Here is a 40663-nt window from a genome sequence, read left to right on the forward strand (position 1 = left end):
TAATGCATCGCAGCAACTGTATAACGATGATTTTCTGATGGAACTACGACAACAAATGATGAAATTTGCAGTATTGCAGCTCTCTTCATTTCATCAAGCTGAGGATGTTGTGCAAGAAGCTTTGGTCAGTGCTTTACAACATTCAGGTTCTTTTTCTGGTCGATCAGCATTTAAAACATGGGTATTTGCTATTTTAAAAAATAAAATTGTTGATCTGATTCGTCAGAAGCAACGTTTAGTCAGTATGTCTGAATTGTTTGATACGGAAGAAAATGAGCGAAGCGTGGATGAGTTGTTTGATGCTTCAGGGCATTGGCAAAAATCAGAAAGACCAAAAGCATGGTTGAATCCTGAGGAAATGATGGAGCAGCAAGATTTTTGGATGATTTTCGATACCTGTTTGAATCATTTACCAGCAAAGTATGCACAAGTGTTTATGTTGCGGGAAATGATTGAACTTAGTTCAGATGAAATCTGTGAGAAATTAGAGCTAAGTATCTCAAACTTGAACGTTCTAATGTATCGCAGTCGAGTCAGACTACGTGAATGCTTAGAAAACAAATGGTTACTTCAGGAGGATTGTTCATGTTGACGTGCCGAGAAGCGACCCAATTGCTTTCAGAAAAACAAGATCGGACACTGAACTTCAAAGAAATGAGTGCCTTACAGTTTCATGTGGTGATGTGTAGTTCGTGTCGACGTTTTGGCAAGCAGATGAAGAGCTTAAGTTTGTTATCAAAACAATATAAAAAATTTGATGAAAAACAGAAAGATTAAAATAAGAAAGCCTCATATTTCATGAGGCTTTCTTAGCTTAATTCGTACTAAAAACTGAGTTTCAGCACAAATTAAAAATTACATATTCGGGTAGTTTGGACCACCGCCACCTTCTGGCGTTACCCATGTAATGTTCTGTGATGGGTCTTTAATATCACAAGTCTTACAGTGTACACAGTTCGCAGCGTTGATTTGGAAGCGTTTAGAACCGTCATCATTTTCCATCACTTCATAAACACCAGCAGGGCAATAACGTTGAGCAGGTTCATCCCATTTTGGTAAGTTTACATTCACTGGAATTGATGGATCAGTTAGCTTTAAGTGAGCAGGTTGGTTTTCTTCATGCACTGTATTTGATACGAATACTGAAGATAAACGGTCAAAGGTCAACTTACCATCTGGTTTTGGATAGTTTGGTTTGAACGTCGATGCATCTACAGTTTTAAGTGCAGCAAAGTCTTGTTTTAAGTCATGTAACGTAAATGGCACTTTAAGGATGTTTTGATCAATAAAGTTAAATGCACCACCAATCCAAGTACCAAACTTGTGCATCGCTGGACCAAAGTTACGTGCTTGATATAACTCTTCTTTTAACCAAGAGTTATTATACTTATCTGTATAAGTCGTTAACTCTTTAGCAAAATGATCGTCGCCTTCAAGAACGCGAGCAATTGCAAGATCACCACCTTTTGCGACGCCCGCTGCGATTGCTTCAAACACAGCCTCGCCACACAACATACCTGACTTCATTGCAGTGTGAGAGCCTTTGATTTTTGAGAAGTTCAAGAAACCAGCATCATCACCGATCAAGCAACCGCCTGGGAATGTTAGTTTAGGTAAAGAGTTGAAACCACCTTTCACTACCGCACGTGCGCCGTAAGAAATGCGTTTACCACCTTCAAGGAATTGCTTAATGGTTGGGTGAGTTTTCCAACGTTGCATTTCCATAAATGGATACATATTTGGATTTTCATAAGATAAATCCACAATCATACCCAAAGTTACTTGGTTGTTCTCAGCATGGTATAGCCACCAACCACCCGCAGAACCTGTTTCAGATAATGGCCAACCTGCACCATGCATCACTAGACCAGGCTTATGCTTAGCTGGGTCAATTTCCCAAAGTTCTTTAATACCAATACCGTAATGTTGCGGATCAGCATCTTTATCAAGGTTATATTTTGCAATTAGGCGCTTACCAAGATGACCACGGCAACCTTCAGCAAATAGCGTATATTTTGCATGAAGTTCATAACCAGGCGTGAAGTTATGTGTTGGCTCACCATTTTTGCCAATCCCCATATCACCTGTTTGAATCCCTTTTACCGTACCATCTTCATGGTAAAGCACTTCAGAAGCAGCAAAACCAGGGAAAATAGAAACTTCAAGCTCTTCAGCTTTTTGACCTAACCAACGCACAACATTACCGAGGGAAATAACATAGTTTCCTTCGTTGTGCATTGATTTTGGTACCATCCAATACGGCATTTTTTGTGCTTTCGTATCAGACAATAAGAAATAAGTTTCGTCGCCCGTTACAGGTACATTGAGTGGCGCACCTTCTTCTTTCCAGTTCGGGAACAATTCATTCATGGCACGTGGTTCAAGTACAGCACCAGAAAGGATATGCGCACCTACTTCAGAGCCTTTTTCAACAACACACACTGAAAGATCAGGTAGGTTGTTTTCAATCGCTAATTGACGAATTTTAATCGCAGCAGATAAACCCGCAGGCCCTGCGCCTACGATCACTACGTCAAACTCCATCGCTTCACGTTCGATGTGTTCCATGTAGGACTCCTCATATTTTTAAGGGTGGCAACCGTAATATTGCGATTCGGTGCTGCCATGAGTGTTCTGAATTGCCAAACACAAATGCTACTATTGTGCTTGCAAACGTTTGGGATAGTATAGTTTTAAACCTTGGGCTCGCCAATTGGCTGAGCGGTCATATTTTCTCGTCAGCAAGGCATAAACTATGATAAATGAAAATGATTCTCCACAAAACCCTTTAGAAAATCAGGGAAAAATCATGTTTTCTGATGATAAAAACTTAATGAACATTTCACAATACTTAAAAGATGTACAGCAAAGTCACAAAAGGTCAATTCCACCTTTAGACCAATGGCATCCAAAGCATTGTGGCAAAATGGATTTGAAAGTAAAAGCCAATGGTGAATGGTGGCACGAAGGTCAATTGATCAAGCGGCAGGCGCTATTGGATTTGTTTACTAAAGTACTTTGGAAAGAAGAGGGTAAATTTTATCTTAAAACACCTGTAGAGCAGATTGAAATTGAGGTAGAAGATGAGCCTTTATTAATCAATCATGTGGATCAAATTGAAATCGATGGAAAATCTTATTTGCAAGTCTCTACAACCAATCAGGATGTGGTGATTGTGGATGAAACACACCCTATTTTTATGCGTGAATATGCAGGTGAATTACGCCCATATGTACATATACGTTTTGGTATCAATGCTTTAATCCAGAGACAAAGTTTTTATCATCTCGTGAACTATGGTTCTTTGTCTGAAAATACTCAAGGTGAGGCTGTTTTAACGTTAAAAAGTGGTGATTTGGTCTTGCATTTGAGCACCTGAGGTTTAAGCTTAAAAGATTAGATAAATTAGTGCTCACGTGTGTATGACAGTTGTTCAACCTATGCCTCTCTTATTGGATCCTATGCCACACGCATCTGCTGATGCGCCAATTGGGGTTTTTGACTCGGGTATTGGTGGATTATCGATTGCACAAGAAATTGCACAACATTTACCGAATGAACGCATTCTTTATTATGCAGATACAGCGCATGTTCCCTATGGTGCGCGTTCAGATCAAGAGATTCGCAAGCTTACTGCTCAAGCAATTGAGTGGTTGTATCGACAAGGTTGCAAAATTGCAGTTGTCGCTTGTAACACTGCTTCAGCTTTTAGTTTGGATTATTTGCGAGATTATTATGGTGAGCGTTTTCCAATCGTAGGTTTAGTTCCTGCGTTGAAGCCTGCTGTGATCCAAACCCAATCTAAAGTTGTAGCAGTGTTAGCAACACCAGCAACTTTTCGTGGTCAATTGATTAAAGATGTCATGCTCAAATTTGCTGAACCTGCTGGGGTGAAAGTTCTCGCTGTAACCAGTTTGAAACTGGTACCTTTTGTAGAGTCAGGTCAGCAAATGAGTCAAAGTTGTTTGAATGTATTGCAAGAAATTTTACAGCCTGTTGTTGCTCAAGGTGCGGACTTTTTAGTGTTAGGTTGTACCCATTATCCCTTCCTAAAAGATGCGATTCGTCAGGTTTTTGGTGAAAAGTTAAAGTTAATTGACTCTGGGCAAGCGGTTGCACGACAAACAGCATATATTTTAATAAAAAATAGGTTATTATGTGACAAAATAAGTCATAATATTACACGTATTGAATGTTATGTCAGTGGTAATAATGCGATTGAGTTATCATTAGTGCTCAAACATCTAGTACCAGAACAAATAACATGGACGATTCGCAATTTGGATGAAATTACTGCTTAAGTGCGTAAAATCTAATCATATTTGTGGTTTGGTCTAGGTTATCTATTAATAAAATTTAAGCAAAATAGCTTAAAATTATTGATCAGTGAATTGAGGCTTAGCCTATGCAAGATACCCGTTATCAAGTGTTTATTTCTACGTCTGGCAATGAAATGCAACCAGAGCGAGCAGTCTTGACTCAAACTTTGGTTGGGATGGGTTTCTTTTCGTGGGGCTTAGAACAGCGCACACCATTAAGTACCTCTATTGCTCGTCGTCAAATAGATGACTGTGATTACGTCGTAATCTTATTAGGTAGCCAGTATGGCGAACAATCCGTTTCAGGTGTCGGTTACATGCATCTGGAATATATTTACGCCATGACGAAGCAGAAACCTGTGATTGTATTCATGCATGAAGATCCTGAATCACGTGATGCTGTATTACATGATCATAAATTACAATTGAGAGAAAAATTCAAAGAGTTTAGAAAACAGCTTCAACATGAAGTTGATCAAGTTTTTACTTATCGGACTTTGCGTGATTTAGAACTTGCGGTACGTTCGAATATGCCACAAATGTTAGAGCGTTATCCTGTGGTCGGTTGGGTGCGTCCGCAAAATACGCAAGTTTTACAAGATGAAATTGACAGTTTGCGTGCAAAAGTAAAACAACTTGAAACTGAAGTTGGAAGTCGAGAAGTCGATCCGATTGCAACTGTTCCAAAGGTATCAATGCATGAGATTTATTCATTTGAATATCGTATGCATGCTTATCAAGATGGTAATTTCAAAGAAGTTAAACCATTCCGTAAAATGACATGGGCACAATTACTGAATGTGCTTGGTTCATCATTTGTGATTCCAACACCTGAAGAATATTTTTCCAAGCGCATGAATGAATATCTAAATGAAACGGGTCTGGATGATGCGCGCAAGGAAATGCCACGCGCGCATGCTGTTTCTCGCGCGCAAATCAATATTCGTGCACTCCATGAAATTAAAACACAAATGCGTCAAAATGAATGGATTATGCCAACTGGTCGTGATGATCGCCAACGGATGTTATGGCAATTGACCTCAAAAGGGCAGAAGTTATTAGAAAGTAACATTTTGGATAGTAATCGGGTTTTTCAATTTAAGACCATGCATTAATTCAATTTAAAAAATAATCATAAAACTGCTAAAGTAATTGAAGAAATTCAGCTATAGCGGAAGCGATCTATGTCAGCTACACCAAAACCAAAAGTGACTGTGGTTTTAGCAAATTTAGGTACGCCAGATGAAGCCACTGTGCCAGCAGTACGTCGATTTTTAAAACAATTTTTATCGGATACACGTGTAATTGAAATCCCGAAACCGATTTGGTGGATTATTTTACATTTATTTGTATTGACATTCCGTCCTAAAAGAGTGGCTGAAGCTTATGCTTCTGTATGGTCAAAAGATTCACCAATGCGAGAAATTGTGCTTGAGCAAACTGAATTGGTGAAGCAACGCTTACAATCGGAAAATCAGCCTTTTGATTTGACGGTTGTTCCTGCTATGACCTATGGGCAACCCAGCATATATGGTGTTTTTGAGCAGCTTGAAAAAAATCCACAAGAGCACGTTATCCTTTTACCTTTATTCCCTCAGTATTCCGCAACATCAACAGCACCCCTTTACGATGCTTTTGCAAAATGGATTCCTAAACAACGCCATTTACCCGGTCTGACGTTAATCAAAGATTATTATCAACATCCCATGTTTATTCAGGCATTGGCGGATAGTGTTGTCGCTTATCAAGCCCAATATGGTAAACCTGAAAAATTATTGATGTCATTTCATGGTATTCCTCAGCCTTATGCAGACAAAGGTGATCCTTATGCAGATCGTTGTCGTATGACCGCAAAATTGGTTGCTGAAGCATTGCATTTAAATGAAGATGAATGGGCAATCAGTTTCCAATCTCGTTTTGGTAAACAAGAGTGGGTTAAACCTTATACCGATGTTTTATTGGAACAATGGGGACAAGCAGGGGTTCGATCTGTACAAGTGCTGAGTCCTGCTTTTTCAGCAGATTGTCTGGAAACATTAGAAGAATTGGCAGTTGAAAATAAAGAAACTTTCCAACACGCTGGTGGTGGAGAATATGCTTATATTCCTGCATTAAATACTGACCAAGCACATATAGATTTGCTTGCAAGTCTGGTTCAGGCTAATCTTGATGCTCTTACTCATACCTTAGCCCATCGTTAAATTGACGTTTTATTTCGCCAGAGGTTTTTTATGCTGCAAGTCAAAATTGTACCCGTTACTGCATTTGCCCAAAATTGTTCTATTCTTTGGGATAGTGAAAGTAAAGAGGCTGTTTTGATTGACGCAGGTGGTGATGCTGCTGTACTCAAACAACAAGTAGAAGCACTCGGTTTAAATGTTAAAGCACTTTGGTTAACGCATGGGCATCTTGATCATGCAGGTGCGGTGGGTGAACTTGCTGAGACATGGAATATTCCAGTGATTGGGCCGCATAAAGAAGATCAGTTTTGGCTTGATATGATCGAAGAAGTCTCAGCACGCTATGGTTTCCCGATCCCACAACCTGTCAAAGTTGATCAGTGGTTAGAGGGGGGCGAAACGTTGAAACTGGGTGAGGATGAATTTGAAGTCCGTTTTGCACCAGGACATACGCCTGGTCATGTGATGTTTTACAATCAAAAGCATGGTTTGCTTTGGACGGGTGATGTGTTGTTTAAAGGCTCGATTGGACGTACAGATTTTCCAAAAGGAAATCATCAGCAGTTACTTGACTCAATTCAGCGTGAATGCTTTAGCTTGCCTGATGAAACTCAGTTTATTTCGGGGCATGGTCCAATCAGCACAATCGGTTACGAGAAACAATTCAACCCATTCGTTGCAAGTAAAGCTGGCTAATCCTCGTATTCATCTTCATGACGTTTATCGCCTGCCTGAGGTGAATCTTGGGTAGGCAGTTTATATTCATCGTTTGCCCAAGCCCCTAAATCAATCAGCTTACAACGCTCTGAGCAAAACGGACGAAATTCATTACCTTCCCAAGTGCTGGCTTCACCACAACGAGGGCAGGGAAATGTACGTGGCATAGAAAATTCCTAAAACATAAAATAAATAGATTAGGCAAAAGTAAAGTGAGTTGTTAGACTTATGCCGATTTCTAGATAGTTTGATGAGATTATGTCGATTCGTCAATTTCAAGCACAACGTATGCAAGCCCCTCGTCATTTTATTGCCATTCCTAGTACACCGATTTGTGTCGAAATTGGTGCTGGAAAAGGCAAACATGCCTTGTTGTTTACGGGGCAAAATCCACACACCACGTTGTATGCGATTGAACGAACCAAAGAAAAATTTCTGGCTATGCAAAAACAGCATCAACTAGAACCGCGTGAATATCTCAATCCGATTCATGCCGATGCTTTACCTTGGATTGTGCATGCCCTATATCCTGCACAGGTCGAACAATTTTTTATTCTCTATCCAAATCCAGAGCCGCATAATCCTGCACAACGTTGGCTGAATATGCCATTTTTTGAGTTCTTACTTTCTCGTCTTCAGCCCAATGGCTCGATTACGCTCGCAAGCAATATTCCTGAATATATTGATGAAGCTGAACAGCAGTTGATTGAGCTATGGAAACTGCCATATGAAAAGCAGAAAATTGCAGTAGATTCTGCACGTACTCATTTTGAAATTAAGTACTTAGAACGTGGTGAATTGTGCCAACAATTGATCATTCGAAAACCAGAAAGTTATATAACCCGTTTTGATGATTTTGCACCATTGCAAGGGCAGAATATTCAAGAGAACCTTGATGTCTAAACGCATTGCGATTATTGGTGCAGGTCCAGCGGGCTTGATGGCTGCTGAAGTGTTGAGTCAATACAACTATCAAATTGATGTGTTTGAACAAAAACCTTCTGCAGCGCGCAAGTTTTTAATGGCGGGCAAAACAGGTTTAAATATTTCACATGCTGAGCCTGTAGACGTATTTATCCAACGCTATGATCGTACCGATTGGTTGAGCCCTTGGGTGAAACAATGGGATGCTCAGTGGATTCAAAATTGGATGCAAGGTCTTGGGATCGATTTCTATGTCGGCAGTTCAGGGCGTGTGTTTCCAGTAGAAATGAAAGCAGCACCGTTACTTCGTGCTTGGTTAAAGCGATTGATTCAGAAGGGTGTAAAATTCCATTATCGTCATCGTTGTGTGGATTTATCCAACAATCAACTCACGATAGAGAATCAGACTCAGCAATTTAGTGCAACTTATGATGCGATTATTTTGGCCTGCGGAGCAGTGTCATGGTCACAATTAGGTAGTGATGGCGCGTGGCAGCAATGGCTTTCCACCGATGAAATTGAACCATTTCAGGCTAGCAATGTTGGGGTGCTGAAACAATGGTCGCCGTTTATGCAAGATTGTTTTGGTCAGCCACTCAAACGAGTTGATGCGTGGGTTACAACTGAGCGAAAGACACATGGTGATATCATCATTACGCACTATGGTTTTGAAAGTGGTGTGATTTATAAATTGGGACGTGATTTAAGAACACAGCTGAGCCAAAAGAAAAACCTAAAACTTCACCTAGACTTACTTCCAGACCTCAGTATTGAACAATTAGAAAAGAAATTACAAGGCAATAAGAAGCAGTCTCTTACCAATCTTTGGCGTAAAGCAGGCTTGGATCAGGTCAAAATTAATCTGCTTCGGGAAATCGTTGATAAAAGCTTATGGTCAGATGCCAAGCAAATGGTGCAGCAGATCAAGCATCTCAGTATTTCTTTAGATGGCTTCCGTCCAATCGAAGAAGCGATTAGCTGTGCGGGCGGGGTCAAGCAAGATATTTTATCTCCACAATTGCAATTGAAATCTAATCCTTATGTGTTTTGCTGTGGCGAAATGCTGGACTGGGATGCACCGACAGGTGGATATTTGCTGACGGCTTGTTTTGCCACAGGGCGAGCAGCAGGGCAAGGCGTACAACATTTTTTAAGCAGATAAATACGCTGTTTTGTACTTTGTTTGATATGCGAATAGTGTTAGTTTTGAGTAGCCAATAAATATAGGATGTATGATGATATGTCTGAACAATCGCCAGTATATCAAGGGAGTTGTTTATGTCAGGGCATCCGCTACGAAATTCAGGGTGAAATTGGTGAGATCGTCCAATGCCAATGTCAGCGTTGCCGTAAAGCGAACGGGACTGCATTACAGATGATTTACCACAATATATCGAACGCCCATAAGTAGGTAGTGCAAGCATTATGATTTTTGAAACCTCTGAGTTAGATGCAAATCAGATCTATCGTTTGTTGGTTGGGGGAATTACGCCTAGACCCATCGCATGGATCAGTACCATTTCTGCTAGTGGCGTAGCCAATATAGCCCCTTATTCATTCTTTAACGTTGCGAGTTGTCATCCTCCCATCCTTTGGTATTCACAAGTCAATCCAAGAAATGGGCAAGATAAAGATACTTTGAGAAATTTAATCGAGACGCAACAATGTGCGATTCATATTGTAAATTCACAACTGCTTGAACAGATGAATTTATCTTGTGCTGTATTGCCTCCAGAGCAAAGTGAGTTTGATTTTGCTGAGATTGAGTCTGAACCAAGCCATGCGGTCGCAGCCTTGGCAGTAAAATATGCACCAGTGCGTTATGAATGCCAATTAAGAGAGGTGATTCAGCTCAGTAGCTTAGCATCTGGAGGTACAGTCGTATTGCTGGATGTTAAATCGATTTATGTTGATGATCGGTTATGGGATGGGCAGATGATTGATCAACAGCAACTCGATAGTGTTGGGAAAATGGGTGGCGATTTTTATAGTTTAACAACAAATTTATCTAAACTGGTTAGACCCAACATTACAATAGAAAATGATGATAAAAAAGGAGGTTAAGTACCTCCTTTATCTTATTTTGCAGTCAGTGCTTTACCTTCAAACTTCACGCCATCCCAGCCATTTTGCATAAACTGACGGATATTTTGATGATCTGTTGCTTCAGGTGTCGCCAATACAGATGCATAATGTTCCGCAAATAAACTGAGCGTCTCCGCTTGATTTAAGCCTTCGATTTGCGCAAAGCTGAGTACTTTTGCGCTGCCTTGGTTTTCGGTTGCAGCATTTGATTGTGCGCCATTTTGAAAGGCTGTTGGCGTATGTTGATAACGCGCTTCAATAAATGCCAATACGTCTGCAAACTTTGCTGAACCATCTTTAAGTTGTGCCAATAAGCTTTGAGCCATTTCAAAATTCCATATTTGGTGAAGTAATGCCCGCATCATAACATTTAAATACAGCATCGTATTTGAACTGGACGTTGTAATCTTGGCAGTTTATGCTCAAAGCGAGCATCAATCTTTTGAATAATAATGAATAGACACCGTTTAAGGTGGTCCTCACCATGGTCTACATTGCGATTTTTCGCACCGATATTAAGTTGTCGTTTTGTCTTGCAACTCCGTCGTATGGTGATGCGCATACTTCCTTTTATGCGTTTACAAAGTCAGGTGAGCAATGTGGTTTATTTGTCTTGGTTGGCGGATGCTGAGCAAGTTCGCCAGCGTTATCCAGATCCTGCTATTTTATGGGAAAAGCAGGGCAAAACCATCTTTACTATTTTAACTTATCAGCACCAGCATTTTGGCTTTACTTTCCTTGGAAAACTACGCCAGCTAATGCCTTCACCTCGGCAGAGTAATTGGCGCTTTTATTTAAATGAATCAAAGCCTAAGACCGTAATCTTTGAACAAGTGATCGTTGATCAAGCTCTGTATGTGATCGGTGGTCGCCTCGCCAGTGATGTGATGCCTGCGCAATATGCGCCAAATTTTCAGCATCAACGAGATGGAAATGCGATTCATACTCGTATTCGCATGGATGAAGATTATTCTTTTAGCAGTGATATACACATCAGCATGCAGAAACGTTTACCTGAGGCTTGGCAAAGCTTATTTTCCTCATGGGAGGAGGCCGTTCAATTTTTGGTGGATCAAGATCATGCGTGGGCTGAATGGATTGACCAACCGACTCGGATGTCGCAAGGGGATATCAACATGCCTGTGCAATTTCCACAAATTCAGGCTGCTGAGATTGATAAATTACAGGCTCCTCAATTGTTGCAACAATTGGGTTTAGATGATGATACCGCAGCTTTTACTTTTGTGGTTCCTAAACTGGATTTTTATGTGGTGGGAGAAAAAATATTGCCAGAATCTCAATAAATTGTGGATAACTTTGTGTTTATACACAGCAGTTGAGTTGTCTAAAAATTATGTTATTTTAGAGCAAAGGAGATGGCATTCCTCCTATTACAAACCGCCGTTTTGGCTAATGATGCCTACGTTACCCTGAACAGGGAGCGTAGGTTTGTGCGTGCTCTGTTCCCATTTTGGAGTTCGCAAATGAAAAAATTTCAGAAAATTAGCTATAAACTCATGCTGAATATCATTTTAGCTCCAGCGCAGTGTATGGAGTAAATCATGTACTATCCTTTACTCTCAATCGCACTTGGCTCGGTATTAGGTGCATGGTTACGTTGGTTTTTGGGTTTAAAGCTGAATCCTATTTTCCCCAATATTCCTTTAGGAACGGTCACCGTCAACTTTGTTGGTGGCTTTATTATTGGTTTTGCAATTTCCTATTTTTCTCAAAGCTCTCTCAGCCCCAATTACAAACTGTTCGTGATCACGGGCTTTTGTGGTGCATTGACCACGTTCTCAACATTTTCGGCTGAGATTATTACCTTATTACAAAGTGGTAAATTGGGTTATGCCTGTGCTGCAATTTTGATTCATGTGCTTGGATCATTGCTGTTTACCCTCTTAGGTATGAGCCTGCATCAATGGCTTAGTGCCACATAGCCAAGAAGTGATGAAATGAATGGATTTTTAATTACTTTTTGTACGACACAAAACCATAATGTTTAGGGAAAAGCGATTAGTGAATGATTGTTGGCAGTCGCAAGTCAAATGAATTTGCGTGGGGAGACAGTATGAGCGGGTTTGGAAGGTTGATCATCAGGGTTTATTTCATTCTGCTCGTTTCTTTGGATTCGCGGATCGACCTATACAAATTCAATTTGCAGTAAGCTCTGAACAAGCAATCGAATTATTGAGTTATCTGAATCGTAAAGAGATTTCTTTATTCTATGTGAAAACACCGATTTAGTTTGGCGTGGTGGGTAAATCAACTGATCGCTAGGATGTATAGAATCTAGACATAAAAAAAGAAGTCTAAGCGGAGGAGATATAGCCTTAGACTTCCAATATTAATAGCTTAATGAATGAAACTTAAAACAAGATTAACCTTTGCGATTAAAACGTGCAAAGCGTTTGTTAAAGCTGGCAACACGACCTTCATTGTTTGCTTGGCGTACTTCACCTGTATAAAACGGATGCGATGCACTTGAAATATCTAGGGTAACGTATGGATAGACTTTGTCTTGATATTCTTTGCTTTGTTTAGGCTGGAGTGTGCTACCAATTAAAAAGTAGGCATCAGCATTGGTATCATGAAACAAGACTTGTTGATAAGCAGGATGAATATCTTTACGCATTTTAAATGACTCCTATTTTAGGATATGTTATAACATAACAATATATGGGGTCAATTCTAATGCTTTCAAGTGAGTGATATATAATTTGTAGGTAAAATATTTCACCCCCTTTTATTCAAAATAAAGGGGGGCAGTTTTTTAGTAATTTGGAACAAGCTCTTCAAATAAATCATTTAAGTTGTCGTGAACTTTAAGGTGAATCAAGTTCCAATAATGTCCTGAAATCGTACGATTGACCATGAGCGTATCTGGAGAAGGTTTAAATACATCCCAATATTTCAGCGATTTTTTAACAAGTCGCATTCCATCGTGATGCGATGAATTTTCGGCAAAGTCATAATGTGTACTTAACGGGCGTAATAGAATTTCAATCCATTGTGTATACAGTTCGGTTGGAAATTTCTGCTTTTCAGCAATTGAATGCAGTTCAACCAATAAATCTTCAACCTGAGCAATATCTTCTTGGCGAGCTGCATTGACCAATGCTTTAAAGTGTTGAATGATTTCAGGGGATAGCGTTTTGACGCTACCGTAATCATAAATAATCACACTGCCATCTTCACGGAAAGCGAAGTTGCCCGGATGTGGATCACAGTGAAAACGCTTCAAGAAAAACATTTCTTGTCCTAAAGCGCGAATCAAACGACGACCAATTTTATTGCGGGTTTCAACTGACCATGTACTTGCGGTTTCAATAGAATCACCTTGTTCAAGGCTCAGCGTTAGTACGCGGCGAGACGAATAATCCTTATAGACGGTTGGTATGATGATTTGATTATCCAACTTCTCATGAAAAATTTTAAAAACCTCGAGGTTTTGTGCTTCGATTTCGTAGTTTAGCTCGGCGGAAAGGCTGTCCTGAATTTCTTGAAATAGTTGATCTTGTAGCTTCTTATCAATCTTAAGTACGCCCATTAAGCGTAATGCGAGGCGGACTTGCTTTAAGTCACTTTCACAGGCTTGGTCAACCCCTGGATATTGTACTTTCACCACAACTGCTTGCCCATTTGGAAGTACCGCACGATGTACTTGACCAATCGAAGCTGCTGCAAATGGTTCGGTTTCAAAAGAGCTAAAAATTTGGTTTAAGGGTTTGCCTAACTCTTTTTCGACTTGCTGTTGTATCGCAGCAAAAGGCATGGCAGGGGCTTGGCGTTGTAACTTAGCAATTGCTTTCGCCACTTCGGGTGGAAAGATGTCTTTATACTGTGAGGCAATTTGCCCAACTTTCATCACAGCACCTTTCATTTCACCTAATGTATCGGCAATCTGTAAGCCAATATCTTGAAATAGTTGGCTGCGTGCTGCGTTTTTTTGTTCTTCATCTGCGGTGAGATTACGAATGGAGTTGGCAACGCTTTTGCTGGCAATACTTGCGGTCATACCAGCCAGTTTTAAAAAACGTCTACTGGGAGAGCTTGCATGTTTTGCCATATTCGCTTGACCTCATTCGATTCAGTTTCAAAGTGATATCCTGATCATAGGCGACAAAACTTAAATTGCCTAGATGGAAATGTTAAGGGATGTAAGTAGATATTGGGAATGGATTAGATCTTACAGGATGTATTGGGCATCTATTGGTTGGAATTTTTAGATGTAATCTAGCCCGATCTTTTAAGATTTAGCCAAAGTTTTTATTAGATTGATCGCACATTTTGGTCAAATTGAAAGATGACATACTTGTCATCTTTCAATTAAAAAATTAAATCAGCATTAAGTTCTTATGAGTTGAGGTTAATGTGTTGCGCTAATCGTTTATTGTTTAAATATAAACGACCAATCAAGAATACACAGGCAATACTTAAACCGATAATCAATCCTAACCAAACACCTGCAACACCCCAAATCGTATAACGTGCCAGATATAAGCCTATTGGGAAAGCAATCACCCAGTATGCCATTAAGGTAATCCACATTGGTGCTTGCGTGTCTTGCATGCCTCGTAGGCAGCCTGCAGCGCTTACTTGCCATGCATCCATTAATTGATACGCCATCGCGAACCACAACAGATACATCGCGACAGGAATAACATGAATATCATTGGTATAGATTGCCACGATATAGGGGCGCGCTACAGCAATCAGTGTCATGGTCAAAGCAGCAAAAATGGTTGCGCTAATCAAGCCTACTTTTTGAACTTGGCGCATCGCATACCAATTTTTTTCTCCATAATAAGTGCCCACACGAATCGTGAGTGCAATGGCAAGAGATAATGGGATCATAAACAATTGTGAAGTCACAGAAATTGCAATCTGATGCGCCGCAATTGCATTTTCACCGAGTGGACTCAGGACAATCGCGCCTGTACTGAAAATACTCACCTCAAAAAATACAGCTAGACCAATCGGCAGACCCAGCTTTAAGATGCGTTTTACCCATATAGGATCAATTTTTTCCCATTTTGTGAAAATGGGCGCTTGTTTATAAGCTTTAGCTTTTGAAATATAAATCGCCAGTGTAATAAACATCAGCCACTGTAAGATTGCTGTTGCAAAGCCACAACCCGCACTCCCTAAAGCAGGAATAGGTCCAAAACCGTACATAAAAATAAAGTTCAGTGGAATCAGGACCAACAATGCAATTAAGCTAATCGCAGTGACAGGTCGTGGATGTCCTAAGGCTTCAGAATAACTACGTAATGCTGCGTACATCATCACCGCAGGCATACCAAAGCCAATCGCATGTAAAAACAGGCTTGCTTTGGGTAATAAACTTTCAGGTACTCCAAACAGGGGTAAAAACATCGGCATACATTGCAAAATCAACATAGCAACGATGCCGAGGATGACCGCAACCCATAAGGATTGACGTGCAATAGTCGGAATTTTCTCTGGTGTTCTTGCACCGCGCGCTTCAGCGACTAAAGGTGTTGTTGCGATCATGATTCCTGCAAATAACAACATAATTGGAATCCATAAACCAACACCGACAGCAATGGCTGCCAAATCAGCAGCAGAAAGATGACCTGCCATGATGGTATCAATAAGACCAAGCCCAGCTTGAGCAAATTGGGTGATTAAGATCGGAAACATTAAATGAAATAATTGCTTAAGTTCAAACCGCTTGGTTGTCGCGTCAGACACAAAAAATACTCTTATTGATTGAGGGAGAATTAGCGTTGTAGAGTGAATATAACACCAATAAAAATGACAATACTGCCGACAAGACGTTGCCAATTGACAGGTGTTTTTTCTGTCCCTAGCCAGCCAAAATGATCCAGTAACATGGAAATGACAAGCTGGCCGAAAATAACCAGACCTGAAAAGGTGAGAAATCCAAGTTTGGGTGCAGTATAAATGCTCATGCTGATCGCATAAACCCCAAGTATTCCACCTATCCACAAAAACCACGGAATATGTGAAAGTTCACTTAAGTTTGGCTTTGCCGCGCTTTGAAAATAAACCATAAACGCAAGAATAATCGTGCCAACCAGAAATGAAAGAAATGCGGCTTGAATGGGGGAATGTAAATGTTCTCGGAGCTGGGCGTTAATTGCAGTCTGGAATGCCATTGCTATTCCAACGCCTAAAGCGAGGGGGAGGAAAAGTAGCAACTGGCTTGAGAATTTGATCATATTTATATCATTCATTATTCTTGGTGGTCTCATACATAGCATAGATGATGAGTGGTTGATGAGTCGAGTCATGTTAAAATAAAAGGGTTCTGTTGTTGAGCTTCCATTTTGAGTCATTTAAATCCAGCAAATATTCCACTTTCACTTTATATCCATATGCCTTGGTGTGTGCGTAAGTGCCCTTATTGTGACTTCAATTCACATGCTGTTCCTGATGGGGAATTGTCTGTGGATTTAGAGCAACAATATCTTGAGGCGCTGGTGGCTGATTTTGAGACTCAAATTGAAATGGCGCAAGGTCGGTCAATTCATAGCGTATTTATTGGTGGTGGAACGCCGTCTTTAATTTCAGCACAAGGCTATCAGTGGTTATTTAGTCAATTAAAGGCGCAATTAGACTTTGAGGTAGATTGTGAAATCACATTGGAAGCTAATCCTGGCACAGTGGAACATGATCCATTTGCAGATTATCTTGCAGCGGGCATTAACCGATTGTCGATTGGTGTGCAAAGTTTTAATACGGAGCATTTACAACGTTTAGGGCGGATTCATTCTGCCGATAATGCGCTCAGTGCCATTCAGCAGGCGCGTCAGGCAGGCTTTCAGCGTGTCAATGTGGATTTAATGCATGGTCTACCCCAACAAACCCTTGAACAAGCTCTAACTGATCTCAAACTTGCGGTAGAACAGGGCGCAACCCATATTAGTTGGTATCAACTGACCATTGAGCCGAATACCGTTTTTTTTCGTACCCAGCCCATGCTTCCGCAGGACGAGATACTGGAGCAGATACAAGAGCAGGGTGAGGCATATTTAAAGGCACAGGGCTTTATCAATTATGAAGTTTCCGCATGGCGTAAGGAAAAGCCATCAGCGCACAACCTGAACTATTGGCAGTTTGGTGATTATTTAGCCATTGGGGCAGGGGCGCATGCTAAGGTTAGTCGTCCAGATGGGATTTATCGTTTTCAGAAAACCCGTTTACCGAAGGATTATTTAGCCAAGGTTCCTGCGGATCATCTCCAAATGAAAAAGATTGAAGCGGATGAATTGCCCTTTGAATTTATGATGAATGCTTTGCGTTTAAATGATGGGGTAGATGCGAAATTTTATACTCAACGCACAGGGCTTGATTTGCAAGATATCAGTGAGACGCTGAATCAACTACGTGACAAAAAACTTTTGGTCGCTGATGTGAATCGAATTGCTTGCACAGAGCAGGGGCATATCTTTTTAAATTCGGTATTGGAAAGTTTTTTATAATTTAGGTGCAAGATTACTTTGAGCAAGGATGCTTAAAGTAATCTAATGGTTGCTGTCATCTTTTAGAAAGATAGTTCGCACAAAATAAAAAACCTCATCATAAATGATGAGGTTTTTTAGAATCTGGTGGGTCGTCCGCGACTCGAACGCGGGACCAACGGATTAAAAGTCCGCTGCTCTACCAACTGAGCTAACGACCCATCTCGTTTTGATGTTGCGTATTCTAGCAACTTATTCAGCTAACACAAGAGGAAATTTAAAAACATCTGCATGATTGTTTATAAAAAGCACGATTTCCTCTTGTTTAGCTAAAAAATAAACTAGAAACGGTACTGATAGCTTTGAATGTTATCAAAGATTTCAGTATTTACATCACTATAGCTGTTTGTACCTGGTAATAAAACCAATAAACGTTCAGATGTTTTGCTCGGATTAAATGAGTCTTCTTTCAGTTTATTTTTTTGGTATTTAAATGTTCCAGTGGTTTCTACTTTGGCTTGAATGCGTAAAAATACTGGAATTGCATATGATGGTAAGCATTTTTTAAATACATTTACCATAGCGCTTAGATCAGTTTCGTTAAGCTCTGCACCATCAACCAAAGTAATTGCTGCCATACCTGCACGACCATTGGTATTTGGAATCTCTACCCCATATACCACAGCTTCCGCGATCTTTTCATATTCGCAGACTATGTTTTCAACTTCAGTTGTAGAAACGTTTTCACCTTTCCAACGGAAAGTATCGCCTAAACGGTCTACAAACTGCGCATGACGAAAGCCGATATCACGAACCAAGTCTCCAGTATTGAAGTATGAGTCGCCCTTGTTAAACACATCTTTTAAAATCACAGATTTGTTCTTTTCTGGATCGGTGTAGCCATCAAATGGTGAACGGCTGGTGATCTTACCAATCAGTAAGCCAACCTCACCTGTTTTGACTTTCTTGCAGTGACCTTTCTTATCGCGAACTAATTCATTCTTTTCTTTATCAAATTCAACGATCGCGTATGGTGTTGGAGAGAAGCCAACTGTATTGTCAAAGTTAAAGATATTACTAAAACCAACATTGCCTTCACTTGATGCATAAAGTTCAAGTACTTCTTGCACGCCAAAGCGTTCTTTGAACTTACCCCAAATGTTTGGACGCATACCGTTACCAATCATTTTGGTAACACGATGAGCACGATCCTGTTCAGTTGCAGGCGCATCGATGAGGTAACGACACAGTTCACCGACATAACCAATTGCAGAGGCATTGAATTTTTGTACATCTTTCCAGAATGCGCTAGTTGAGTATTTACGACGTACTGCAAGGGTTGCGCTACCTGCGATCACACCACACCAGCACACGACTACACCTGTTGCATGGTAAAGCGGGAGGGTCACGTACATCACATCATCTTTACCGAGGTTAAGGATATGTCCATAGGTACCGTAAGCTAGAGTCCAACGGCTGTGTGTGAAAATAACAGCTTTTGGTAGGCCCGTTGTACCAGAGGTATAGATGTAGAACAAACCATCTTTACCTGTCACGGTGCGGGTAGTCGATGGATTGAATTTTGGAAATTGGTCAATTTGTTGCGCAAGGTTCACATAACCTTGTGGTGCAAGCCCTGCATTTTTTCGTGTTTCTAGATCAGCAAACCAGTGGAAACGATCTTGAGCAACTTTTAATTCTGGGCGAGCTTCATCAATCACAGCACGGACTTCTTCACCTGCAATCACTGCAATTGGATTAACCAAATTAATGCTATGAGCGAGGATTTTACCGACTTGTGATGTGTTTACGAGTGCGATCGTGACACCAATTTTAGCTAAAGCAACAATCGTAGCAATCAGTTCAGGACGGTTTTCAACCATCACTGCAATGACATCACCCTTTTTAGCACCAAGCGATAAATAGTAATGCGCAATTTGGTTGGCCCATTCATTTAGTGCTTGGTAGCTGTAACTTTGATCTTCAAATAACAGTGCGATGCCTTGAGGGTTACGCTTGACTGCTTTTTCAAAGGCAATGCCTAAACCAGCAGGTGAAGTTGGCGTTCGTATATATGCTTGTTTAAGTCCATTGAGGATATGAGGTACTTTGGTGATGAAGTTTGGAAGTCGAGTAGCAACATCACTAAGGGTAATAATATCGGTCTGCGTAGTTTGGCTCATATCAATCCTATTTATTTTTCGACCAGTCCAAAAATGGCTATCTGTTAGAACAAAACCATTAACATCATTGTTGTTGATGCTGTTTTTACTGGTAAGTTCCTAGAGCAATCAACCTAATCTGACAAAATAACAAAAAAGCCTAGTCATCGAAATGACTAGGCTTTGCCTTATTGAGTGCAATTTAGCAAATTATTCATTGCCAGTTGTGCTTTTTTTAGGTGGTCTTCCACGAGGGCGACGAGGACGGCTAGATTTTTCCTTTTCTGCCTTCGCTGCTTCATCCTCTAGTTCTGCTTCAGTCGGCTCAGCTTTTTCAACAGCTTGAACAGTTTCAGTCGATGTTACTGGTTCAGAAGCTTCAACTGGTGCGGCTTCTGCTGGAGTAACATCAGTACTGTCTAGTTCTAGTGGTTGTTGCGCTGGAGTGGATACTGTTTCATCTGCAATAATATTAACGACTGTTTCTGGCACTTCTTCTTTCGATTCGGTGCTTTCAACAGGTGCAGCAGTCGTATTTGCAGCGATATGAGCTTCCTTAGCTTGTTCAGCGGCAAGTTTAGCCAAGCGACGACGTTCGCGTGGATCATTTGCAACACGAGTAGCAGGTGCTTCAGGTGGAGTTAGTGCCAATACAGGTGCGGGTTCAACTTCTTCAGTTTGCTTTTGAGTTGGAAGTTCAGCATCACGGGTTACGGGACGTTTTTCTTCAGCAACAGTTTCAAGCACTAAAGTATTTGCATATTGCTCAGCAAACTTTTGTAATGCACGATTAAATGTTGTCACTAAGCCGAATTGCTCAATCAAAATAGTACAATCTTCACCATATACATGACGAATCAGGCTACTCATCGTGTATTGAGCTAATGTTGGAATTTGTGACGGTACAACTTTAGGCACAACGGCTTTAGGCGATGATTGTGAATCACGATGACGACGACGTGAACGTGGATCATTGCTAGCACGTTTTACAGGTGCTGGAGCAGCTTCAGTTGATGTCACTTCTTCAACTTCTGTAGCCACTTTTTCTGTTTGAACAGGTTCAAGGACTTCAGTTTGCTCTACAGCAACAGGTGCTGTTTGAGTTTTTGTAACTGGCTTAGCCTGTTGTTGATTTAATGCAACAATTTCACTTTGACCTTGATCAATATTTACGATCAATGCTGTGTTGATTGGTTCTGCGCGAGGTGCATCAATCACATCAACTTTAATTTGTTGAGGACTCGCTACAGTTTCAGGTGTAGCGGCAGCAGTTTCATTTAAAACACTTTGGTCACGATGACGGTTTGGTCGATTTGGACGCTGTTGGTTATTGCGATCACGACGTGGCAACGCGCTTGTATCATTACCATGTCCAGCATCTTGATGCTGCTGTTGGTTTTGATGTTCTTGTGGTTGCTGACGTTTTTGCTGACGCTTTAACTCACGTTGTTCTTGACGTGATGGTTGCTCTTGACGAGAAGAAACTTGAATATTTTCTTCCTGCACTTGATTTTGTTGTTCATGTGCATGTGAATGATGTTCACGTTGTTCTTTATGTTTACGTTTCTTCGGATTTTGCGATTGATTTGGGCGATGAGCTTTTTCATCTTTCTCAAATGTTTCGCGTGCTTCTTGTTTCACGGGTGATTGTGAAATATAAGCATTATTGGCGGTTGGTGCTGCAGTCTCAGTGATAGCAGCAGGTGTATTCATTTGACCAAACTGACCACGGCTGACTGCACCGTTATTAATCATTTGTTCAATTGCTGCGGCAGCATTTTGTGCAGAACGTGATTGATCAATCGTTTGTGCTTGCTTTTGAACGAATAAGTTCTCTAACCATGCGCAAGGGCTTGCTGATTTTTGTGCAACAGCTTGTTGTGCTTGCTTAGGTTGAGCAGCTTGTTGTTGAGTGGCTTTCTTTTGCTGTCCAGCTGCATTATTTTGTGCAGGTGCTGCATGGTGATGCTCTGCTTCTTCTAAATGCCATTCAGAAGACTCATAACCGAGTTGTTTTTCACTGTCACGGGTCGCTTCAGTACGTTCATAGCTTGAAGGCGCAAAGCCTGCTGGATTGTACTGAATTTCATAGTGTGGCGTTTCTAAATGTGGATGCGGCAAAATGGTGACACGCACATTGGAAGTTTGCTCCAGATATACAAGGCTGTGACGCTTTTCATTTAATAAGAATGCTGCGATTTCAACTGGAACTTCAACTTGAACTTCACCTTGACGCTCGCGTAAAGCAATTTCTTCGACCTTGCGCATAATCGAAAGTGACAATGAACGTAAGTCACGGACCATACCCGTGCCATGACAGCGTGGGCAAACGTAGCCAGTCGCTTCTTCTAAAGAAGGGCGTAAACGTTGACGGCTCATTTCCATGAGGCCAAAACGTGACAGTTGACCGAACTGGATACGTGCGCGGTCACTTTGCGTTGCTTCACGTAATTTCGCTTCAACCATACGTTGGTTACGGTCTTTGGTCATGTCAATAAAATCGATTACGACTAAACCGCCAATATCACGCAAACGAAGTTGACGTGCGATTTCTTCAGCTGCTTCCAAGTTGGTGTTTAAAGCAGTTTCTTCAACATCATGACCACGCGTTGATTTCGCCGAGTTAATATCGATTGAAACTAAAGCTTCAGTTTGGTCAATGACGATTGAACCACCAGACGGAAGTTTAACTTCACGTTCATAAGCGGTTTGAATTTGGCTTTCGATACCGAAGTGAGCAAATAGAGGCTCATTCAAGGTATAAGTTTTTAACTTATCAAGTTGGCGTGGCATGACTGCTTTTACGAAGTTATAGGCTTCGTTATAAGCTTGTTCACTATCAATCAGGATTTCTGCAACATCATCACGTAAGTAATCACGGATCGCACGTGTCACTACACCTGCTTCTTGGTGAACTAACATTGGTGATGGACCAGAACCTGCTGAACCTTGGATTTGAGCCCAAAGGTCAAGTAAATGTTGCAAATCAAGTTGCAATTCTTCTTGTGTACGACCAATACCCGCAGTACGAACAATGACGCTCATGCCACGAGGTACATTTAAAGAAGATAGAATTTCTTTGAGTTCTTCGCGCACAGAACCTGAAATCTGACGGCTAATACCGCCACCTTTCGGGTTGTTTGGCATAAGTACTAAATAACGGCCTGCAAGAGAAATAAAAGTAGAAAGCGCAGCACCTTTGTTACCGCGCTCTTCTTTTTCGACTTGAACCAATAATTCTGTGCCTTCAGTGATGAGTTCACGAATATTTGAAGTTTGACGAGGATCCGCTTTGAAATACGAGTTTGCAATTTCTCGCATAGATAAAAAGCCTTGACGCTGTGCGCCGTACTCAACGAAAACTGCTTCTAAAGAAGGTTCAACGCGAGTGACATGACCTTTATAAATATTTGATTTTTTTTGTTCACGAGTACGATTTTCTAAATCGAAATCGTAAAGACGATTACCAGTAATCAGTGCAACGCGAACTTCTTCGGCGTGGGTTGCATTAATCAACATACGTTTCATGGGTGTGACACCTAATAGTGATGCACACAAACAATCAGCCCGATACTTTTGAGCAAACATCAAATTGGCGCGATCAAGATTCAGAAGCAGCTTTGTACATGATGCTCTGAAACCACTGACTGTAAATATTCAGTTTGTGCTTTGATACGTTTATTTCGATGTCAGCAATAGTGCCTTAATCTTCAGTCTAATGATATTTCATCCATGTTTTGCATCTGTGAAATATCGTTAGACCCAGCATAATCAAAGTTCCTAGACGCTTCACTGGCGGGTGAGCGGTGCATTGGATGGTGACTTTCACTGTCATTAAGCATTGAAGTCGATCCACCTGGAAGTCTCGTGATACGGAATGATCATCGTATCTCTGCTTAGCAGTTCCAATGCATCAACGCTTTAGCCTGAATGCGACATCAGGGAGCAAATTGTCTGATGTGGATCAGTTTACGTTTAATAACCAACAAATTTGTTGGCAACATATTTTTTCTGAACAAACTGTATGTGCTGATGCACAATTAAACGCAACAGTTTGCCATTTTGCCGATATAATAAGCCTTCGGCGTCGGCATAATTCTTTAGGACCTATCCGAGTTATTGGTGAGTATCTCGTCGATTTAAAATTTTATCTAAATAAAATTTTTGATCTGATGCTCACTTACGGTGGTATCCGTGCGCTGAATATATCAAACCTTGCGGCATCTGCCTATGGGCTAAGTTTAGGTTTCTTGTGAAATAACTTAGCTAAGTGATCAATTTTTAATCATATTTAGCAAATCTTGGATTAATCGAGCGTATGAATTCTACACAACAATGGCAAAGTGTCACTTGGTTTGAGGTGGATGAGCATCAAGACGGGCAGCGAATAGATAATTTTTTATTTACCCGATTAAAAGGTGTTCCGAAAAGTCGAATCTACCGTTTGATTCGTGAAGGACAAGTACGTGTAAACAAAAAAAGAATAAAAGCAGAAACACGTTTGAATATTGGTGATCAGATTCGTGTCGCACCAATTCGTTATGAACAAAAGGATGAAAGCGCGGCACCAGTGAGTGATGGCGTGGCGCAAAGCCTGCTTAGTCGTGTGGTCTATGAGGATGAGGGATTATTAGTGGTGAATAAACCGTCAGGTATTGCAGTACACGGCGGCAGTGGTGTGGCTTATGGTTTGATCGAAGCATTGCGGGCAGCGACAGGTAAAAAATATCTGGAACTGATCCACCGTATTGACCGTGACACTTCAGGTTTGGTGATGATCAGCAAGAAACGCAGTACCTTAAAATTATTACAGGATTTATTGCGTGAGCATAAAATCCAGAAAACCTATGCGGCAATTGTTAAGGGGCAGGTGAGTCTGGATCAGCAATTGATTGATGCACCCTTATTGCGTTATGAACTGGCGAATGGCGAACGTCGTGTCCGTGTGACCAAAGACGGTAAGCCGAGTAAGACTGACTGGAAAGTGGTTGAACGTTTTAAGACAGCAACTTTGGTGCATGCGTCACCGCTTTCGGGACGTACCCATCAAATCCGTGTACATGGTTTAAGTATTGGTCATCCTTTAGTTGGGGATGATAAATATGGACATAACACAGACTATAAAGGCCCTGAAGCACGTCGTTTATGCCTACATGCCATGCGTTTGGACATTCCAAACTATCCAAGCATTGAAGCGCCAATGCCAGAAGATATGCAACAAGTGATCAATGAATTGAGAAAACAGAAATGAGTCAAAATATCGAACTGGTGATTTTTGATTGGGATGGAACCTTATTCGATTCAGTGGGACAAATCGTAGCAAGTCTGCAATATGCAGCACAGCAATTTGAGCAACCTTTAACGGATGATGCCGCAAAAAGTATCATTGGCTTGGGTTTGCCCGAAGTCATGCAAATCTTATTTCCGCAGGTTCCAGATTTGCAGCAAGATATTTTGCAATGTTATGCAGATCATTATGTTGCAAATTCAAAAGGCGATGCATGGTTTAGTGGTGTGGCAGAGTTGTTGGCTGACTTAAAACAACAAGGGATCAAGCTTGCAGTTGCGACGGGTAAAAGTCGTAAAGGTTTAGATCGTGTATTAAGTCAAACCAATAGTCATCAGATTTTTGATACTACTCGTGCAGCCAGTGAAACCAAGTCTAAACCTGATCCATTGATGTTGCAGGAGATTCTTGCTGAGTTGGATGTAGCAGTTGAATGCGCCATTATGGTGGGGGATACCAGTTACGATTTAGAAATGGCAGAAAATCTGAATATGCCACGTATTGGCGTCAGCTATGGGGTGCATAGTATTGAAACTTTGCAACAATACCAGCCTTTAACGATTGCTCATAATGTGCAGGATTTACATGCTTATTTGCAAACTATCTTAGAACGCGCAGCGATTACTGAAAGTTAAGCGATACACATTATTTGCAAAGATAAGATGGTGAGAAAGCTGATTTTCTCATCATCAATAATAACAATAGGGATAGCATGAGTCGTTGTATTCGATTACTGAATTTATTACAACTACCTCGACAATATCGTTATCCAGTCAGTCACCGCACAAGTTTTTGGCTGAACGGTTGCAGATTAATCAGCGTAGCGTTTAACGTATGGTTAGCTGTCAATCAAATATTGGTTGAGCAAGTCAGAGTGTCGATTCGATCTCAAGTTAAAATTTTCTTTGATTATGTTGATGAACAGCAACGCACTAGTGCGAGAACAGTTTAGCCATTTGCACTTGGTTATTTTAATGACAAGATTGTGCTCGCTGCTTGGTGTGAATTACGCAATGATTTTCGAAATTTTCGACTTGATCGTATGCAAAATCTAAGTTTAAGCCAAGAACGCTATCCACAATTCAAACAACAACTTTTTCAACAATGGTGGACTCAGGAAGTATGCCGTTCGACTACTGAGAAAAACTGACAATGTGAACGATTAAATTTTAATAACACCAATAAACAAGGAAATATGAAAAATGACACTTAAATTTTATACAAATACTCAGTCTCGCGGTATGGTTGTTGATTGGTTGCTCATTGAACTGGGGGGTGCCTGTGAGCGAATAGAAGTGGCTTACCAGACAGAAATGAAGGCACCAGAATATTTAAAAATAAACCCTTTTGGAAAAGTTCCTGTTCTAGTCGATGGAGATATAGTGATTTATGAGCTTGGAGCAGTGTGTGCATATTTGACAGATAAGTTCGCGGATAAGGGCTTAGCACCAGCACTCAATGATCCTAAGCGAGGGTTGTACTATCGTTGGCTTATGTTTATTTCTGGACCTTGGGAAGCAGCATCGACTAACAAAATGTTGGGTGTAGAGATAAAATCTGATCAGAAAATGTTTGTTGGCTATGGTGATTATCAAGAAGCTTATCATGCCTTTATTCAGGGCTTAAATGAGGCTGATCCATATTTATGCGGGCAACAATTTACCACAGCAGATGTGATGGTTGCAGCAATGTTATTTTGGCAGTTGAAAATTGGTCAAATACAGACTCATCCTGTAATAGAACAATATTTAGACAATGTAAAACAGCGTGAAAGTTATCAAAAATTTATAGCATTTTTTAGTGAACCAGCCTAAGTAGACAAACTCAAAGCCGATTTAAATCGGCTTTTTTCTTAGCTTGCATAAAGTGCTAACTGTTCTAGTTCGAAAACTTGTCTAATTTCTTCCAAAAATTGTTCTGCTGCTTGGCTTAGTGAGGTGCGATGGAAACTCATAAATACATCGAGACTCGGCAGAGGGTGGTTTAATGGACGAACAGCGATTTGATCCGTCGCAAGCGCTTGCATATAAGAAGGTAAAATCGCGCAGCTCGAACCACTCTGTACTGCTTGAATACATTCAGCGATCTTGTTGGTTTCGTGGACCGATTTAAATTTAATTTGATGCTGATCTCTGTATTTCAGAATCGTTTGAGCCAATGGTTGAGAAAGTTTATGTGACAGGATGGTCAGTTCCAATCCATTCAGTTGTTCAATATTTAACTCATTAAACTCCACTAAAGGATGCTGTTTCGGTAAGATAAAAATTAACGGTTCTTTCAAAACCAATTGACTGGCAAAATATTCATTTTGAAAGTCTTGATTAATAAAAATAATGTCTAAATCACCTTTTTTTAATTCTGCGATTTGATCACTTTCTTTTAAGTTTAATGTGTTGATTTGCAGTTTAGGTGTTTTGACACGTAACCTAGGGAAAATATAGGGAAAAATTCTAATTTCAGCAGAAGGTACAAATCCGATTCTTAGACATTGTACTTTTGCTGCCGCAACTTGTCGCGCCATGGTAATGGCTTTGTCCGCTTGGGTTAAGGTTAAGCGTGCTTGCTCTAAAAAAACGAGACCTTCCTCAGTCAATTCAACTTTACGTTTGGTGCGATAAAATAATTGAACACCAATATCATCCTCTAAATCTTTGATTTGTTGGCTTAAAGAGGGTTGGGCTGTATGCAGTTTTATCGCAGCCTTACTGAAGCTTAATTCCTCAGCAACAGTAATAAAGTAACGTAAATGGCGTAATTCCATTAGACTGATCCAAATATGTCTTACTATTATTGTAATAGTATGAGTGTTAGAAAGTACTTCTCGATGTGTATTATATAATAGCTGTTTTTTTAAACAATATACTTTCTCTTAAAATATAAAAAATGTATTAGAGAAATAAAAAACTATGTAAGGTATATAGTGGAAAAGTTTGATATGTTCCCTAAAATTGTATTGACTCGACTGGATAAAATCAGCATAACTAACAAGCTTATGTTAGGATCAAGTTCGATTGTTTAGAGACAGTTAAACCCTCTAAAAAAATCATACAATTAGATTGATTTTAAAAGTTAGAGTAAAGGACTGCTCATTATCCCAATCCTATCGGAATTTTGTGCGATTCAATTCCAGCAAAGAAGAAGTACATGAAAGATAAGCCGACATTAACCTATCAATTGCCGACCCAATCTTGCTTGAGCCATACTTGGGGGAAACCTCCATTTCCACATGAGCCTTCTGATCATTGTGGTATTGATCGTTTTTATAATTTAGAAAAACCGCTTACACCGTTTGACCGTAAAGGTTTATTTAAATGGCTAGCGACACGAAAATCTTATACTTGGAATGTTGATCGCGCACATGAAGCTAATTTGCGTAATCAAATGCTTGAGTTACCACAAAATAGACCACACGCAGATTTAAATAATTGGCAGATTTGGTTTGTAGGACATGCAACCGTTCTCATCCAAATAGGCCCTTACAACTTCTTAACCGACCCTGTCTGGTGTGACTATGTGAGCCCAAAGCAAGGTCAAGGCCCGCAACGAGTTTGCCCAGCAGGCATCGCTTTAGAAAAGCTTCCAACGATTCATGCAGTACTACTAAGCCATAATCATTATGACCATATGGACTTGGCAACGTTGGAGTGGCTGCATCAGAAATTTAAAATGCCGATTTATACGGGTTTAGGTAATGGTTACTACTTAGCAAAACATTTACATGTGATTGAAATGGATTGGTGGCAAGAGATTCCTTTTCATGATGAAATTAAGATAGCCTATACCCCAGCACAACATGCTTCTGGACGTGGGGCACGGGATCAAAATAGAGCTTTATGGGGTGGTTTTTCGCTTCTAGCAAAGACAGGACATTGTTTCTTTGCGGGTGACACAGGTTACGCAGGGCACTTCAAACAAATACATGAGCGATATGGTGATGCACGTATTGCACTATTACCCATCGGTGCTTATGAGCCACGAAAGTTAATGCGATATGTGCATATGAATCCACAAGATGCTTTTCACGCGCATTTAGATTTGCATGCGCATCGTTCATTGGCCATTCATTTTCGAACTTTCCAACTTACTGATGAAGATCGCAATGCTCCTGAACATGAGTTACAACAAGCAATGAAATCTTCATCTAAATTAGTCAATCCATTTTATTGTATTCGTGAAGGACATTTCATTCGGGCTTAGTGTGAGTCTTTGCGTTGAGGCACCAGATTGAAATCAGCGAAAGACTCCCTAATGCAATATTCATCACGACGGGATTAAATGCTTGGTAAATTTGATTTGGGTAAATGAATAGAATAAAAATAAATAACCCAACTAAACTCAAAATGCTGAGCCAGTGCAAATATTGATGTCTTATAAACAGAAAGAGAATGCCAAAAATGACCTCGCCAATCCCTGAAAGCGAGACTAACCATGGTATATACACATCAGGAATATGTAATTGTTGCCAAACGTATTGTTCACCCTCTACCTGAAAAATTAATTTAGGAACTAAACCTTGATAAATCCAAAGAAAGGCAATAATCAACTGACAGAATTTTAAAATCTGTGCAATTGTAAGTTCAGCATTTCTCATCTTAAAACATCATCCAATAAAAAATGCTGTTTATCACTTGCTTGAATCACATAACAATCCTCAGTCTTACCAAAAAGTTGATAACGATTGAGGGCAATACGTCGATAAGTAAAGTCACGTACAAATTTTGGAACAAACTTGCCATATCGTAATGTATTGTAAGGAAAATCAAGGGATTCCATCACACGTAAGAAAGCTGTTGATTCAGTGAATAATTGCCCCTTCTCAAGTAAGAGCATGGTTTCAAAATGGTCAGTTGGGAAATGGTACTTTTTTAAGATCTGTTGCCCCAAATCTGATTGCACAGAAACGAGTTTGAATTGATAACGTAGATCATGCTTGATCATAAAATTTGCCCATGCTGAGCAAAGAACACATTTCGCATCGAATAAGATCAGGTTATAACTTAGGATGAGTTGATCTAATTGTTTTGACATGATTATTTTTCTATAAGAGATTGACTAAATTGTTACCTAAGTTCATAAAAAAAGCCATCCGCAGATGGCTTTTTATTTGGATGTTTTAGGGTTTAAAGAAAGCTTGGTAAATGACGAGCAGGGTCAGTCTCACGTGCTGCTTGAGCGTCTGCAACAGTAAGTCCTAGGGCTGCAGCAACACCTTCGCCATAAGCTGGATGGCAAGCATAGCAGTTACGGATATGACGATACTTGATAAAGTCCAACGCATCACCCATCGCGCGTGCTGTATTGCCAAATAAGGCATCTTGCTGTTCAGGTGTCATTAACTCGAACAAGGCACGAGGTTGACTGAAGTAGTCATTATCATCTTCACGATAATCCCAGAAGTCTGCATCGCCATTGATTTTCAATGGTGGTTCTTTGTATTGCGGCTGTTCTTGCCATTGGCCGAAACTGTTGGGTTCATAATGTGGTAAACCACCATAGTTGGCATCAATGCGACCTTGACCATCACGGTGATTACTGTGAACAGGGCAGCGAGCAGCATTCACGGGAATTTGTTGATAGTTCACACCTAAACGGTAACGTTGAGCATCCGCATAGTTAAATAGGCGTGCCTGTAACATACGGTCAGGTGAAACGCTAATACCTGGCACTAAGTTACTTGGTGCAAAAGCAGATTGTTCAACATCTAGGAAGAAGTTTTCAGAGTTGCGATTGAGTTCAAACTCACCAACTTCAATCAGTGGATAGTCGCCATGAGGCCAAACTTTAGTTAAATCGAATGGATGATATGGAACTTTCTCAGCATCTTGTTCTGGCATGATTTGTACGAAAAGCGTCCATTTTGGATAGTCTTGACGTTCGATGGCATCGAATAAATCGCGTTGATGGCTTTCACGGTCTTGACCCACCAATTCACCAGCTTCTGCATCAGTTAGGTTTTTAATTCCTTGTTGCGTTCTAAAGTGGAATTTCACCCAGAAACGTTCATTGGCTGCATTAATGAAGCTATAGGTATGACTACTAAAACCATGCATATGTCGGTAGCTAGCAGGGATACCGCGATCTGACATTACAATCGTGACTTGATGCAGGGCTTCTGGCAATAAAGTCCAGAAATCCCAATTATTGGTAGCACTGCGTAGATTGGTTTTTGGGTCGCGTTTTACTGCTTTGTTGAGATCTGGGAATTTGCGTGGATCACGTAAGAAGAATACAGGGGTATTATTACCTACCATATCCCAGTTACCTTCTTCAGTATAAAATTTTAAGGCAAAACCACGAATATCTCGTTCAGCATCCGCTGCGCCACGTTCACCTGCAACCGTGGTAAAACGAGCAAACATTTCTGTTTTTTTGCCGATTTCGCTAAAGATTTTAGCGCGAGTATATTGAGTAATATCATGGGTAACTGTAAATGTACCGAATGCACCTGAACCTTTAGCGTGCATACGACGTTCAGGAATCACTTCACGGACAAAGTTGGCAAGTTTTTCATTTAGCCATAAATCTTGGGCTAATAAAGGACCCCGAGCACCTGCTGTCATACTATTTTGATTATCCACCACGGGTGCACCAAAATCAGTGGTTAAGTGGCTATAAGGACATTTTTTATCGTCTTGGCTCATGTTCTATCTCCATCAAGATGACCTGTGAGCTGGGTCATCTGAACTGTTTGACCGTTCAAAGATATGAATGTTTAACCGTATCGGCTACAAAATGGGTATCAAAAATGAAGATGCCTAAATTGGTTTGTAATGATGTGGTTTACATCCGTTGTATTTTTACTCTAGATTGATGAAAGTTTTTTTTCCAATGGATTAAAGTTGATGTCATAAATGCTTTATCCGATTGAAGCTGTTTAAATCTTAAATGTGGCAATGAGAATTGTTGAGTAATAAATTGTTAAAATTTGAAAAAGTCCCATTAAAATAACCAATTAAAGGGAATTGAATAGTTCATTAAGGGTAATTGTATAATCAACTCCCAAATTCAGCTTGTATGCTCATATATAAAAACAGGAGGTTTTTCACCTGTTGCAGTTGTGTAAAGGCATCCTTGAAAGGATGCCCTACTTATTTTCTAGGCACTGACCAAACGATTTGATTTGACCATATCTGCAAGACCATGCGTTTTAAAGTAGTGTTCAAGCCAACTTTTAATGACCAGAGGGTTATTCATGTGTAAAACATCGTCTAAGAGTTGTTTTGCATCACTCATTGGGACATGACAAATCGCTTTACGAACTCTTAATATATTGCTAGAACTCATAGAAAGTGTATTGAAACCCATCGCCATCAGTAGAATGGCAGATAATGGATCTCCTGCCATTTCACCACAGACACTGACTGGTTTTTGATAGATATGACAATCTTCTACTAAACGGTTTAAAGCACGTAAGACAGACGGATGAAAGTGCGAATATACGTTAGCTACATGAGGATTGTTACGATCAACAGCCAATAAATATTGGGTTAAGTCATTGGAACCAACTGAAAAGAAGTCGACCAGCTCAGCAAACTCACCAATTTGTAAAAGTACACTCGGTACTTCAACCATGATCCCAATTTTAGGCTTAGTGATTTTGACTTGTTCTTCTTCTTGTACAGCTAACCAGTCTCGTTCCAACAGATACAAGACTTCTTCAACTTCACTGACACTTGTCACCATCGGTAACAAAATATGCAAATTATTCAAACCAATACTAGCTTTTAGCATGGCACGGATTTGCGCTGAGAAAATTTCAGGGTGATCCAGAGTAAAGCGTAGACCACGCCAACCTAATGCCGAGTTTTCTTCTTCAATACTAAAATAAGGCAAATCTTTATCCGCACCGATATCGAGAGTTCGCATAATCACGGGCTTATTGGCAAAATGGCTCAACTGCTGACGATAGATGGCACGTTGTTCTTCTTCACCTGGGAATCGTTCGCGTAGCATGAACGGAATTTCGCTGCGATATAAACCAACACCTTTCGCACCACGTTGCACGCCACGAACAACGTCAATCATCAAACCTGTATTTACGAATAAAGGAATAGAGACACCATCAGGTGTAATCGCATCTTTGGTTTCATATTGCTTCAAATCTTTGGCGATTTGCTCTTCTTCTTTCTGGACTTCCTTATAACGCTGGCGTAAGCGGCGCGGCGGATTGACAAAGACACGCCCCTGATAGGCATCGACAATCATCTCAATGTCATCAAGGGTGTTGATTGGCAATTCGGTGACACCCACAACGGTTGGAATCCCCAGAGCGCGTGCCACGATTACCATGTGCGAATTCGCTGCGCCTTCAGAAGTCACAATCGCAGCGATTTTATCAACAGGAAGTTCAACTAAAGCCGCCGTACTAATTTCCTCACCAATTAAAATACTGTCTGGGCTAAGTTCACGGTGACTGGAATCATTTTCTTGTAAGCAAGCTAAAATTCGGCGACCAAGATCTTTGAGGTCAGAAACCCGTTCACGTAAGTAATCGTCCTCCATTTGTGCAAACAGCGCCACATGCTTGTCAATGACTTTACGCACCGCACCTTGTGCCCAACTGCCTGCACGAATGTGATCTTTAATCTCACTTGGTAAGGCATTTTCATCTAACATCCGCAAGAACACGCTAAATAACGCACGTTCTTCTGACATCAATGAGTCTTGCATTTTCTCATCTAAAGATTGGATCTCTAAACGTACCGCAGCAATCGCTTGATCTAATAGGTCGAGTTCATCACTGATATCTTCAGCTTCACGATCGGGAATTGCAGCAAGATCGGCTGGGGGATAGAGCACGATGGCGCGACCTAATGCAATCCCTCCAGCACCTGAAACCCCTTGGAAGGTTTTGTAAGATGAACCACTCGTTGGTTTGCGGAAAACATCAATATTTCCGACCGCATGTGCATGGGCAATTACCCCTGAGAGTTGCGCACATAAAGTAACGAGAAATGATTCAGCCGCTTCACTAAAGTCTTGAGGTTCTTTATTTTGAACAACTAAAACGCCCATCACTTTACGGCGATACATCACGGGTACGCCAAGAAATGAGTTAAATAGCTCTTCACCTGTTTCAGGCAAATAAGCAAAGCGTTCATGCTTAGGTGCGTTATCTAAGTTTACAATTTCTTCACGGTTACCGACTAAACCGACGAGACCTTCACCAACACTCAAAGAAACATGTCCAACAGCTTCAGGTTTTAAACCTTTTGAAGCCATGAGCACATAGCGTTTATTTCGTTCATCCAATAAATAAATGGAACATACATCGACATGCATCGCTTCAGCCACATGATTGACCATAATGTCTAAAGAATCATGCAAACTGACGGACGCATTAATTTCTTGCACAATGCGTCTAAGCGTGTCGAGTTGCATGTTTGACATGGATGTTTACTCCAATTTATAAATCGTTATCGGTCTAGTTATAACAGCTCTATGATCAAAAATCATTGCTTAAAGTGATGATTTGTTGACGATTAACGCTACGGTAATTGTAAACACAACTCCATCATGGCTCTGCGGTAAACATCTCTTTTGAAGTTCACTACTTGACCTAATGGATACCAGTAACTCACCCATTGCCATTGATCGAACTCGGGTGGGTCTGATAGATTTAACTGAATATGATGCGGCGATGCCGTTAATTTCAGTAAAAACCACTTTTGCTTTTGTCCAATACATACCGGATCAGAATCTGACCGAATGTACCGATGTGGCAAACGATAACGCAGCCAACTTTTAGTCTGCGCTACTATTTGGACGTGTTCGGGCAATAAACCGACTTCTTCTCTCAGTTCACGATAAAGTGCCTGTTCAGGGGTTTCTCCAAACTGGATCCCTCCTTGTGGAAATTGCCAAGCATTGTGACCAATGCGTTTTGCCCATAAAACTTGTCCGTCATCGTTTGCCAAAATGATCCCGACGTTGGGTCGGAAACCTTCTGAATCGATCATTTGGCTACCTAAATTTTCTCTATATCGTTGACTTTGATCTCGGGGACAGTCACTCTTCACGTCCAACTCGAAAAAGGTCAAAGTAAAATGTTTAAAATTGCTATGATCTTAACGAATTTTTAGTCACTTACGGAAATAGATTTACGTTTTTTTTCTTTAATTTGCATTTAAATGAGCATTTATATGAAATTGGCTTTGTTTGATTTAGATCACACCCTGTTAAATACCGATTCTGACCACTCATGGGGTGAGTTTTTAGTGAATGAAGGTTTGGTTGATCCAGTTCATCATCGTCAAATGAATGATAAATTCTACGAGGACTATAAGGCAGGACAACTTGATCCGATTGCCTATAACGAATTTGTCTTTGAATTTTTGACCAAGCATGACAATACTTATTTAACTGAACTACACCAGTTGTTTATGCAAAAAGTGATTCGCCCCCAAATGCGTCCGAAAGGTTTTGATGCAATTAAAAAGCATCAAGATTTAGGTCATGCGATTGTTGGGATTACTGCAACCAGTGATTTTATTACGGCTCCGATTTTTCGTGAATTTGGTATTACTGAAATTATTGCCACCAATGCCGAAGTTCTTGATGGGAAGTATACGGGTAAGGTGACAGGTTTACCTTGTTATCAGAAAGGTAAGCTTGCTCGTTTAGATCAATGGTTACAGGGAAGAGCAGTTGATGAGTCTTGGGCGTATTCAGATTCAATCAATGATCGTTTTTTGCTTGAATATGCAACCCATGCAATTGCAGTGAATCCTGATGATCGTTTAAAAAAATTGGCGCAAGATCAAGATTGGGATATTCAAGACTGGTCGATTTAAGCGAAGAATATAAAAAATGTTAAACATATTGAGCTGTTCGATATGTTTAATATAGTAAATAAGAACAATGAATTGGAGATAAAAAATGAAAGATCATCCACAGGAAAACGAACCTAGCAAACAGCCAAAATGTAAACAGGTTTGCGCAGCATTTTTTGGTGAATTGGTGGGACAACTTCTACCATACGGCGCTTTTTTTCTCATCGCCAATGTATATTTTGCTTATATTGTTTTTGGTGTCGGCGCATTATTTTTAATTTTACCTTTTGCAATGCTGATTTATTATGCAGCAAAAAAGTATGTGCAAAAACAAAAGGCACATGACAAAAATCATAAATTGAGTGAAAAATAAAAATTATTTATCTGATCCATTCAATTTATTGTTATAACACTACTGAATTTATGTCGGGGGTGTTATGAAAAAACAACAAATTAAACTGCCAAAACAACTTTGGACAGAAGACTGCATTGATCTTACTCGGCATAGTTATCAAGGTAAGTTACTGACAAAAACCGAAGGTTTTAAATTAGGAAAAGCGCAACGTCAAAAAGTTTCACGTGAACAGTTGTCACAACTATCGCAACGACCTAAAGGTCTAACGGCTTTAAATATTTATGATTGGAGTAATCAAGGACGTTTAGAGCAGCTTAAGCCGATTCGTGCCAAGCGTATGAGTGTTTCTCCATTTACCTATTATCGTGGTATGCCTTCTTTAATGTTGTTTGATCAAGCATGGGAGCAGTTTAACTCAGGTTTATTCCAGCAAATTTCTGGGGATTGTCATTTAAGCAATTTTGGTGGTTTTGCTAGCCCTGAACGTAATCTGTTATTTGGAATTAATGATTTTGATGAGACCTTGGTTGCGCCATTTGAATGGGACTTGAAACGTTTGGCAACCAGTTTTGTGATTGCTGCACAAGATGTTGGGTTGGGCAACCGTGTAGGCTTAAAAGCCATTAAAACCATGTTGAATAGTTACCGTCAGCACCTACTTGAAAATATGGAATTATCACCATTACAGGTATGGTATGAGAAAGTTGATGCCAGTACATTGCTGGAAAATACGGAATGTCGAAAACTCAGAAAAAAACGGGCCAGACATTTGGACTCCGCGCAGAAAAGAAATGCCCACTCGGTTTTGCCTAAACTGACCCAACAGGACAAAGAAACAGGTTTCAGACATTTTATTGATGATGAACCTTTGCTTTGGCATCCAAAGTCAAATGAACCGTTCAGTAAGAATGTGGATGAATTTTTTAGACAGTATCGTGATTCATTGAAACATGATCGGCAGGTCCTATTTGACCGTTATCAACGTACCGATGTGGCATTCAAAGTGGTGGGCGTGGGGAGCGTGGGTACACGTTCAGCCATTGCACTATTTCAGGATGCCGATCGTGAGCCGTTAATTTTACAGATGAAAGAAGCCAACCCCTCTATTTTAAGTCCATTATTCCCTGAAAAAGTGAAGCATGAAGGTGAGCGTGTCATACATGGTCAGCAGTTGATGCAAGCGGCAAGCGACATTTTCCTCGGTTTTTCTACCTTAGAAAAACATTTCCATGTGCGTCAGCTCCGTGATATGAAAATCTCAGTTGATTTAGCGGATATGGATGATGATTATTTTTATGAATATGCCGAAAGCTGTGGCTTAGCTTTAGCGCATGCACATGCAAAATCTGGTAATGCCGATGTTTTGATGGGCTATCTAGGTGAAGGCAACAAGATTGTAGATGTTTTGCAAGAGTATGCCATGCGATATGCTGAGCGTAATTTGAATGATTATCAGCAATTTATGAACGAAATAGCAGATGGCAAGCTTCAAATCGCTGGGGATGAAGCACTTTAAAAATAAGTAGCCAGTTATAGATTTAACGAAATAATTCAAAAGGGTCGAAATATGTTTAAAAAAATGATGTCAAGTTTGGGTATTCAAGGGGTAACTGTAGAAACGCATTTGCATAATCCAACTTTACAAGCGGGTGGAACATTAGAAGGGGAAATTAGTTTTAAAGGCGGCTCATCTGATAAAGAAATCAATAGTTTGTATTTACAATTGATGACCATCGCCGAAGTTGAGTCAGGGGATCATGAATTTAATCAACCTTTGATTTTGGATCAGTGGTTAATCAGTTCAAATTTTTTATTAGCTGCACATCAATCCCATCATATTCCATTTACGATGCAAATCCCATATGAAACCCCTATCACTGAAGTTTCCTGCCGACGTAATGGCGCTCGTGTATGGATTGAAACACACATGGATGTTGACTGGGGACTGGATTCAACCGATCGTGACTATTTAAAAGTGACCCCAACACCAGCGATGCAGGCTTTTTTACAGGCGATGCAACAATGTGGATTTGTTCTGTCGACTGTGGATGTTGAAAAAGGGCAACTGACCGCAAGAAATTTTAGATCAACGATTGGCTGCTATCAGGAGCTAGAGTTTGTATCTTCACAGATGTTTAGTGGTTTTAATGAGGTTGAGGTGTCCTTTGTTGCTGAAGCGCAGCAAACCCATATTATGCTGGAAATTGATCGTACCTTTCGCTCAGACCAGTTGCTTACGATGACCATATCAAACCATAATTTGGACGTGAATCAGATCACGCAGCAAGTTCGCCGTTTATTACAGATTGGATAAAAGATTGAACCTCTCTTTCTAATGGGAGGTTTTTTTGTCATCTTATTGTCATCTTTTCTTCTTAAGATTTAAGCATGAAAATAAAAATAGATCGGGAAGAAAATACTTCCAACAAGCTTGATGCATTAATTCAATTAAAACGCCATCAACCGCATATAAAAATACGCTGGATTATCCTGCCGATTTTAGTCTTACTGCTCATGTATAGCTGGCAACAGCAGATCTTTACCGCTTGGGTTTTACTCCCATTAATATGGACAATTATTGTTTTAAACCATGTTTTGATCGCCAAGACTCGAAGGAATAAATTAGAGAAGATTGAGCAACTCAACATTGATCCAATATTTTGGAATAAATTAAAACAACAATATCCCGAACTGAGCTTAAAACAACGTCGGCTGATTGAACTTGGATTTAAGGATTATTTGGCATTACACGTGATGCAAAAACAAGCCTATGCCATGCCTTCACATGCAGTCGATGCTTTATGGCATGTGATGTTGCAATATCCGATCCAGTATCAGCAATTATGTGAGCAAACCATAGGTCGAATGTTGAATCATAGCCCTTATGACGGAACAACGAGACCAGAAGAACAAGCAAAGCAATTATTTGAAGCTTGGAAATATAGCTGTATGTTACATGGATATAATCCAAGGAATACGATGCAATTGCCACGACTATTTGCGGTTGATCAGGTGTTGGGTTGGGAAAATGGACAATCGTTTGAACTGGCGCAAATGACTAAAGATTTTGCAAAATATGTGCAAGATCAATCATCATCTTCATCCAGTTGTGGCAGTAGCTGTAGCAGTTGTGGCGGAGGCGGTGACTAACTTATCTTTAGCTAACCTAGCCAAGTTGCATCATATTGATTAATTCTTCCGCTGCTTTTGATTGGATTCGTGCAGGATGCCACACCATACCCAGTTGACGTTGCATATCGAGATTCAGATCAAGTTGTTTTAAATCCTGATTGAGTAAGGTCTTGGGTAGAACTGACCAACCCAAACCAATTGAGACCAACATCCGTATGGATTCTAACGGATTGTTGCTCATGGTAATTTTCGGTTTTAGCCCTTTCTTTTCAAATTCCGCCAGCGTGATCTGGCTGGTATAGGTATGTGAGGCGGGAAGCAGGCTTGGATAGGCAATCAAATCTTCTAATTTAAGTTGTGATTGTTGTGCTAAAGGATGAAAAGGTGAGGTCACAAAAACCAAAGGATCATTCCAAATCGTCAAGTAGCTTAGTCGTTCATCTCCAATTGGAGGGAGGGTTAAAAAGGCCAGTTCGAGTTCACCTGCTAAAACTTGTTCATGCGCCTGTTCTGAGTCTACAAAATGCACATCTAAAGTGACTTGCGGAAAAGATTGCACAAAAGCTTTCAGTGGGTCTGCGAGATGATGCAATCCGATATGATGACTCGTCCCAATTTTTAAACGACCCTGTACCTGATTCTGCTCATGACTCAGTGTATGGTGAATTTCACCTAATTCATTGAGCCAAGTTCTCACTTTCGGTAATAAAGAATGTGCTGCATGGGTCGGCTGAATCCCTCGTCCCGCAGATTCAAATAGTTTGACACCAAAATATTCTTCCAGACCATGAATACGTTTAGTGACGGCAGGCTGGGTAATAAAAAGTTGTTCTGCTGCAATTGAGATTGAACCTGTTTCCATGACTTTTAAAAATGCTTCAAATGCAGCAAGATTCATACAGACTTACTCAAATAACTTTAAAATAGGTGCTCAGATATTGAAGCGGAAAATTAGAAATAATTCCAAACTTTTTCATGGAAGAAAAAGGCAAAAGCTTGTACGGTTGGTTCAATTAAACTCAAGGTTGCAGCCATGATTAAATTGCCAGTAATCATATAGGCAACTATCATCGCAACACTAATATGCATGATGTAGTAACTCAAGGTTTTTTTTAAAGTCCGTTGATTGTTAATCACGAATTGCTGAATGTTTGCCATATCGCTCACCCTTTCAAACTCTACTTAATTAAATAATAATGATAGGACTTACGCATTGACAGATTCAAAAAAGTATTAAAATGCTTTATAAAGTATCTGTGATCAGACGAATTAAACA

General features: G+C 40.3%; 40 protein-coding genes, 1 tRNA gene, 3 pseudogenes and 1 riboswitch (1 of these 45 running past the window's edge). Of the genes and pseudogenes, 26 read left to right on the forward strand and 18 right to left on the reverse strand.

Annotated features, from left to right (window positions below):
* Both NO346_RS03600 and NO346_RS03605 read left to right on the forward strand, forming a co-directional pair.
* A protein-coding gene (locus NO346_RS03600) for an RNA polymerase factor sigma-70 (protein ID WP_039047662.1) crosses the window boundary here: on the forward strand, nt 1-592 show its 3' portion. The gene continues 26 nt to the left of window position 1, outside the view; the window shows 592 of its 618 coding nt (coding positions 27-618); its start codon lies off the left edge, out of view; it ends in the stop codon at nt 590-592.
* Nucleotides 586-777: a zf-HC2 domain-containing protein gene (locus NO346_RS03605; protein ID WP_004916718.1), complete on the forward strand. Its 192-nt coding sequence runs from the start codon at nt 586-588 to the stop codon at nt 775-777. Before NO346_RS03600 ends, NO346_RS03605 begins: the two co-directional genes overlap by 7 nt.
* Nucleotides 778-855: 78 nt before the next feature.
* Here NO346_RS03605 and NO346_RS03610 read toward each other — a convergent pair whose 3' ends face one another.
* A complete protein-coding gene (locus tag NO346_RS03610) occupies nt 856-2568 on the reverse strand; it encodes an electron transfer flavoprotein-ubiquinone oxidoreductase (protein ID WP_256414270.1) in 1713 nt (570 codons plus the stop codon).
* Between the two features lie 187 nt (nt 2569-2755).
* Between NO346_RS03610 and NO346_RS03615 the strand changes: the two genes are divergently transcribed.
* The 5 genes from NO346_RS03615 (at nt 2756) to NO346_RS03635 (ending at nt 7195) form a co-directional block, all read left to right on the forward strand.
* Nucleotides 2756-3379, forward strand: a complete 624-nt coding sequence (locus NO346_RS03615) for a DUF1285 domain-containing protein (RefSeq protein ID WP_256414271.1) — start codon at nt 2756-2758, stop codon at nt 3377-3379.
* Nucleotides 3380-3422: 43 nt separating this feature from the next.
* Entirely contained in the window at nt 3423-4301 is an 879-nt protein-coding gene (murI, locus tag NO346_RS03620; protein WP_256414272.1) for a glutamate racemase, read from the forward strand.
* A gap of 104 nt (nt 4302-4405) precedes the next feature.
* The gene (locus NO346_RS03625) at nt 4406-5434 is read left to right on the forward strand and encodes a DUF4062 domain-containing protein (protein ID WP_256414274.1); all 1029 of its coding nucleotides are present in this window, start codon (nt 4406-4408) and stop codon (nt 5432-5434) included.
* A gap of 69 nt (nt 5435-5503) precedes the next feature.
* Complete coding sequence (hemH, locus tag NO346_RS03630) at nt 5504-6520, forward strand: ferrochelatase (RefSeq protein ID WP_256414275.1); 1017 nt, start codon at nt 5504-5506, stop codon at nt 6518-6520.
* Nucleotides 6521-6550: 30 nt separating this feature from the next.
* Nucleotides 6551-7195, forward strand: coding sequence for an MBL fold metallo-hydrolase (locus NO346_RS03635; RefSeq protein WP_256414276.1), 645 nt, complete (start codon nt 6551-6553; stop codon nt 7193-7195).
* On the opposite strand, the gene NO346_RS03640 is transcribed toward NO346_RS03635, so the two are convergent.
* Nucleotides 7192-7383 carry a DNA gyrase inhibitor YacG gene (locus NO346_RS03640; protein ID WP_256414277.1) on the reverse strand — a complete coding sequence of 64 codons (192 nt, stop codon included), beginning with the start codon at nt 7381-7383 and terminating at the stop codon, nt 7192-7194. The genes NO346_RS03635 and NO346_RS03640 overlap by 4 nt on opposite strands.
* A gap of 91 nt (nt 7384-7474) precedes the next feature.
* Here NO346_RS03640 and NO346_RS03645 point away from each other — a divergent pair, with 91 nt between their 5' ends.
* The 4 genes and pseudogenes from NO346_RS03645 (at nt 7475) to NO346_RS03660 (ending at nt 10204) form a co-directional block, all read left to right on the forward strand.
* Nucleotides 7475-8119 carry a tRNA (guanine-N(7)-)-methyltransferase gene (locus NO346_RS03645; protein WP_256414278.1) on the forward strand — a complete coding sequence of 215 codons (645 nt, stop codon included), beginning with the start codon at nt 7475-7477 and terminating at the stop codon, nt 8117-8119.
* Nucleotides 8112-9302, forward strand: a complete 1191-nt coding sequence (locus tag NO346_RS03650; RefSeq protein ID WP_256414279.1) for a TIGR03862 family flavoprotein — start codon at nt 8112-8114, stop codon at nt 9300-9302. The genes NO346_RS03645 and NO346_RS03650 overlap by 8 nt, the downstream gene beginning before the upstream one ends.
* A 78-nt stretch (nt 9303-9380) precedes the next feature.
* A pseudogene (locus tag NO346_RS03655) lies at nt 9381-9509 on the forward strand (GFA family protein); the annotation flags it as partial.
* A 56-nt stretch (nt 9510-9565) separates the two neighbouring features.
* Nucleotides 9566-10204, forward strand: coding sequence for a flavin reductase family protein (locus NO346_RS03660; protein WP_087542980.1), 639 nt, complete (start codon nt 9566-9568; stop codon nt 10202-10204).
* 14 nt (nt 10205-10218) lie between these two features.
* Here the strand turns inward: NO346_RS03660 and NO346_RS03665 are convergent, their stop codons facing one another.
* Nucleotides 10219-10551, reverse strand: a complete 333-nt coding sequence (locus NO346_RS03665; RefSeq protein ID WP_087547239.1) for a HopJ type III effector protein — start codon at nt 10549-10551, stop codon at nt 10219-10221.
* Nucleotides 10552-10677: 126 nt separating this feature from the next.
* Here NO346_RS03665 and NO346_RS03670 point away from each other — a divergent pair, with 126 nt between their 5' ends.
* The 3 genes and pseudogenes from NO346_RS03670 (at nt 10678) to NO346_RS03680 (ending at nt 12475) form a co-directional block, all read left to right on the forward strand.
* On the forward strand, nt 10678-11529 hold the full coding sequence (locus NO346_RS03670) for a DUF2071 domain-containing protein (protein ID WP_256414280.1): 852 nt from the start codon (nt 10678-10680) through the stop codon (nt 11527-11529).
* Between the two features lie 59 nt (nt 11530-11588).
* Nucleotides 11589-11655, forward strand: a riboswitch (Fluoride riboswitch).
* A gap of 132 nt (nt 11656-11787) precedes the next feature.
* Nucleotides 11788-12168, forward strand: coding sequence for a fluoride efflux transporter CrcB (gene crcB, locus NO346_RS03675; protein ID WP_256414281.1), 381 nt, complete (start codon nt 11788-11790; stop codon nt 12166-12168).
* Between the two features lie 75 nt (nt 12169-12243).
* Nucleotides 12244-12475 (forward strand): annotated as a pseudogene (locus NO346_RS03680) (DUF190 domain-containing protein).
* 133 nt (nt 12476-12608) lie between these two features.
* Here the strand turns inward: NO346_RS03680 and NO346_RS03685 are convergent.
* The 4 genes from NO346_RS03685 to NO346_RS03700 form a co-directional block, all read right to left on the reverse strand.
* Nucleotides 12609-12863, reverse strand: a complete 255-nt coding sequence (locus NO346_RS03685; RefSeq protein WP_256414282.1) for a type B 50S ribosomal protein L31 — start codon at nt 12861-12863, stop codon at nt 12609-12611.
* A gap of 138 nt (nt 12864-13001) precedes the next feature.
* Nucleotides 13002-14297 (reverse strand): AarF/ABC1/UbiB kinase family protein, encoded by a 1296-nt coding sequence (locus NO346_RS03690; protein WP_256414283.1) that lies wholly within the window; start codon nt 14295-14297, stop codon nt 13002-13004.
* Nucleotides 14298-14584: 287 nt separating this feature from the next.
* The gene (locus NO346_RS03695) at nt 14585-15946 is read right to left on the reverse strand and encodes an MATE family efflux transporter (protein WP_256414284.1); all 1362 of its coding nucleotides are present in this window, start codon (nt 15944-15946) and stop codon (nt 14585-14587) included.
* Between the two features lie 29 nt (nt 15947-15975).
* Nucleotides 15976-16437, reverse strand: a complete 462-nt coding sequence (locus tag NO346_RS03700) for a DMT family transporter (RefSeq protein WP_256414313.1) — start codon at nt 16435-16437, stop codon at nt 15976-15978.
* A gap of 108 nt (nt 16438-16545) precedes the next feature.
* Between NO346_RS03700 and hemW the strand changes: the two genes are divergently transcribed.
* The gene (hemW, locus tag NO346_RS03705; RefSeq protein WP_256414285.1) at nt 16546-17700 is read left to right on the forward strand and encodes a radical SAM family heme chaperone HemW; all 1155 of its coding nucleotides are present in this window, start codon (nt 16546-16548) and stop codon (nt 17698-17700) included.
* 124 nt (nt 17701-17824) lie between these two features.
* On the opposite strand, the gene NO346_RS03710 is transcribed toward hemW, so the two are convergent.
* The 3 genes from NO346_RS03710 to NO346_RS03720 form a co-directional block, all read right to left on the reverse strand.
* Nucleotides 17825-17900 (reverse strand) — tRNA-Lys (locus NO346_RS03710).
* A gap of 120 nt (nt 17901-18020) precedes the next feature.
* Complete coding sequence (locus tag NO346_RS03715) at nt 18021-19862, reverse strand: long-chain-acyl-CoA synthetase (protein WP_256414286.1); 1842 nt, start codon at nt 19860-19862, stop codon at nt 18021-18023.
* A 189-nt stretch (nt 19863-20051) separates the two neighbouring features.
* The gene (locus NO346_RS03720) at nt 20052-23369 is read right to left on the reverse strand and encodes an Rne/Rng family ribonuclease (protein WP_256414287.1); all 3318 of its coding nucleotides are present in this window, start codon (nt 23367-23369) and stop codon (nt 20052-20054) included.
* A 380-nt stretch (nt 23370-23749) separates the two neighbouring features.
* On the opposite strand from NO346_RS03720, the gene NO346_RS03725 reads away from it, so the two are divergent.
* From NO346_RS03725 to NO346_RS03745, 5 genes and pseudogenes are all read left to right on the forward strand, one after another.
* A complete protein-coding gene (locus NO346_RS03725) occupies nt 23750-24097 on the forward strand; it encodes a hypothetical protein (RefSeq protein WP_087536310.1) in 348 nt (115 codons plus the stop codon).
* A gap of 62 nt (nt 24098-24159) precedes the next feature.
* The gene (locus NO346_RS03730) at nt 24160-25092 is read left to right on the forward strand and encodes an RluA family pseudouridine synthase (protein ID WP_256414288.1); all 933 of its coding nucleotides are present in this window, start codon (nt 24160-24162) and stop codon (nt 25090-25092) included.
* Nucleotides 25089-25763, forward strand: coding sequence for an HAD-IA family hydrolase (locus NO346_RS03735; protein WP_256414289.1), 675 nt, complete (start codon nt 25089-25091; stop codon nt 25761-25763). Before NO346_RS03730 ends, NO346_RS03735 begins: the two co-directional genes overlap by 4 nt.
* A 188-nt stretch (nt 25764-25951) precedes the next feature.
* Nucleotides 25952-26278, forward strand: a pseudogene (locus NO346_RS03740) (helix-turn-helix transcriptional regulator); the annotation flags it as partial.
* Between the two features lie 52 nt (nt 26279-26330).
* Nucleotides 26331-26942, forward strand: a complete 612-nt coding sequence (locus NO346_RS03745) for a glutathione S-transferase family protein (RefSeq protein ID WP_256414290.1) — start codon at nt 26331-26333, stop codon at nt 26940-26942.
* 38 nt (nt 26943-26980) lie between these two features.
* On the opposite strand, the gene NO346_RS03750 is transcribed toward NO346_RS03745, so the two are convergent.
* Nucleotides 26981-27889 (reverse strand): LysR substrate-binding domain-containing protein, encoded by a 909-nt coding sequence (locus NO346_RS03750; RefSeq protein ID WP_087547252.1) that lies wholly within the window; start codon nt 27887-27889, stop codon nt 26981-26983.
* 383 nt (nt 27890-28272) lie between these two features.
* On the opposite strand from NO346_RS03750, the gene NO346_RS03755 reads away from it, so the two are divergent.
* Complete coding sequence (locus NO346_RS03755) at nt 28273-29325, forward strand: MBL fold metallo-hydrolase (protein WP_005218487.1); 1053 nt, start codon at nt 28273-28275, stop codon at nt 29323-29325.
* On the opposite strand, the gene NO346_RS03760 is transcribed toward NO346_RS03755, so the two are convergent.
* From NO346_RS03760 to NO346_RS03780, 5 genes are all read right to left on the reverse strand, one after another.
* Nucleotides 29312-29719 carry a DoxX-like family protein gene (locus tag NO346_RS03760; protein ID WP_256414291.1) on the reverse strand — a complete coding sequence of 136 codons (408 nt, stop codon included), beginning with the start codon at nt 29717-29719 and terminating at the stop codon, nt 29312-29314. The two genes, NO346_RS03755 and NO346_RS03760, sit on opposite strands and share 14 nt — an antisense overlap.
* Complete coding sequence (locus NO346_RS03765; RefSeq protein WP_256414292.1) at nt 29716-30156, reverse strand: thiol-disulfide oxidoreductase DCC family protein; 441 nt, start codon at nt 30154-30156, stop codon at nt 29716-29718. Before NO346_RS03765 ends, NO346_RS03760 begins: the two co-directional genes overlap by 4 nt.
* Before the next feature lie 92 nt (nt 30157-30248).
* The gene (locus NO346_RS03770; RefSeq protein ID WP_256414293.1) at nt 30249-31769 is read right to left on the reverse strand and encodes a catalase; all 1521 of its coding nucleotides are present in this window, start codon (nt 31767-31769) and stop codon (nt 30249-30251) included.
* Between the two features lie 454 nt (nt 31770-32223).
* Nucleotides 32224-34518 (reverse strand): phosphoenolpyruvate--protein phosphotransferase, encoded by a 2295-nt coding sequence (gene ptsP, locus NO346_RS03775; protein ID WP_256414294.1) that lies wholly within the window; start codon nt 34516-34518, stop codon nt 32224-32226.
* Nucleotides 34519-34616: 98 nt separating this feature from the next.
* Entirely contained in the window at nt 34617-35087 is a 471-nt protein-coding gene (locus NO346_RS03780) for an RNA pyrophosphohydrolase (RefSeq protein WP_005162709.1), read from the reverse strand.
* A gap of 183 nt (nt 35088-35270) precedes the next feature.
* Between NO346_RS03780 and NO346_RS03785 the strand changes: the two genes are divergently transcribed.
* The 5 genes from NO346_RS03785 (at nt 35271) to NO346_RS03805 (ending at nt 39405) form a co-directional block, all read left to right on the forward strand.
* On the forward strand, nt 35271-35921 hold the full coding sequence (locus tag NO346_RS03785) for an HAD family phosphatase (RefSeq protein ID WP_256414296.1): 651 nt from the start codon (nt 35271-35273) through the stop codon (nt 35919-35921).
* 85 nt (nt 35922-36006) lie between these two features.
* Nucleotides 36007-36273: a hypothetical protein gene (locus NO346_RS03790; protein WP_087536320.1), complete on the forward strand. Its 267-nt coding sequence runs from the start codon at nt 36007-36009 to the stop codon at nt 36271-36273.
* 64 nt (nt 36274-36337) lie between these two features.
* Nucleotides 36338-37771 carry a DUF2252 domain-containing protein gene (locus tag NO346_RS03795; RefSeq protein ID WP_256414298.1) on the forward strand — a complete coding sequence of 478 codons (1434 nt, stop codon included), beginning with the start codon at nt 36338-36340 and terminating at the stop codon, nt 37769-37771.
* A gap of 51 nt (nt 37772-37822) precedes the next feature.
* On the forward strand, nt 37823-38569 hold the full coding sequence (locus tag NO346_RS03800; protein WP_256414299.1) for a sporulation protein: 747 nt from the start codon (nt 37823-37825) through the stop codon (nt 38567-38569).
* A gap of 74 nt (nt 38570-38643) precedes the next feature.
* Nucleotides 38644-39405, forward strand: coding sequence for a hypothetical protein (locus NO346_RS03805; protein ID WP_256414300.1), 762 nt, complete (start codon nt 38644-38646; stop codon nt 39403-39405).
* A 16-nt stretch (nt 39406-39421) separates the two neighbouring features.
* On the opposite strand, the gene NO346_RS03810 is transcribed toward NO346_RS03805, so the two are convergent.
* Complete coding sequence (locus NO346_RS03810; protein WP_256414302.1) at nt 39422-40285, reverse strand: LysR family transcriptional regulator; 864 nt, start codon at nt 40283-40285, stop codon at nt 39422-39424.
* Between the two features lie 53 nt (nt 40286-40338).
* Complete coding sequence (locus NO346_RS03815) at nt 40339-40545, reverse strand: DUF2061 domain-containing protein (protein ID WP_004674543.1); 207 nt, start codon at nt 40543-40545, stop codon at nt 40339-40341.
* Nucleotides 40546-40663: the final 118 nt, after the last annotated feature.

It is taken from the genome of Acinetobacter sp. 5862 (assembly GCF_024494585.1).
Taxonomy (GTDB): Bacteria; Pseudomonadota; Gammaproteobacteria; order Pseudomonadales; family Moraxellaceae; genus Acinetobacter.

Bases quoted from the DNA above. Each gene is read 5' to 3' on its own strand.
- NO346_RS03605 (WP_004916718.1), top strand. From the start codon at position 586: ATGTTGACGTGCCGAGAAGCGACCCAATTGCTTTCAGAAAAACAAGAT.
- NO346_RS03610 (WP_256414270.1), bottom strand. From the start codon at position 2,568: ATGGAACACATCGAACGTGAAGCGATGGAGTTTGACGTAGTGATCGTA.
- NO346_RS03615 (WP_256414271.1), top strand. From the start codon at position 2,756: ATGATAAATGAAAATGATTCTCCACAAAACCCTTTAGAAAATCAGGGA.
- murI (WP_256414272.1), top strand. From the start codon at position 3,423: ATGACAGTTGTTCAACCTATGCCTCTCTTATTGGATCCTATGCCACAC.
- NO346_RS03625 (WP_256414274.1), top strand. From the start codon at position 4,406: ATGCAAGATACCCGTTATCAAGTGTTTATTTCTACGTCTGGCAATGAA.
- hemH (WP_256414275.1), top strand. From the start codon at position 5,504: ATGTCAGCTACACCAAAACCAAAAGTGACTGTGGTTTTAGCAAATTTA.
- NO346_RS03635 (WP_256414276.1), top strand. From the start codon at position 6,551: ATGCTGCAAGTCAAAATTGTACCCGTTACTGCATTTGCCCAAAATTGT.
- NO346_RS03640 (WP_256414277.1), bottom strand. From the start codon at position 7,383: ATGCCACGTACATTTCCCTGCCCTCGTTGTGGTGAAGCCAGCACTTGG.
- NO346_RS03645 (WP_256414278.1), top strand. From the start codon at position 7,475: ATGTCGATTCGTCAATTTCAAGCACAACGTATGCAAGCCCCTCGTCAT.
- NO346_RS03650 (WP_256414279.1), top strand. From the start codon at position 8,112: ATGTCTAAACGCATTGCGATTATTGGTGCAGGTCCAGCGGGCTTGATG.
- NO346_RS03660 (WP_087542980.1), top strand. From the start codon at position 9,566: ATGATTTTTGAAACCTCTGAGTTAGATGCAAATCAGATCTATCGTTTG.
- NO346_RS03665 (WP_087547239.1), bottom strand. From the start codon at position 10,551: ATGGCTCAAAGCTTATTGGCACAACTTAAAGATGGTTCAGCAAAGTTT.
- NO346_RS03670 (WP_256414280.1), top strand. From the start codon at position 10,678: ATGAATAGACACCGTTTAAGGTGGTCCTCACCATGGTCTACATTGCGA.
- crcB (WP_256414281.1), top strand. From the start codon at position 11,788: ATGTACTATCCTTTACTCTCAATCGCACTTGGCTCGGTATTAGGTGCA.
- NO346_RS03685 (WP_256414282.1), bottom strand. From the start codon at position 12,863: ATGCGTAAAGATATTCATCCTGCTTATCAACAAGTCTTGTTTCATGAT.
- NO346_RS03690 (WP_256414283.1), bottom strand. From the start codon at position 14,297: ATGGCAAAACATGCAAGCTCTCCCAGTAGACGTTTTTTAAAACTGGCT.
- NO346_RS03700 (WP_256414313.1), bottom strand. From the start codon at position 16,437: ATGATCAAATTCTCAAGCCAGTTGCTACTTTTCCTCCCCCTCGCTTTA.
- NO346_RS03715 (WP_256414286.1), bottom strand. From the start codon at position 19,862: ATGAGCCAAACTACGCAGACCGATATTATTACCCTTAGTGATGTTGCT.
- NO346_RS03720 (WP_256414287.1), bottom strand. From the start codon at position 23,369: ATGAAACGTATGTTGATTAATGCAACCCACGCCGAAGAAGTTCGCGTT.
- NO346_RS03725 (WP_087536310.1), top strand. From the start codon at position 23,750: ATGCATCAACGCTTTAGCCTGAATGCGACATCAGGGAGCAAATTGTCT.
- NO346_RS03730 (WP_256414288.1), top strand. From the start codon at position 24,160: ATGAATTCTACACAACAATGGCAAAGTGTCACTTGGTTTGAGGTGGAT.
- NO346_RS03735 (WP_256414289.1), top strand. From the start codon at position 25,089: ATGAGTCAAAATATCGAACTGGTGATTTTTGATTGGGATGGAACCTTA.
- NO346_RS03745 (WP_256414290.1), top strand. From the start codon at position 26,331: ATGACACTTAAATTTTATACAAATACTCAGTCTCGCGGTATGGTTGTT.
- NO346_RS03750 (WP_087547252.1), bottom strand. From the start codon at position 27,889: ATGGAATTACGCCATTTACGTTACTTTATTACTGTTGCTGAGGAATTA.
- NO346_RS03755 (WP_005218487.1), top strand. From the start codon at position 28,273: ATGAAAGATAAGCCGACATTAACCTATCAATTGCCGACCCAATCTTGC.
- NO346_RS03760 (WP_256414291.1), bottom strand. From the start codon at position 29,719: ATGAGAAATGCTGAACTTACAATTGCACAGATTTTAAAATTCTGTCAG.
- NO346_RS03765 (WP_256414292.1), bottom strand. From the start codon at position 30,156: ATGTCAAAACAATTAGATCAACTCATCCTAAGTTATAACCTGATCTTA.
- NO346_RS03770 (WP_256414293.1), bottom strand. From the start codon at position 31,769: ATGAGCCAAGACGATAAAAAATGTCCTTATAGCCACTTAACCACTGAT.
- ptsP (WP_256414294.1), bottom strand. From the start codon at position 34,518: ATGTCAAACATGCAACTCGACACGCTTAGACGCATTGTGCAAGAAATT.
- NO346_RS03780 (WP_005162709.1), bottom strand. From the start codon at position 35,087: ATGATCGATTCAGAAGGTTTCCGACCCAACGTCGGGATCATTTTGGCA.
- NO346_RS03785 (WP_256414296.1), top strand. From the start codon at position 35,271: ATGAAATTGGCTTTGTTTGATTTAGATCACACCCTGTTAAATACCGAT.
- NO346_RS03790 (WP_087536320.1), top strand. From the start codon at position 36,007: ATGAAAGATCATCCACAGGAAAACGAACCTAGCAAACAGCCAAAATGT.
- NO346_RS03795 (WP_256414298.1), top strand. From the start codon at position 36,338: ATGAAAAAACAACAAATTAAACTGCCAAAACAACTTTGGACAGAAGAC.
- NO346_RS03800 (WP_256414299.1), top strand. From the start codon at position 37,823: ATGTTTAAAAAAATGATGTCAAGTTTGGGTATTCAAGGGGTAACTGTA.
- NO346_RS03805 (WP_256414300.1), top strand. From the start codon at position 38,644: ATGAAAATAAAAATAGATCGGGAAGAAAATACTTCCAACAAGCTTGAT.
- NO346_RS03810 (WP_256414302.1), bottom strand. From the start codon at position 40,285: ATGAATCTTGCTGCATTTGAAGCATTTTTAAAAGTCATGGAAACAGGT.
- NO346_RS03815 (WP_004674543.1), bottom strand. From the start codon at position 40,545: ATGGCAAACATTCAGCAATTCGTGATTAACAATCAACGGACTTTAAAA.